We start from the raw sequence: 49,572 nt of genomic DNA, 5'->3' as shown, positions 1-49,572 counted from the left end.
GCGAGGATGGGGAGACCATCGAGCGCGAGGTGTTCAACGCCCCCTCGGCCGGCGTGGCTATGGGGATGTACAACCTCGACGACTCGATCCGCGACTTCGCGCGGGCCTCGTTCCGCTACGGCCTCGATCGCGGCTTCCCGGTCTACATGTCGACCAAGAACACGATCCTCAAGCGCTATGACGGGCGCTTCAAGGACCTCTTCGCCGAGGTCTACGAGAACGAGTTCAAGTCCGACTTCGAGGCCGCGGACATCACGTATGAGCACCGGCTGATCGACGATATGGTCGCCGCGGCGCTCAAGTGGGAGGGCGGCTACGTCTGGGCCTGCAAGAACTACGACGGCGACGTGCAGTCCGACACCGTGGCCCAGGGCTTCGGCTCGCTCGGCCTCATGACCTCGGTGCTCTCCACCCCCGACGGTCGCACCGTGGAGGCCGAGGCCGCCCACGGCACCGTGACCCGCCACTTCCGGGCCCACCAGCGGGGTGAGAAGACCTCCACCAACCCCATCGCCTCCATCTTCGCCTGGACCCGGGGCCTGGCCCACCGGGGCAAGCTGGACGGCACCCCCGAGGTCACCGCCTTCGCCGAGACCTTGGAGCGGGTCTGCATCGACACCGTGGAGGGCGGCCGGATGACCAAGGACCTGGCCCTCCTGGTCGGCGCCGACGCCGAGTGGCTCACCACCGAGGACTTCCTGGCCGCCCTGGACGACGGCCTCCAGCAGAAGATGGCCTGACCGCCCACCCGTCGAGCCCTGTGCGAGGCCAGCGGGCGGGTCGTCCGGCGCCACGCCGGCGGCCGACGCCTGACGGTCAGGCTTCGGCGGCGGCCTTGAGGCGTCCGAGGGTGGCCTGCATGCCGTCGCGCTGGCGATCGGCGCGCCCCGGCACGATGCGGAAGAAGATCCGGGCCAGCAGCGGCTTGTCGCCGTCGGTCCGGGTCTCGACCAGGTGGGTGCCGCCCCCGGAGGTGGGCGAGAGGTGGAAGGCCCACTGGGCGGCCGACTCCTTGGTGACGAAGGAGAACACCTCGCCCCGCTCCGATTCCAGGACGGTGCTGGTGGTGGCCCACCGCAGCGGGCCCTGGCGGTTCCACCCCTTGAAGCTTCCGCCCACCCGGGGCCCGGTGCCCCCGTCCAACCACTCGCAGCGGTAGCACTCGGGGCTCCACTCGCCCATGCGGGTCACGTCGGCCACCAGGTCCCACACCTCCTCGGGGGGTGCGGCGATGTCGATCTCGGCGCGGTCGTCGGAGGGGGGCGTCGTCGGCATCCCCGGAGCCTCGCGCGACCGCCGGTCGGAACCACCGCCGGGCCGCCCGGCCCGGAGCGTCGACGGGGCCGACCCCGTAGCGTGGAACCATGCGCGCCTACGACTCGCTCTACATCGACGGCCAGTGGGTGCCCTCCACCGGGAGCGGCACCATCGACGTGGTCAACGCGGCCACCGAGGAGGTCATGGGCTCCATCCCCGAGGGCACGACCGAGGACGTCGACCGAGCCGTGGCCGCGGCCCGCGCCGCCTTCGACGGCTGGGCCCGGACCGACCCGGCCGAGCGGGCCAAGGCCCTCCAGGCCCTCTCCGACGGCCTCGGGGCCCGCAACCAGGAGATCGCCGAGACCATCACCGGCGAGGTGGGCATGCCCCTGTTCCTCTCCCAGCTCATCCAGGCCGGCCTGCCCACCGCGGTGGCCGGCTCCTACGTGGGCCTTCTGGACGAGGTGCAGTGGGAGGAGCAGGTCGGCAACAGCCTGGTGGTGAAGGAGCCCGTCGGCGTGGTGGGCGCCATCACGCCCTGGAACTACCCCCTGCACCAGATCGTGGCCAAGGTGGCGCCGGCCCTGGCGGCAGGGTGCACCGTGGTGCTCAAGCCCAGCGAGGTCGCCCCCCTCAACGCCTTCATCCTGGCCGAGATCGTCGACTCGATCGGCCTGCCGGCCGGCGTGTTCAACCTGGTCTCGGGCACCGGCCCGGTGGTCGGGGAGGCCATCGCCGCCCACCCCGACGTCGACATGGTCAGCTTCACCGGCTCGACCCGGGCCGGCACCCGGGTGGCCGAGGTGGCGGCCCCGACGGTGAAGCGGGTGGCCCTGGAGCTGGGGGGCAAGTCGGCCAACGTGATCCTGGACGACCTGGACGGCGCCGAGCTGGACACCGCGGTGCGCAAGGGCGTCCAGTCCTGCTACCTCAACTCGGGCCAGACCTGCACCGCCTTCACCCGCATGCTGGTGCCCCGCGACCGCCACGACGAGATCGTCGACATCGTGCGCGGCGAGGTGGAGGACGTCTACACCGTGGGCGACCCGGCCACCGGTGGCGGCCGCCTGGGCCCCGTCATCTCCGACGCCCAGCGGGACCGGGTGCGGGGCTACATCCAGGCCGGCATCGACGAGGGCGCCACCCTGGTCACCGGCGGGGTGGAGGCCCCCGAGGGCCTGCCCACCGGCTACTACGTGCGCCCGACCGTGTTCGCCGGCGTGGACAACTCGATGAGGATCGCCCAGGAGGAGATCTTCGGCCCGGTGCTGACGGTCATCCCCTACGACGACGTGGACGACGCCGTGCGCATCGCCAACGACAGCCCCTACGGCCTCTCCGGCGGCGTCTGGGGGGCCGACAAGGACCGGGCCCAGGCCGTGGCCCGGCGCCTGCGCACCGGCCAGGTCGAGGTCAACGGGGGCAGCTTCAACCCCCTGGCCCCCTTCGGCGGCTACAAGAGCTCCGGCAACGGCCGGGAGCTCGGCAAGTACGGCCTGGAGGAGTTCCTCCAGACCAAGGCCATGCAGCTCTGATGGTCAGGCCTCGTCGCCGGGGGTCCACTCGGCGATGCGGGCCAGGCCGTCGGGCGGGGTGGCCAGCTCGTAGGCGGTGACGGGTTCACCGCCCAGGAGGGTGACCTCGATCCGGCGGAACAGGCCCTCGGCCACCCCCTCCACCTCGTCCAGGTGAGCCAGGACCACGGCCACCACCTCGGGTTGGAGGTCGACCGCCCACCCCCGCACCAGGTCGTCGCCGGGGGTGAACACCGCGGCCGGCCACCCGCGGCCCGAGTCGTAGAGGTGGCCCTCGACGGCGGCCGGGCGCCATCCGACGGCGTGGGGCTCGAGCACCCCCCACCGCAGGTGGCCGGGCATGAGGGTGCCGTAGACGAACAGCGGCGGGGCCATGGCCGTCGATCGTCGCGCGCCCGGGACGGCGGCCGGCACCGGGCGTCTCGGCGACGGCGGGCCCGTGGGCGACCCCCGCGCCCCGGGTGCTCCGGGCGACGGCGGGCCGGCGTGTGGCCTCGGTGCCTCCGGGCGTCTCGGCGACGGCGAACCGGCTGGCGGACACCCCTCTGGCACCCTGGACGCGCGACGCTGCGGCCATCGCCTCCTCCCCCTCCGCCGATGCCGGCCCGACCGGGCACCCCCGGCCCGCCGTCACGCCACCGGTCGCCACCCCGACGGGCCCTGCCGACCCTCGGTCCGGGGCAGGAGGCCGGGCCGGCGACCCGGACGAGGCCGGGGTGGGGGGTGGGGCCGATGCGTCGGGCGAGCCGGGAGGGTCGGCCCGGGGCCGGGTGCGGACCACCACCAAGCAGCGGGGCCGGATGTCGGCCACCAAGGCCCGGGCCCTGGTCGAGCTGGCGCCCCGCTACGCCCTGGGTGATGCCGCCGCGAGCCCGCTGGGGACATGGCTCGACCGGTCGTTCGGGCGGCGGGCCCCCCGGCTGCTCGACGTCGGGACGGGCACGGGGGAGGCCACCGTGGCCTGGGCCCGCGCCCACCCCGATCAGGACGTGGTGGCCGTCGAGCTCCACCGGCCCGGCCTGGCCCGCCTGCTGGCCGGCATCGACGCGGCCGAGCTGGACAACGTGCGGGTCCACGAGGGCGACGCCCGGGACCTGCTGGCCGGGGCCGGGCCCGGCGACCTGTCCGCCGTGCGGGTCCTGTTCCCCGATCCCTGGCCCAAGCGCCGCCACTGGCCGCGACGCCTGGTCGACGGGGCCTTCGTGGCCCGGGTGGCCGACGTCCTGGCCCCGGGCGGGGTGCTGCAGGTGGCCACCGACTGGGCGCCCTACGCCGAGCAGGTGCGCGCCGTCCTGGCCGCCGAGCGGCGCCTGGGATCCCCGTCGGCGGCCCGACCCGACCGCCCCGTCACCGCCTACGAGGCGGCGGCCCGGGCCGCCGGCCGCCCGGTGGTCGACCTCGTCACCCACCGCCTCTGACCGCCACCCTCCGGGCCGGCACCAACTTGACCCACTGGTCAAGTCGGTGCGGCGGCGGTACGGTCCGGGACATGGCCCGCTGGAGCGACCTCGGGCGTCGCGCCCTCGCCACGGCCGGCGCCGCCACCCGGCGCCGGCCGGTGCCCGTCCCCCCCGGCGTGCCCACCCCCCGGGTGGCCGTCATCGGCAGCGGCTTCGGGGGCCTGGGCATGGCCATCCGACTGCAGCAGGCCGGCATCACCGACGTCACCGTGTTCGAGAAGGCCGACCGCCTGGGTGGCACCTGGCGCGACAACACCTACCCCGGCTCCGGCTGCGACGTGCCGTCCCACCTGTACTCGCTGTCCTTCGCCCCCAACCCGGGGTGGACCCGCAGGTTCCCCGAGCAGGCCGAGATCCTCGGCCACCTGGAGCGCACGGCCGACGACTTCGACGTGCGCCGGCTGATCCGCTTCGGCGCCGAGGTGACCAGCCTGGCCTTCGACGACGACACGGCGACGTGGACCGTCGCCCTGGCCGACGGGACCAGCCACGAGGTCGAGGCGGTGGTGGCCGCCACCGGCCAGCTCAACCGCCCCTACGTCCCGGCCCTGCCCGGCCTGGAGACCTTCGCCGGGCCGGCCTTCCACTCGGCCCGGTGGGACCACGACCTGGACCTGACCGGCCGCCACGTGGGCGTGGTCGGCATCGGGGCCAGCGCCATCCAGTTCGTGCCCGCCATCGCCGAGCAGGTGGGCTCGCTCACCCTGTTCCAGCGCAGCGTCAACTACGTGGCCCCCAAGCCCGACGGGCCCATCGGGGAGCGGTCCCGGTGGATCCTCCGACGCTTCGCCCTGGCTCGCCTGGCCTACCGGGCCTCGGTCTACCTGCGGTTCGAGTGGCGCTTCGTCGCCTTCAAGGACGGCTCCCGGCTGGGCCGGCTCGGGCAGGAGCGGTTCCGCCACGGGCTCCGCAAGGTCGTCACCCCGGGCCTCCCCGAGAGCGCGGTGGTCCCTGACGACCCGCTGGGCTGCCGGCGCATCCTGATCTCCAACGACTGGTACCCCACCCTGCACCGCCCGCACGTCCGGGTGGTGACCGACCCCATCGACCGGGTCGAGCCCGACGCGGTGGTGGCCGGAGACACCCGCCACCCGGTCGACACGCTGATCTTCGGGACCGGTTTCCGGGCCACCGACTTCCTGGCCCCCATCCACGTCACCGGCCGGGTCGGCAAGGTGCTGGCCGACGAGTGGTGCGACGGCGCCCGGGCCCACCTCGGCATCACCGTGGCCGGCTTCCCCAACCTGTTCATGCTCTACGGGCCCAACACCAACCTGGGCCACAACTCGATCATCTTCATGCTGGAGCGCCAGATCGGCTACGCCCTGCGCTGCATCCGGCGCCTGGCCGTGGATGGCCTGGCCTGGGTGGACGTGCGGCCCGAGGCCCAGGCCGCCTCCAACACGAGGCTGGACGAGGAGCTCCGGCGCACGGTCTGGGGCGGGGCCTGCCACAGCTGGTACAAGACGGCCTCCGGGCGCATCACCAACAACTGGTCGACCTACACGTACCGCTACTGGTGGCGCACCCGCCGGCCCGACCCCGCCGACTTCGAGGCCGCCCCGGCCCCGGAGCCACCGGCCCCCGCCGTCGACGACCCCCGGGAGCAGGTCCCGGCCTGAGCCGCCCGAGGGTGGGAGCGCGCCCCCGGGAGGGCGGTGGGCGGGGCGGCGCGTCGATGTCGAGCGTGCCGAGGGCCCTCGGTAACCTCCGAGCGGATCCTCCCGCCCCCTCCCAGGAGACCTGATCGCATGACCACCGAGCCCGTCCGCGTCGCCGTCACCGGGGCCGCCGGCCAGATCGGCTACGGCCTGTTGTTCCGCATCGCCAGCGGGGCGCTGCTCGGGCCGGACACGCCGATCGTCCTCCAGATGCTGGAGATCACCCCGGCCCTGGGCGCCCTGGAGGGCGTGGCCATGGAGCTGGACGACTGCGCCTTCCCCCTGCTGGCCGACACGGTGCGCACCGACGACGCCGAGGTGGCCTTCGGCGACGCCGACATCGTGTTCTTCGTGGGGGCCATGCCCCGCAAGGCCGGCATGGAGCGGGCCGACCTGCTGGGGGCCAACGGCGGCATCTTCGGCCCCCAGGGCCAGGCCCTGGCCCGGGCGGCCAAGCCGGAGGTCAGGGCCCTGGTGGTCGGCAACCCGGCCAACACGAACGCCCTCATCGCCCTGGCCAACGCCGAGGGCCTCGACCCCCGGCGCATCACGGCCATGACCCGCCTGGACCACAACCGGGCCAAGGCCCAGCTGGCGGCCCGCCTGGGGGTCAGCGTCAACGACGTCACCAAGATGACCATCTGGGGCAACCACTCCACCACCCAGTACCCGGACCTGGTCCACGCCCAGGTGAACGGGCAGAGCGCCTTCGACGCGGTGGGCGACGAGGCCTGGGTGGCCGACACCTACATCCCCACCGTGGCCAAGCGGGGCGCGGCCATCATCGAGGCCCGGGGGGCGTCCTCGGCGGCCAGCGCGGCCAGCGCCGCCATCGACCACGTCCGCGACTGGGTGCAGGGCACCCCCGAGGGCGACTGGGTGTCGATGGCCGTGGTGTCCGACGGCAGCTACGGCGTGCCCGAGGGCCTGGTCTCGTCGTTCCCGTGCACCACCAGGGACGGGGAGTGGGAGATCGTCCAGGGCCTGGACATCGACGACTTCTCCCGCCCCCGCATCGACGCCTCGGCCGCCGAGCTGGCCGAGGAGCGCGACGCGGTCCGGGAGCTGGGCCTCGTCTGAGCGCCCGCCGGCCGGGGGTGGGCCACCAGGGACTCGAACCCTGAACCAACGGGTTAAAAGCCCGGTGCTCTGCCAGTTGAGCTAGTGGCCCCGGTCCCCGGGGTGACCGCACGGTACCCGAGAGGCTCGGCGGGCGGCCCGGGCTCCGTACCATCGGCGGGCATGCCCCGCCCCCAACCCCGCCGCCCGGTGACCCGGGAGCTGGTGGCCCGCGGCCTGGCCGCGGACGAGGACGAGGCCGAGGACCTGGTGGAGGAGGGCGTCGTGGTCCGCAACGGCGGGCCCGTCACCTCGCCGGCCACCCGGGTGGCGGCCAGCGACGTGCTGGCCCTGGCCCGGCTGCCCCGCTTCGTCAGCCGGGCCGGGGAGAAGCTGGACCACGCCCTGGAACGGCTGGCCATCGACGTGGCCGGCCGCCGGGCCCTGGACGTGGGCGCCTCCACCGGCGGCTTCGTGGACTGCCTCCTCCAGCGGGGGGCGGCCGAGGTGGTGGCCGTCGACATCGGCCCCTCGGCCCTCCACCCCCGCCTGTTGGCCGACCCCCGGGTCGACGCCCGGGACCGCACCGACGCCCGGGGCCTGACCCCGGCCGCGGCCGGCACCTTCGGCTTCGCCAGCACCGACGCCTCCATGGTGTCGTTGACCCGCCTCCTGGCCGCGGTGGCCGGGTGCCTCGACCCCGGGGCCGACGTGGTCACCCTGGTCAAGCCCCAGTACGAGGCCGACATCGACGAGGTCCGCCGGGCCCGGGGCATCATCCGCGACCCCGGCACGTGGCGGGCCGTCCTCCACGACGTGGCCGCCGCCGCGGCCGGGACCGGCCTGGCCGTGCGGGGCCTGGTGGCCTCGCCCATCCGGGGCCGCAAGGGCAACGTGGAGTTCCTGCTCCACGCCCGGGCCGGCACCCCCGACGGCGCCCCGGTGGACGTGGCCGCCCTGGTCGAGGCGGCGGTGGCCGAGGCGCCGGCCTGACCCCGGCCGTCAGCGGGGGTGGGGGACGGCGTGGGCCCGGAGGTGCAGGACGCGCTCGTCGCCCCGGGCGTCGAGGCGGCGGGCCCACGACGAGGTGCCGGCCTCCAACTCGGCCACGCCCAGGAGGCGGGCCTCGTCGAGGGCCCACCCGGCGGCGGCCAGGCGGGGAGCCAGGTCGGCCCCGGCGGCCTCGGGGGTCAGCTCCGGCAGGTCGCGGAGGGCCACGGGCACCGGCGGGCGCCAGATGCTGGTGCCGATGGTGACGTCCAGGGAGGCGCCCTCGCAGGCCAGGGCCCGCAGGCCGCCGCACACCTCGGGGTCACCCCGCACCACCCCGTCCAGCAGCCGACCCCAGGGCATGAGGACCAGGACCTCGTCGGCGATGCCGGCCAGGGGAGGGGGGAGGGCCTCGGCGGCCGCTCGGACCAGCACCAGGTTGGGGGCCCCACCCTTCTCCGGCCGGCGGGCGGCCCGGGTGCTGGTGGCCGACAGGCGGGTCCAGGCCGGGTCGATCCCCACCACCAGCCAGTCCGGGTGAGCCCGGGCCAGCCGGTGGGCGGTGCGCCCGTCGCCGGCCCCCACGTCGGCCACCACGTGGGTGGCGCCCTCCACCAGGGCCCGCAGCTCGTCGCTCCCCAGGTCCTCCACCTTCCGGCCCCGTACCACCGGGACGGCCCCCTCGGCCGGCGCGCCCCCGTCGTCCCGGTTCACCGGCCGCCCTCGGGCGGGTCACCCTCGTCCCCGGCGGGGTCGTCGTCGGTGTCGCGGAGGGCCAGGACGGCGCGGTAGGCGTCGCGACGGGAGAGCCCGGTGGCGGTGGCCAGGGCATCGGCCAGGGTCCGGGTGGGCACCGTGTCGCCCAGGGCCCGGACCAGGCGCTGCACCGTGTCGTCGTCCACGCCGGTGGGGGCGGCGGGGGCCGGGGCCGGCCCGATGACCAGGGTGTACTCACCCCGGGGCTCGACCGCGCCCAGGGCCTCGGCCGCATCCCCGGTGGTGGTCCAGGCCAGCTCCTCGTGGATCTTGGTCAGCTCCCGGCCCACGCACAGCTCCCGGCCGGGGAGCACGGTGTCCAGGTCGGCCAGGGTGGCGGCCAGGCGGTGGGGGGCCTCGAACACCACCAGGGCCCCGGGATGGCGGCCCAGGTCGGCCAGGAAGGCCCGGCGGGCGGCGGCCCGGCGGGGCAGGAACCCGGCGAAGGTGACCAGGTCGGCGGGGATGCCGGCGGCGCTGAGGGCCACCACCGGGGCGCTGGGGCCGGGCACGGGGCGGACGGTCACCCCCGCCTGCCGGGCCCGGCGGACCAGGGGGTAGCCCGGGTCGCTCACCACCGGGGTGCCGGCGTCGCTGACCAGGGCCACCCGGGCCCCGCCGGCCAGGGCCTCGACCAGCGCGTCGGCGGCCCCGGCCTCGTTGCCCAGGTGGTGGCTGCGCACGTCCCTGGCCGTCAGGCCCAGGTCGCGAGCCAGGGTGCGGTAGCGGCGGGTGTCCTCGGCCAGCACCACGTCCACCGCGACCAGCACGGCCCGGCCCCGGGGCGTCAGGTCCTCGTGGTTCCCGATGGGCAGGCCCACCACGTAGAGCACGCCGGGGGGCGGCTCGCCCCCGACCGGGGTCAGCGTGACCTCCAGGACGGCGTCGGGCTGGCGCAGGGCGGCCACCAGGTCCCGGTCCAGGCCGGCGGCGCCCTTGGTGCCGGCGTAGGCGAAGGTCCGGTCGGCCAGGTCGTCCCCCCGCCGGACCACCAGCGACGGGCCCCCCAGGAAGCCGGGGGAGACGGTGGCCTCCAGCTCGTCGGTGCGGGCCCCGACCCGCAGCGTGATCCGCTGGCGGCCCCGGAGGCCGAGCAGGGCGGTGTCGTCCCACCGCCCGTCCACCCCCAGGATGCAGGTCCCCCGCTCGGTGAGGTCCGGGTCGCGGGTCACCTCCAGGGTCTTGGCGTGGGAGGCGGCGACCTGGGGGTGGCCCCGGGCGGTGAGCACGACCGGGGAGGCCACCTCAGCCCTCCGGGTGCTGGCGGCAGTACTCGTACAGGGCGATGGCCGCCGACATGGCCACGTTGAACGAGTGGGGCGGGCGGAACACGGGGATCTCCACGGCGTGGTCGGCGATCTCCAGGCAGTCCTCGGGGACGCCGAGCCGCTCGTTGCCCAGGACCAGGAGGGTCCGGGGGGCGAAGCGGTGCTCGGTCAGCGGGGTGGAGTGCGTCGTCTGCTCCACCGCCACCACCTCGTAGCCCTCCTGCTGGAGCTTGCGGGCGGCCGGGGCCAGGGACCGGCGCCGACGGATGTCGAGCTGGCCGTCCTCGATGCGGGAGATCTTGGGGTCGAGGCGCTGGTTGCCGCACACGATCATGTGGTCGACGGCGCACGACGCCGCGGCCCGGGCGATCTGCGACACGTTGACCCCGCTGTTCATGGGGGCCAGGCCGATCACCAGGGGCCGGGGGGCTCTGAGGGGCCACGGCTCCCGGTGGCGCTCCTGGACGAACCTCATCGGCCGGTGGGGCCGGCCCGGGCCCGGCGGTGCGGCGGGCGGGGAGCGGCGAGCACGGCCCGCATGGTCGCACGGGGCCCCATCGCCCCGCCAAGGGCGGTCGCCCGGCCCCGGTCGCCGGCCCGGGTGGGGGTCCCCGGGGCCCGGCGCGGAACATCGGCGGCCCCCGCACCCTCCCACCCCTGACACGCCACCACCGGGAGGCCCCCGGCGGAACGAGAGGAGCAGGACGATGAGCGATTTCGGGTTCGACGACGATGTGGCCGGGGTGGCCTACGACGGGGACGGCGACGGGGCCACCGATGCCGTGGCCCTCGACACCGACGGCGACGGCTACACCGACGTGGCCGCCTACGACGCCGACGGTGACGGGTTCGCCGATGCCGCCCTGGTGGACGTGGACGGCGACGGTGTGGCCGACGCCGGGGCCTACGACCTCGACGGTGACGGGGCCGCCGACGCGGTGGAGATCGACGTCGACGGCGACGGGTTCGTGGACACGGTGGAGGTGGACAGCGACGGCGACGGCCTGGTCGACGCCGTGCTGGTCGACACCGACGACGACGGGGCCGTGGACACCGGGGCCCTGGACCTCGACGGCGACGGGGAGGCCGACGCCTTCACGTCCGACACCGACGGCGACGGCGTCCTGGAGACGATCGAGGTCGACACCGACGGCGACGGCGTCCTGGACACGCAGGCCTGGGACTCCGACGGCGACCTCGACCTCGACGGGTCGGTGCCCATCTCCACCGACCTGGGCGCCGGCCCCTTCCAGGCCTGACCACCCCGGTCCCCGCCGCCCCCGGGGCAAGACGCCACGTGCGGCCGCGGCCGCGGTGTGTGCCCGTGTGACGGCCAGCCCGGGAAGTGACACCCGATCGCAACCCCACCGGCCCCTGGTCGCAACACCGCGGGAGTACAAGGGACCGGCACCGCTCCACGGACGAGGACCAGTCGCCATGCTCACCTTCCGGCGCCACCGCACCGACGGGCCCACCCGGGCCCCGGCATGGATGCTCGACGACTGTTGCTCCGAGTTCCGGGCCTCCGGCCTGGAGCTGCAGCTGATCGAGGCCGTCGAGGCCCGCGACCGGCTGCAGCGAGGGGGCGTCGGCGACAGGGACGAGGTCGAGGCGGAGATCGCCCGCCTCCAGGACGAGCTGGCGCGGGTGAGCGCCGCGCCGTTCGCCTCCCATCACGTCGACGCCGCCTAGGGATGGCGCCGGGGCCCGTCGGGCCCCGGCGCCCCATCTCCGCCCCCTAGCGTCCGGGGCCCATGGACGCCCCGCCCGCCCGCCCGGCCCCGTTCCCGCCCCTGGTCCCGGCCCCGGCCCGGGGGCGGTCCTTCACCGTCCGCCGCCGGGTGCGGTGGGGTGACGCCGATCGCCACGGCCGCCTGCGCCTGGACGCCGTGGCCCGCTACCTCCAGGACGTGGCCAACGACGACACCCGGGACGCCGGGCTCGACCCGGCGGCGCCCTGGGTGGTCCGCCGCACGGCCATCGACGTGGTCGTCCCGCCGTCGATCGGCGAGGAGCTGGCCCTCACCACCTTCACCGGAGGGCTGGGCAGCCGGTGGGCCGAGCGGCGGACCTCGCTCCTGGGTCACCGCGGGGGCCGGGTCGAGGCTGCGTCGACCTGGGTGTGCCTCGACCCGGACACGGGACGCCCGGCCCGCCTGGGCCAGGACTTCCTGGCCACCTACCAGGAGGCCGGGGGTGGCCGGCGCATCCACGCCCGCCACCTCCAGGGCCCGCCGCCGGCCGGTGTGGCCCGCCGGCCTTGGGTCGTCCGCAGCACCGACCTCGACGCCTTCGGGCACGTGAACAACGCCGCCACCTGGGAGCCCGTGGAGGACGAGCTGGACCGGCGGGGCATGGCGCCGGCGGCCGCCACCGTGGAGTACGGCGCCGCCATCGGCCCCGACGACGCCGTGGACCTGGCCTCGGTGGCCGGCGACGGCACGGTGGCCCTCTGGCTCCTGGTCGGCGACGAGGTCCGGGCCTCCGCCGTGGTGATCCCGGCCGCCTGACCGGCTGGCCGGAGGCGGCCGCCACCCCGGGTCGGGCCGACCGCGCTCCCGGCCCCCGGGGTGCGACGCTACGGGCATGGTTCGGGAGGGGCACGAGGGGCACGAGACCGGGGCCGCGGCCCCTGACGACGCGGCGACGGTGGGCGATCCACCGGGCCGGGCGACCGGGGGCCCGGGAGGCCGGGGCGTCACCCCGTGGTTGGTGGCCGCCGCCACGCTGGTGGTGCTGATCGTGGTGGCCGCCGTCGTGCTCAGCGGCGACGGGGCCGATGACGGCCCCGGGCCGCGGGCCGCCGGCGACGACGCTCCCGTGGGCGAGGGGAGCGGACCGGCCCGGACCTCCACGGGCGAGTCGGACGACCCGGTGGCACCGGTGGACCCCGATCCCCGGTTCGCCTCGGAGCCGGCCACCAGCGGCTGGTACCTCCCCCCGGAGGGCTGGGAGATGATCGCGGTCTCCTCCGACGTGTTCGAGGGGTACTACGGAGGGGCGTGCCCGTGCTCCTTCCTGGCTGCCACCCGGCCGGGGGAGCTGGCCACCCCGCTGGACATCTGGGAGACGGAGCGGGGCCAGCTCCCGGCCGGGCTCACCGACCTGGGCTTCGAGCCGGTGGAGGTGGGAGGGAGGCCGGGGTGGCAGAGCCCACCGATGACCTTCACCGGGGCCAGGATGGTCCTGGTCCCCCTCGAGTGGGGGCTGCTGGCCGCCTCCATGGGCGCGGATGACGTGGATGTCGGCCTGACGGTGGTGGATGCCTGGCTCGACCGACGGGAGGCGGGGGAGGAGGTCGACGTCGACGGGCTCCCGTTGCCCGCGGGCTGGATCCGCAGCGGCCTGGTCAAGAGGCCCGCCGTCTCCTACTTCCACCTCGTCTCGGTCCTGGTCCGCCAGCAGGCCACGGGCCGCGTCATCGAGTACCAGCTGGCCCCGACCGGCTACAACCGCCGGTGGCTCCAGACCCCTGCGGTGGCGGAGGGCGCCGAGGGGGCCCTGCGCCTCGTCTACCCGGACACCGACCGCCTCCTCTACCGGGATGGGCCCGAACAACCGTCGGCGGGCGCGCCGGGGCGGGTGGTCGCCGCCCGGATGGGTGGGCCGGTCGACGTCGTGGTCGGGGACAACTACTTCGGCGACAACCCGCTCGACAGCCTCAGCGAGACCGAGGTGGTGGCCTTCCTCGAAGGGCTGCGCCTGGTGGAGACCGAGGAGTGGCGGGCGGCCCTGCCGTCGGACTCCATCGACCGCAGCGCCCAGGGGTCGCCGTCGCTGTTCGACCCCCCGCTCACCCAGCCCTGACCGCCCGGGGTCGACCCCCCGCCGTCACGACCCGGTCCGGGCGCTGGCTACCTTCGGGGGCCATGGCCGAGACCGAGTACCCGCAGCGCCCCTTCGTCGGACCTCCCGGCTCCACCAACGTCTTCCTGGTCCGCCACGGGGCGTCCGAGCCGGCGGTGCCCGGGCGGAGCTTCCCCCTGGCCGACGGCCACGGCGACCCGGCCCTGGCCCCCGAGGGCCGCGAGCAGGCCGAGCGGGTGGCCGCCCGCCTGGCCGACGAGCACATCGACGCCATCTACGTCACCACCCTGCGCCGCACCCACGAGACGGCGGCCCCGCTGGCCGCCCGGCTGGGGCTGGAGCCGGTGGTCGAGGCCGACCTGCGGGAGGTGCACCTGGGCGAGTGGGAGGGCGGGTCGTTCCGCCAGCACGTGGCCGAGGGGCATCCCACCGCCCTCCGGGCCTTCGCCGAGGAGCGGTGGGACGTGATCCCCGGCGCCGAGCCCCAGGAGGCGTTCTCGGCCCGGGTGCGGGCCGGCATCGACCGCGTCGTGGCCCGGAGCGCGGGCCGACGCATCGCCATCTTCACCCATGGTGGCGTCATCGGTGAGCTCCTGCGCCTGGCGTCGGAGAGCAGCCGGGGCTTCGTGTTCGCCACCGCCGACAACGCCTCCATCTCCCACCTCCTCCTCCTCGGCGACCGGTGGCTGGTGCGCCGGTTCAACGACACCTCGCACCACCCCGGCGGCCTCGACCGCCCCGAGCCGGCCGACGCCGTGCTGCCCTGACCCTGCGGAGACCGTCGGCCCGGCCGGGGGGGCGGTTCGTCAGGCCAGGGTGACGGGGTCGCCGGTGGCCACGGTGCCGGGCGTGGCCACGGTGGCGTAGACGCCGAGGTCCTGGCCCAGGTCCTTCACGACGTGGCGCAGGACCTGCCGGTCCTGGGGGACGGAGGCGTCGATGGGCCGGGTGACCATCACGCACCGGGGGCAGCCGGTGGCCACCTCCAGCTCCACCGCACCGACCCGCAGCCGGCGCCCGATCCAGCTCCGTTCGGGGTGGCCGTCCTCGTCACCGGTGTCGATCACCAGGCTGGGCCGGAAGCGGCGCACGTCGATCACGCTCTCGGGCAGGGCCTCGGACAGGGCCCGGAGGGCCGAGGTGGACAGCAGGAGCAGGGGGAAGGCGTCGTGGTAGGTGCCCGGCGGCGACTCGAACTCCAGGATCTCCGGGGGGAAGCCCGACAGGTCGGGGAGGGGCTCGCCCTGCTCCCGCCCGAAGATGGCGTTCAGCTCCTCCATCAGGTCGTCGTGGTCGGGGGCGCCCCGCCGGTAGTGCTCCACGTCCTCCGGCGGGCGCAGGGGCTCCAGGGTGACCCCGTGGTCCAGGGCCGCCGAGACCCGTTCGCTGGCGTCGGTGTCGTCGGTGCGGACGGTGGTCCCGTCGGGCAGCCCGATGGCCACCGGGCCGCCGGGCCCGTCGACGTAGCGGGCCGAGAGCTGCATGAGCCCGCCCAGTTGCTTGGCCCCCCGGATGCCGCCCCGCACGTGGTCGCGGGTGGCCCAGGCCCGGTCACCGGCGATGCCGGCCGGGCCCACCTCGGCGGCGGGGACGGTGACCCCGATCATCGACTTCACCGGGTACTGCCAGATCTCGGCCAGGTGCACGCCCGCTGTCTACCGCACCCTGAGGCACCCCCGCCCGACTTCACCTCGCGTCGCGGACCACCTCGTCCAACGCATCCCGCACGCCCAGCTCTCCCGCCCACCGATGCAGGTACTCCCAGTCCAACCCGTCCCCGGAGATGGCCAGGATGCCGGCGACGTCACGTCGCTGGCGATCGGATCCCGTGCCGGCGCCCCACTCGAGCTTGGCCAGGATGGTGTCCTCCGCAGTGGCGACGTGCAGGTGGTGCCCGTCGAGCTCGATGGGGAGGCGACGAGCCAGCTCGGTACGGCTATAGGGCCGGTCCTTCACGATGATCAGGTCGACCTTGCCCTGGGTTCCCATCTCGATCACGTTGAACTGGTCTCGGTGGGCCAGGGCGCGCTGAGCATCATCGACATAGAAGCGTGACGGGTCGAGGTCGTCGAGGAACGCCTGGAGGCGGGTGGCGTCCGGGTCGATGACGACGTCAACGTCCATGGTCGTCCGTGGCTCGCCGTGGAAGGAGCTGGCGTAGGAGCCGGTGAGCATGTGAGGGATGTGGGCTCGGTCCAGACGCGTGGCGATGGTGCCCAGCAGGCCGAGCAGGCTCACGTGCGCTGGGCGCGGAACGCCTGCCCGGCGCGGCTGACCTTGCGAGCCTCCTCCGCCATGGCGAAGGCAAGGGCGAGGCGCTCCTCGCCGGTCATGGCCTTGTGGAGGGCGCGCTGGACGGCCCAGGCGTCGGGGTGGGTGTCGGCGGGCCGCACAGGGCCAGGCTACCGAGGCGGGCCCGTGCCATGGGGTGGTCAGCGGGAGGCGAAGTGGTCCCGGACGTTGGCCACGGATCGGGCCACGTTGGCCCGGTGGCGGCCCGGGTAGCCCAGCAGGCGCAGGGCGAAGGGGGCCTTGGCCGGGGACTGGTCGTAGGTCTCGGTCAGGCGGGTGCCGCCGTCGGGGGTGGCCTCCATCTCCCAGCGCCAGCGGTGCCCGCTCACGTGGCACCAGGCGATCTTGGTGCCCTGGGCGTACTCGACCACCTTGGAGGTCATCCGGTAGGGCACGCCGACCTGCTTCATGCGCACGTTGAAGCGGTCGCCCTCTCCCAGCACCTCGGGGCCGGAGGTGCTGTCCTGGACGGTGGCGTCGCCGCTGATGGCCTGGTGGTTGGCCGGGCGGCGGACGTAGTCGAACACGTCGGCCGGCGGGGCGTCCACGACGACGGTGGCCGACACGGTGTCGCGGTCGGACTCGACGGTCACGCCTTCGGGCAGGTCGGTCTCGGGCATGGCCCCGACACTACGAACCGGGGCCCCGGCCCGCCGCCCCGGAGTGCTCGTGGGCGGGGCGGCGCCCCGGGGGCCGGTCGCCCTACGGTCGGGGCATGGCACCCCGCTTCGACCTGATCGGCCTCGTCGCCTCGGACATGGCCGCCTCGCCGGCCTTCGACCGCCGGCTCGACGTCGACCTCTTCGCCCCCGTCCCCGCCGCCCCGTGACCGCCACCGACCCCTACGCCGGGCTGCCGGACCTCGCCTTCGACCGGCCGGCCGACGGGGTGCTGCGCATCACCCTGGACGGTCCCGGCCTCAACGCCGTGGACCACGCCGTGCACCGGCAGCTGGCCGAGGTGTGGCGGGTGGTCGACCGCGACCCCGACACCCGGGTGGCCCTGCTGCAGGGGGCGGGCAAGGCGTTCTCGGCCGGCGGCAGCTTCGAGCTCCTCGACGACCTCATGGCCGACTACGCGGTGCGGACCCGGGTGCTGCGCGAGGCCCGGGACCTGGTGTTCAACGTGATCGACTGCACCAAGCCCATCGTGTCGGCCATCCACGGGCCGGCGGTGGGGGCCGGCCTGGTGGCCGGGATCCTGGCCGACGTGTCGGTGGTGGGCCGGGGGGCCCGCATCATCGACGGCCACACCCGCCTGGGCGTCGCCGCCGGCGACCATGCCGCCATCTGCTGGCCGCTGCTGTGCGGCATGGCCAAGGCCAAGTACTACCTGCTGACCTGCGACACCCTCACCGGCGAGGAGGCCGAGCGCATCGGCCTGGTCTCGCTGTGCGTCGACGACGACCGGGTCCAGGAGCGGGCCCTGGAGGTGGCGGTGCAGCTGGCCGGGGGAGCGCAGTCGGCCATCCGCTGGACCAAGCAGGCCCTCAACAACTGGTACCGGGCCCAGTCCGGCATCTTCGACGCCTCGCTGGCGTACGAGTTCTTCGGCTTCGCCGGCCCCGACGCCCGGGAGGGCCTGGCCTCCCACACCGAGAAGCGGGCCCCCCGCTTCGACGGGCCCACGGGCGAGTGAAGGCCTGCTGCGGTTGATAATGGGAACGGGTCTCGTTATTGTCTCGGCTCCACCCCCTCACCCTGGAGCCCCGTTGCGCCGTCCCCTCGCTCTCGCCCTCTCCGCCGTCCTCCTCGTCGCCGGCGCCGCGGCCTGCGGATCCGACGGTGACCAGGCCGGCTCCGGAGCCGACCGGCCCACCGTGGTGGTCACCACCACCATCCTCGGGGACGTGGTGCAGCGGCTGGTCGGGGAGCGGGCCGACGTGGCGGTGCTCATGCCCCGGGGCGCCGACCCCCATGACGTGCAGCTCTCGGCCCGCCAGGCCGCCGACCTGCGGGAGGCCGACGCCCTGGTCGTCAACGGGGGCGGGTTCGAGGCCGGCTACCTCGACGCCATCGAGGCGGCCGAGGCCGACGGCGTCCCGACCCACGCCGCCCTCGACGACGTGGACACCCTGGCCTTCGCCGACGAGCACGGCGACCACGAGGCCGAGGCCGAGGCCGACGAGGGGGCCGACCCGCACTTCTTCACCGACCCCGACCGGGTGGCGGAGGCGGCCGAGGGCATCGCCGCCTTCCTGGCCGCCGAGGTCCCGGCCCTGGCCACCGGGCCGGTGCGGGCCGGGGCGGCGGCGGAGGTGGAGGCCCTGCGAGGCCTGGCCGAGGAGGTGGGCCGGGTGCTCGATCCCATCCCCGCCGAGCGGCGTGTCCTGGTCACCAACCACGAGGTGTTCGGGTACTTCGCCGACCGCTACGACTTCGAGGTGGTGGGCGTGGTCATCCCCGGGGGCGGCACCGGGGCCGAGCCCAGCGCCGGGGAGCTCGACGCGCTGGCCCGCACCATCGAGGCCGAGGGGGTGCCGGCCATCTTCGCCGACGCCTCCGCCCCCCCGTCGCTGGCCCGGGCCCTGGCCGACGAGGTGGGCGACGTCGACGTGGTGAGCCTGTTCAGCGAGTCACTGGGGGAGCCCGGCTCGGGAGGGGACACCTACGCCCGGATGGTCCGCACCAACGCGGCCCGGATCGCCGCCGCCCTGGCCTGAGCCGCGGCGGGCCCCGGTGCGGCGCCGGGCCCGGAACTGCAGGCCCCGGAGCACCACCGCCGCGCCCCCGGCGTAGGCCACGCCCTGGGTGACGCAGGTGGCGCACATGGGGGCCGACCCTAATGGTGCTGGTGCTGGTGCTGGTGCTGGTGCCGGGGCCGGAGTGCGGCCGACCTCGGGCCGTGCCAGGGTCTGGGATCGTGGCCGAGCCCTCCCCCGAGCCCCCCGAGGAGGCGCTGCCCGTCGAGGCCGCCTCCCACCTGCTCCGGGCCCTGGCCAACCCCCACCGGGTGGCCATCGTGATGGAGCTGGCGGGGGGCGACCGGTGCGTCCACGAGCTGGTGGCCGCCCTGCACCTGCCCCAGCCCCTGGTGTCCCAGCACCTGCGGGTGCTGCGCGACGAGCGGCTGGTCGAGGGCCGCCGGCGGGGCCGCGAGGTGGCCTACGCCCTCACCGACCGGCATGTGGCCCACATCGTGGGCGATGCCGTGGCCCACGTGGCCGAGCGGACCGACGCGGGATCGGCCTGAGGGCGATCTGCTCGTCGAAGCTCTTGCCCCGGGCTGGTCCGGGCCTGGCGCCGCGCGGCCCCGGCGACCGGGGCCGAGACCCGCGGGCCGGCGTTGGTGGGGGGCCCGGAGCTGGCCGTAGGGTCGCGGGCGGTCGCCTCGCAACCGGGCGGTGCGACCACCCTGGGAGGGCCAGATGGAGATCCGCGGCGCGCGCGTGTTGGTGACGGGGGCGAGCGGGGGCCTGGGTCACGCCATCGCCCGGGACCTGGCCGGCCGGGGGGCCGAGCTGGTCCTGACCGCCCGGCGCACCGCGGTGATCGAGGCCCTGGCCGAGGAGCTGGGCGCCGAGACCGTCACCGCGGACCTGACCGACCGGGCCGACGTCGAGCGCCTGGCCGGCCTGGCCGCCGAGGCCGACGTGCTGGTGGCCAACGCCGGCATCGGCGCCGACAAGGGGGTGGAGGAGGTGGAGCCGGCCGACGTCGACGCCTCCATCGACGTCAACCTGCGGGCCCCCATCCTCCTGGCCACCGCCTTCGTGCAGGGCCACCGGGCCTCGGGGGCGGCCGGGCACGTGGTCATGATCGGGTCGCTGTCCGGGTTGGCCCCGTCGCCGGGCACCAACATGTACAACGCCACCAAGTTCGGCCTGCGGGGCTTCGCCCTGTCGCTGCGCCAGGACCTGCACGGCTCCCCGGTCGGGTTGAGCATCGTGGAGCCCGGGTTCATCCGGGGCGCCGGCATGTTCCACGACGGCGACATCGACCTGCCCCCCGGGGTCCGCACCTCGACCCCCGACGACGTGGCCCGGGGCGTGGCCCGGGCCATCGAGCGCGACGTGGCCGAGGTGTTCGTGGCACCGCCCGAGATGCGGGTGGCCTCGACCCTGGCCTCGGTCGCCCCGGGGCTGACGGCGGCGGTGATGCGCAAGGTCGACGCCGGCGGCCGGGTCAAGGGCCCCACCTCCTCCTGACCCGGCCGGGCCCGCACCCCCGACGGGCGGTGACACCTCCTCCCGACGGTCTGGCCCGCCGGCCCGGCACCCGGGGCCCGTCCCGTCAGCCGCGGGCGGCTTCGTGGCGGCGGGGCGGGGCGGCCACCATGTCCCGATGCACCGGCGCCCGCGGCTCGTCTCCCTGGCCGCGGTGGCCGTCGCCGCCGGCCTGGCCCTCGGGGGGGCGGTGGGACCGGGCCCGGTCGGGGCCCAGGCCCCCGACCCGGGCGACCCCACCGTCACCACTGCGCCCATCGCCCCGCCCCGGGCCTCGATCGTGGTCGACGTCGACAGCGGGCGGGTGGTCCTGGCCTCCGGTGCCCGGGAGGCGGTGCCGCCGGCCAGCACCACCAAGATCCTCACCGCCCTGCTGGCCGTGCAGCGCCTGGGCCTCGACACCGACGTCACCGTGCCCCCCGAGGCCGTGTTCGCCACCCCCCGGCGGCTCCAGCTCGAGCCCGGTTCGGTCTGGGAGGTGGAGGACCTGCTCTACGCCGCCCTCCACTGCTCGTGCAACGACGCGGCGTGGACGCTGGGTCAGGTGGCCGGCGGGGGCACGATGGCCGGGTTCGAGGTGGCGGCGGCCGAGCTGGCCGCCCAGCTCGGCCTGGCCGACCAGCCGGTGCTGCGGGACCCGGCCGGCCTCGACGGGCCGGCCTCCATCAGCGGCGGCAACCTGATCAGCGCCCGCGACCTGGCCATCGCCGGCCGGGCCTTCCTGGCCGACCCCGAGCTGGCCGCCATCGCCGCCGACGAGGGCCACGAGTGGGTGGGCGGTGACGGCCGCCCCCACGCGGTCACCAACCTCAACCAGTTCCTGGGGCGCTACGAGGGGGCCTTCGGCCTGAAGACGGGGTCGACGTCGCGGGCCGGCCTGACCTTCGTGGCCGCCGCCGAACAGGGCGACCGCCGGCTCCTGGCCGTCGTCCTCGGTTCGCAGAACCACTACGCCGACGCCCGGGCCCTGCTCGACCGGGGCTTCCTGCTGGCCGCCGCCGGCGAGGTCACCGACGACGTGCTGCCCCCCGTCCCCGACGCCCTGGGCGGCCAGCCCACCACGACCACCACCACCGGCACCACGACCGAGGCGGGTCCGGCGACGGCGCCGGCCACCGGGCCCGGGGACGGGGGAGACACCGACGGTGGCGGCGTGCTGCGCTCCCGGCCGCCGACGGATCGGCCCGGCGCCGACACCTCCGGCGACGCGGCCCGGCGGGTGGTCTGGTTCGCCGTGGGCCTGGTGGCGGCCCTGGTCGTCCTGGCCCTGGCCGTGGCGGCGCGGCGCCGCCTGCGCCCCCCCGGCATCGACCGGCGCCCGGCTCGTCCCCGCCGCCGCCCCCGGCGGGCGCGGGCGGCGGTGCCCGACGAGGCGTGATCGCCCCGTCCGGCGGCGCCCGGCCCCGACCGGCCCTGGTCGGCTCGGGGACGGAGGGGCACGGCCCCGTGGGGCCGGGACGGGTCGATCGGGGCCCCTAGGGTGGCGCCGTGGACCCGGACGACGGCACCCCGCCCGCCCCGGCACCGGACCGGTCCGGCGGGCCTCCGGCCCCCGACGGCTCCCGGCCCGATCCCGGCGGGCTCCCGAGCGCCGAGGGCACGATGCCCGGGGGCGACGGCCTCGACCTGGACCGGGTGGCCGCCGAGTTGGCCGCGGTGGAGGCGGCGCTGGGTCGGCTGGACGAGGGTCGCTACGGCACCTGCGCGGCCTGCGACGGCCCCATCGCCGACGACCTGCTGGCCGCCGAACCCACCCGCACCACCTGCGGCGCCCACCAACCGGCCTGACGGCGGGGTCCCCTCGGGGTCAGATCTGGCCCGGCCGGGTGACCTCGTCGTGGGCCGGGTCGAGCAGCAGCTGGCGGTCACCGAGGGACCAGGCCCGGCCGTCGTGGTGCAGCCAGCGCCCCTCCAGGTTGGCGATCCGCTGCCGGACGTCGGTGAAGCGGTCCTCGACGGCGTAGATCAGGCCGCTGTGGCTCACGGCCACCACCGTCGCCCCCGGGCCCGGTGTCCGGGCCAGCTCGTCGAGGGCGGCCCAGGCCCGGGCGGCCAGGGTGTCGGCCGGCTCCCAGCCCGGCGGGGCCACCAGCCCGTCGGCCTCGGTGCCCGGCGCCCGGGCCGGGTCGTCGGGGAGGGCGCCGGGGAACCGGAGGTGGATCTCGGCCCTGGTCAGGCCCGAGAACGCCCCGGCGTCCCGCTCCCGCAGCCGGGGCTCGACCTCCACGGCCCGCCCGGTGGCCGCCGCCAGCAGCTCGGCCGTGAGCCGGGCCCGGGCCAGGTCGGAGGCCACCACCCGGTCCACGGGGGGCAGGGCCCGGGCCGCGGCCCGGGCCTGGTCCCGGCCCCGGTCCGAGAGCGGTGGGTCGGCCTGCCCCTGCCAGCGGGCCTCGGCGTTCCAGGTCGACTCCCCGTGCCGGACCAGCAGGACGTGGACGGGGGGCACGGGGCGCCAACCTAGGCGGCCGGCCCGTCCGGCCCGATCGGCGGAAGGGGGCCGGTCCTCGGGTCACAGGTAGGCTCGCCGCCCGACATGGCTGTGCTGAGGCTCTTCGCCGCCGCCCGCGAGGCCGCCGGCACCGCGACCGACGAGGTGCCGGGCGAGACCATCGACGAGGTGCTGGTCGCGGCGCGGGCCCGCTACGGCTCCGGGTTCGCCGATGTGCTGGCGGCCAGCCGCGTCTGGTGCAACGGCGAGCCGGCGGCCGGGGCCGATCCGGTGGGCCCGGCGGACGAGGTGGCGGTGCTGCCGCCGGTGTCCGGGGGCAGCGAGGGGCCCGAGCCCCCGCCCCGGGTCCGCCCCCGGCCCGTGCGGGGACCCGGCGCCCCCGACGACCCCGCCCCGGCGCCCCGGCGCCGGAGCCGGCCCGACGATCCCCGGCCGGCGGCCCGGGCCCGCCCGGCCCCGGCGCCACGCCGCGACCGTCCGGCCCCCGGTGCCCCCCCGCCCCGCGACCGCTCGGCTCCGGGCGGCCCGGCCGCCCGCCGGGACCGCCCGGCCCCGGCGCCGCCTCGTCGTCGCCCGCCCCGGCCCACCGCCGGGGCCGACCGGCCCGTCGCCCCCTGGGACGTGGCCACTGCGGCCCGGCCGGCGGCTGACGGGCCCGCCGCCGCCTCGCCGCCGCCCGCCCCGGCCCCGGCCGCCACCGCTCCGGCCCCGACCGGGCCCGCCCCGACCCGTGGCCGCCCAGCCCCCGCCCCCCGGGGTCGCCGCCGGGCCCCGGTCGACAGCGCCCCCCCACCCGCTCCTGCCCCCGCCGCCCCGGGCCCCGTCGTCCCGGCCCCCGGCCCGGTGGCCGGGCCGCCATCCGGCGCTCTGACCCGGACGGCGGCCGTGGCCGGGACGCCCATGGCCGGGGCCGACCCCGCCGGGGGATCGGCCCAGGCCGGCCGGCTGACCCGCATGCGGTCGGTGGCCGTGCCGGTGACTGGCCAGGTCCGGGTGTGGGGCAAGGAGCGGCAGGTCAGCGGGGCTCGGACCCGCACCACGGGCTTCGGGCGGCGCTACGCGGTGGTCTACGACACGGAGGGGTGGAAGGTCACCCTGGGCATGGCCTGGTTCGTGGTCGCCCTGGCCGCCACCATCGAGGGCTGGGCCCCGCTGTCGCTGCTCTACGGCGTGGCCGCCGGCTGGGCCGCCCTGGAGGTGGCCCGGCGCCGCCGCGAGGTCGGGGGTGGGCCCCACCCGTGGGTGGCCGCCCTGGGCGGTGGTGCGGTGGCGGCGGCCGGCGCCGGAGGCTCGGCGCTGCTGGGCCTCGCCGTCCTGGGGCTGGTCCTGGCGGCCGGGGCGGTGGCCGCCCTGGGCCCCGGGGGCCGGTCCGGCGCGGTGCCGACCGCGGCGGCGACGGTGCTCTGCGCCCTGCCCGTGGGCCTGGCCGCGGCGTGCCTGGTCCTGACCCGCGACCTGGAGATCGGCGCCGCCATCACCCTGCTGGTGTTCGTGTCCTGCTACGAGGCCGGTGACTTCCTCATCGGCTCGGGGGCGTCCAACAGCATCGAGGGCCCGCTGGTGGGCATCGTGACCGTGGTGGTGGCGGCCGTGGTGGTGGCCGTGCTCCACGTCCCGCCCTTCGACGGCCAGCCGGTGTTCACCTTCGCGGCTCTGGCCGCAGTGGCCTGCCCGGTCGGCCAGCTGGTGGCCTCGGGCCTGCTGCCGGCATCCGATGCCCGGGCCCCGGCGCTCCGCCGCCTGGACTCGCTGCTGGTGCTGGCCCCGCTCTGGTGCTGGGCCGTGGGGCTGCTGATCGACAGCCAGGCCTGACCGGTTCGCTCGCGATCGTCACACGCGCGCTCACCACGGTTCGGGTTCGCGGCGGGCGAGCCCCTACCCTGGGGACATGTCGGGGCCGGCGTCCGAGCTCGAGCAGAGGTGGCGTGACCTCGGGGAGTTCATCCGCGAGCAGCGACGCATCGGCCACCTGTCCCTGCGGAAGCTCTCGGAGATGGCGGGGGTGTCGAACCCGTACCTGAGCCAGATCGAGCGGGGACTGCGCAAGCCCTCGGCCGAGATCCTCCAGCAGATCGCCCGGGCCCTGGAGATCAGCTCCGAGACCCTGTACGTGCGGGCCGGCATCCTCGAGGAGCGGCCCGACGAGGCCGACCTGGTGGGGGAGATCCGCCGCGACCCCTGGATCGACGAGGACCAGAAGCGCACCCTGATCCAGATCTACGAGTCGTTCCGGGCCGCGGCCCACCCGGGCGGGACGGCGGCCGGGGCCGGGACCGATGGGGTCGACGGGACGTCGGCGGAATCGGTCGGGGCCACGCCGGGTTGACGCCCTCGTGGCCCGGGTGACGCTCCTCAGCCTGCACACCTCGCCCCTGGTCCAGCCGGGCCTGGGCGACAGCGGGGGCATGAACGTCTACGTGCGGGAGATGGCCGCCGGCCTGGCCCACGCCGGCCACGACTGCACCGTCTACGTGCGCACCGACGCCGACGGGCTGCCGGATCGGGTCGAGGTCGAGCCGGGCGTGGCCGTGGTCCACGTGGCCGCCGGCCCCCCCGCCCTGGCCAAGGAGGAGCTGCCCTCGGTGGTCGACACGTGGGCCGACGCCGTCCGGGCCGACGTCGAGGCCCGGGGCGGGACCGACGTCCTCCACTCCAACTACTGGCTCTCGGGGGTGGCTGGGCACCGCCTGAAGCACGCCCTCGACGTCCCCCTGGTGTCCACGTTCCACACCCTGGCCCGGGTGAAGGCGGCGGCCGGCGACCCGGAGCCCGAGTCCCGGGCCCGGGCCGAGGCGGCGGTGATGGCCTGCTCCGACACCGTGCTGGCCAGCTGCCGGGCCGAGGCTGACCAGCTGGCCGGCCTGTACGCCGTGCCCCGCTCCCGCATCGCCCTGGTGTCCCCCGGCGTGGAGCACGCCCTGTTCTCACCCGGTCCCCGGGCCGGGGCCCGGGCCGCCCTGGCCGACCTGGACCTGGGGGACCGGCCGGTGGTGCTGTTCGTGGGCCGGGTCCAGCGCCTCAAGGGCATCGACGTGGCGGTGGCGGCCCTGGCCCGGGTGGCCTCCGGCGACGCCGTGCTGGTGGTCTGCGGGGGCCCCAGCGGGGCCGAGGGCGCCGCCACCCTGGACGACATCGGCGCCCGGGCCGCCGCCCTGGGGGTGGCCGACCGCGTGCGGGTGGTGCCGCCCCGCCCCCACCACGAGCTCTCGACCCTGTACCGGGCGGCCGACGTGGTGGTGGCCCCCAGCCGGTCCGAGTCGTTCGGGCTGGTGGCCCTGGAGGCGGCGGCCTGCGGGCGCCCGGTGGTGGCCGCCGAGGTGGGCGGCCTGGCCACCCTGGTCGACCACGGCCGCACCGGCCTGCTGGTGCCGTCACGGGATCCCGGGGCGTGGGCCGCGGCCCTCGACGCGGTGCTCGGCGACCGGTCGGCGGCCGAGGCCATGGGCCGGGCCGGGGCCCGGCGGGCCGCGGCCTACGGCTGGGCGGCGGCGGCCCGGCGCCTGGCCGCGGTGTACGCCGAGGTGGCGGCCCGGGGGCCCCTCGACTGCGCGGCCTGAGCGGCCCGGCCGGCGCCGCCCGGGCGTCCCCGCCGGCCCGGGCCGCCCCTACGCTGCGGCCATGGAGACGCCTCCGGCCACGCCCACCGAGCTCGACGCGCTGGCCGAGCGGATCCAGGGCTGGCTGGAGGAGCTCCAGGCCGGGAACCCCTTGATCGAGGACGTGACCCGCGACGACACCGGCCCCCGCCGGTGGTTCGTCCGCCTGGCCGGGGAGCAGCGGGACCACACCACGGTGTGGCTCCACCTGCGGCAGCGGTCCCTCCACCACGAGACCTACGTGCTGCCCGCCCCGGTCGACGAGCCGGGCCGGTTCTACGAGCACCTGCTGCGCCGCAACCTGCGCCTGCGGGGCCTGGCCTTCGCCATCGGGGAGGAGGACGCCGCCTACCTGGTGGGAGAGGTGCCGGTGTCCACGTTGGACCTGGACGAGATCGACCGGCTGCTCGGCCTCCACCACGAGGCGGTGGAGCTGTGCTTCCGCCCCGCCCTCCGGCTGGGCTTCGCCTCCCTCCTCTCGTAAACTTTCAGCCCCTTTCATGCTTGAAGGCCGTCCGGGCCGGGTAGCCCGGAGGCGGCCCCGGACGGGGAGGCCGCCAGAGCGTTCGGGGAAGTGCGCGTGGCGACCTCCCTCCCGGGGGACCCCTGCCCGCTGCCCTGGCGGGGCCGGCGTGGAAGGATGACGCCGCCCGGGCCCCGAGGTGGGACCCGGCAGACCCTCCCGAGGAGCTTGGATGACCCTTCACCGATCGGCCCGGCGCGCCGTCGCCGCCGCCTTCGCGCTGACCCTTCTCGTCGCCGCCTGCGGGGGCGACGACGACGCGTCGGACGACACGCCCGACACCACGGCCACCACGGCCACCACGGCCGGTGGCGACAGCTCGACGACGGCCACCACCGAGGACGGCGGCAGCACCACCGAGACCACCGCGGCGGAGGGGCCCGACGACGAGGAGGCCGAGGCCCTGGCCGAGTCGATCAACCTGACCATCGAGGACTTCGCCGACGGCTGGGAGGAGGAGCCGGCCGAGGACGACGACGACGAGGAGGACGAGCTCGACGCCTGCTTCGAGGACGTCTCCATCGAGGACGTCGAGCTGGCGTCGGTCGAGAGCCCGACCTTCTCCGTGTCCACCGATGACGGCAGCCAGGGCCAGGTCGTGCAGACCTCGACCATCGTCGTCGACGAGGAGGCCTCCGGCGAGGCCATCGTGGCCGAGATCGGCACCAACCAGTTCGCCGGCTGCGCCGAGGACGCCCTCATCACCTCGTTCGAGGAGGACGGCGGCGAGATCACCGGCAGCGGGCTCGACCCGGTCGATGACCAGGGCGGCCTGGGCGACGAGTCGGTCGGCATCGCCGGCGCCATCTCCTTCACCTCCCCCGACGGCACCGAGGCCGACGGCCAGGTGGCGCTCTACTTCATCCGCACCGAGAACGTGGTGACGGCCATGAGCCTCTTCGACTTCGGCGACCTCGCCTACGAGGACACGCTGGCCGACCTCCTGGAGGCGGTGGCCAACCGCCAGGCCGAGAACGTCTGACCACCGGGGGAGGAGCGGGGCCGCCCCGCTCCTCCCCGGTAGGTTCGGGCCCATGGCACGACTGCTGGTCATCGGGGGCGGGCGCATGGGCGAGGCCCTGGTCGGCGGGCTCGTCGGCTCGGGCTGGGCCTCGGCGGCGGAGATCGCCGTGGCCGAGGTCGACGCCGGCCGGCGGGCCGAGCTGGCCGCCGCCCACCCCGGCCTGGCCGTGGGCGACGACGTGGTCCCAACCGACGCCGCGGTGGTGGCGGTCAAGCCGGCCGACGCCCCGGCCGCGGCCGAGGCCGCAGGCCGGGCCGGGGCCCGCCGGGTGCTGTCCATCGCCGCCGGCGTGACCACCGCAGCCCTGGAGGCCGCCCTGCCCCCGGGCACCGCGGTGGTGCGGGCCATGCCCAACACCCCGGCCCTGGTGGGCGCCGGGGCCTCGGCCATCGCCCCCGGCGCCGCCGCCTCCGACGCCGACCTGGCCTGGGCCGAGGAGGTCCTGGGGGCGGTGGGCCAGGTGGTCCGGGTGCCGGAGGCTCACCTCGACGCCGTCACCGGCCTGTCGGGCTCGGGCCCGGCGTACGTCTTCCTGGTGGCCGAGGCCCTGATCGACGCCGGGGTGCTGGCCGGCCTGCCCCGGCCCACCAGCCGGACCCTGGCCGTGCAGACCCTGCTGGGGGCGGCCCGCCTGCTGGACGAGACGGGGGAGACCCCCGAGGTGCTCCGGGCCCAGGTCACCTCCCCGGGGGGCACCACCGCGGCCGGGCTGCGGGCCCTGGAGGCCGGGGGGGTGCGCAGTGCGGTGATCGACGCGGTGATGGCCGCCACCGAGCGGTCCCGGGCGCTGGGCTCGGCATGAGCGCTCCTCGCTTCTCCACCATCTCGTTCCTGTCCGACTACGGCCACGCCGACGAGTTCGTCGGGGTCGTCCACTCGGTCATCCGCACGCTGGCCCCCCACGTGGCGGTGGTCGACGTGGGCCACGGCGTCCCGGCCCACGACGTGCGGGCCGGCGGCCTCCAGCTGGCCCGGACCGTGCAGTACCTGGCTCCCGGGGTGGTGCTGGCCGTGGTCGACCCCGGCGTGGGCACCGCCCGCCGGGGCATCGCCGTCGAGGTCGGTGACGGCGCCTCGGTGCTGGTCGGGCCGGACAACGGCCTCCTGGCCCCGGCGGTGGCCATGGTCGGGGGCGCCACCAGGGTGGTGGAGCTCACCTCGCCGACCCACCGCCTGGAGGCCCCGGGCCCCACCTTCGACGGGCGCGACGTGTTCGCCCCTGCCGCCGCCCACCTGTGCCTGGGGGTGCCGCTCGACGAGCTGGGGCCCGAGGTCGACGCCGCCACCCTCCGCCCCGGCCTGGTGCCCCTGCCCCAGCCCGAGGACGGGGGCCTGGGGGCCGAGGTGCTGTGGGTCGACCGCTACGGCAACGCCCAGCTCAACGTGGGCCCCGACGAGCTCGACGAGCTGGGGCCCGAGGCGGCCGAGGTGGTGGCCGTGCGGGTCGAGGGCACCACCCGCACCGCCCGCCGGGCCCGGGCCTACGGCGACCTGGCCCCCGGGGTGCTGGGCCTGGCCGTCGACTCCTACGGGCTGCTGGCCCTGGTGCTCGACCGGCGCTCGGCCGCGGCCGAGCTGGGCCTGGCCGCCGGCGATGGCGTCACCCTGTTGCCCGTGGATGAGGATGGCGCCGGGGCCGAGCCGTCGCCCGGTGCGGCCCAGCCCGTCGAGCTCCGGAGGAGGGGCTGATGCGCCCCGGCACCACCATCGTCCTGGCCCTGCTGCTGGCCCTCATCATGGGGGCGGCCGTCATCCAGCTCTTCTTCATGGCCCGCTGAGCCGGCTCCTGGCCCGCGGCCCGGGCCCCCGGCCCCGTGACCGCTCGGGCCGGGGGGCGACCGCCGCTCGTGACCGGGTGGCGCATCCTGTGGTCAACTGGCGCCCGTGAACCTGGCCACCATCCTCGATCCCCACCCGGACGACGCCCCGGCGCTGATCAGCCGGGGCCGCACCACGTCCTACGGGGTGCTGCGGGACCAGGCCGCCCGGCTGGCCGGTGGCCTCCAGGGCCTGGGGATCGAGCCCGGCGACCGGGTGGCCCTGGTGTGCGCCAACAACTGGTACTTCGTGGTGGCCTACCTGGCCGCCCTCCGGGCCGGGGCCGTGGTGGTGCCGCTGAACCCGTTGAACCCGCCCCGGGCCCTGCAGGGCCAGCTGGCCGTGGTGGGGGCCCGGGCCGCCATCGTGGGCCCCTCGGCCGGCAGCGCCCTGGCCTCGGTGGACCGGGCCGCCCTGCCCGAGCTGCGCCACGTGATCTCCACCGCGCCGGAGGCGACCAGCGGGGACGACGACCTGGTGGCCCTGGACGACCTGCTGGCGGCCGAGCCGGCCCCGTTGGTCGAGCGCGACGACGACGACGTGGCCGTCCTCATGTTCACCAGCGGCACCGCCGGCGCGCCCCGCCCCGCCATGCTGGGCCACGGCAACCTGCGGGCCAACATCGACCAGGTCCTCTCCGTGCCCCAGGCCGAACGGGTGGAGGGGGACGTGAGCCTGTGCGTGCTGCCCCTGTTCCACATCATGGGCCTCAACGCCATCCTCGGCGTGGCCCTGCGGGCCGGCACCGCGGTGCTGCTGATGGAGCGCTTCGACCCCCAGTCGGCGGCCGAGGCCATCGCCCGCCACCGGGTGACCCTGGTGGCCGGGGCCCCCGCCATGTGGGCGGCCTGGGCCAACCTGCCCGGCCTCCCGGCCGACGCCTTCGCCGAGGTGCGGGTGGCCACCTCGGGGGCGGCGGCCCTGCCGGTGGAGGTGGCCGAGCGCATGCGGGAGCGCTTCGCGGTCGAGGTGGTCGAGGGCTACGGCCTGACCGAGGCGTCGCCGGTGGTCACCTCGGCCCTGGGGCTCGACTGCAAGCGGGGCTCCATCGGCTCCCCGCTCGACGGGGTGGAGGTCCGCCTGGTCGACGCCGACGACGAGGACGTCCTGGTGGGTGACGAGGGCGAGATCTGGGTCCGGGGCGCCAACGTGTTCCTGGGCTACTGGGGCGACCCGGAGGGCCAGTGCCCGGCCCTGACCGGCGACGGCTGGTTGCGGACCGGCGACGTGGGCGTGGTCGACGACGACGGCCACCTGTTCCTGGTCGACCGGGCCAAGGACCTCATCATCGTGTCGGGGTTCAACGTGTTCCCGGCCGAGGTCGAGGACGTGCTGCTGGAGCACCCGTCCATCGAGGGCTGCGCGGTGGTGGGCGTGCCCCACCCCTACTCGGGCGAGGCGGTGAAGGCCTTCGTGGTGGTGGCCCCGGGCCGGTCCGTCGAGGAGGACGACGTGAACACCTTCTGCGCCTCCCATCTGCCCCGGTACAAGTGCCCCGAGAAGGTGCTCTTCGTCGACGAGCTGCCCCACGGCCTGACCGGCAAGGTCCTCCGCCGCGAGCTCCGCGACGCCGTGCCCACCTGATCCGGGCCCCGGCCCCCCGCTTGTGAACGTGTGCACGTAGGGCGGTACAGTCGGGTCGATGCCGGATCGCAGCCGACGGATCCCCGAGGCCACCGTGGCCCGCCTCCCCGTCTACCTGCGAGCCCTGGTCGACGAGTCGGCGGCCAAGGCGGCCACCATCTCCTCCGAGCGCCTGGCCGAGCTGGCCGGCGTCAACGCGGCCAAGGTCCGCAAGGACCTCTCCTACCTCGGGTCCTACGGCACCCGGGGCGTGGGCTACGACGTCGAGTACCTCATGTTCCAGATGAGCCGGGAGCTGGGCCTGACCCACGACTGGCCCGTCGTCATCGTGGGCGTGGGGAACCTGGGCCAGGCCCTGGCCAACTACGGCGGGTTCCGGGAGCGGGGCTTCCCCATCGCCGCCCTGGTCGACGCCGACCCCGGCAAGGTGGGCGAGGTGGTCCACGGCGTCGAGGTGCGGCCCATGTCCGCCCTCCCCGCCATCGTCGGCGACCTGGGCCACGTCATCGGCGTCATCGCCACCCCGGCCGGCGCGGCCCAGGACGTGGCCGACGCCCTGGCCGCCGCCGGGGTCAGCTCCATCCTGAACTTCGCCCCCGCCGTCATCTCCGTGCCCGACGACGTGTCGCTGCGGAAGGTCGACCTGGCCGTCGAGCTCCAGATCCTGAGCTTCTACCAGCAGCGTCGCGACGGTGGCCCCGAGGCCGACGACGCCCGACCCGGCACCGGGGGCCGCGCCGCCCCCGCCGCCGGCTGAGCGGGCCCCGGGACGCCGTCGTGACCGATCTCCCACCCAGCGGCACCGGCCCCCTCTACCCGGTGAACCTCCGCCTGGCCGGCCGCTCGGTGCTGGTGGTCGGGGGGGGCCGGGTGGCGACCCACAAGGTGGCCGAGCTGCTCCACTGCGGGGCCCGGGTCACCGTCGTGGCCCCCCGCATCGAGGCCGCCCTGCGGGACGACCCCCGGCTCACGTGCGAGGAGCGGGCCTACCGGGCCGGCGAGGCCGCCGGCCACCGGTTCGTGGTGGCCGCCACCGACGACCCGGCCGTGAACCAGGCCGTGTTCGACGACGGCGAGGCCGCCGGCGTGTGGGTCAACGCCGCCGACGACCCGGAGCGGTGCTCGGCCACCCTGCCCGCTCGCCTGCGCCGGGGGAGCCTGCTGCTCACGGTGGCCACCGAGGGGCGCAGCCCGGCCCTGGCCTCCTGGTTGCGGGGCCGCCTGGAGGAGGAGGTGGGGCCGGAGTACGCCGTGCTGCTCGACGTCCTGGCCGCCGAGCGCGACCGCATCCGGGCCCAGGGGCGCTCCACCGAGGGCCTCGACTGGAAAGGTGCCCTCGGGTCGGGGATGCTGGAGGAGATCCGCGCCGGAAGGATCGACGCCGCCAAGGAGGTGCTGAGAGCGTGTCTCTCGTCGTCATCGGCTTGAACCACCGGACGATGCCCCTCGACCTCTTCGAGCGGCTGGCCTTCGACGGGGCGCGGGTCCCCAAGGTGCTGGCCGCCCTGGCCACGTGTGACCACGTCACCGAGGCGGTCCTGGTCTCGACGTGCAACCGCACCGAGGCCTACGTGGTGGCCGAGCGCTTCCACGCCGCCTACCAGGAGGTCCGCGACGTCCTGGCCGACCTCGCCCACGTTGCCCCCGAGGACTTCGCCGACCACCTCTACGTCCACTACGACACCGACGCGGTGCGGCACCTGTTCCGGGTGGCGGCCGGGGTCGACTCCGACGTGCTGGGCGACACCGAGGTGCTGGGCCAGGTCCGCGCCGCCTGGCGCACCGCGGTCGACGAGGGCACCACCGGCCCGGTCCTCGGCCTGCTCTTCCGCCACGCGGTGGCCACCGGCAAGCGGGCCCGCACCGAGACCGGCATCGCCCGGGGCACCGCCTCGGTGTCCCACGCCGCGGTGGAGATGGCGGCCGAGCGACTGGGCACCGTCGAGGGCCGCACCGTCCTCGTGGTCGGGGCCGGGGCCATGGGCCGGTCGATGGCCACCGCCCTCCGCCGGGCCGGCGCGGCCCGGCTCCTGGTGGCCAACCGCACCCCCGAGCGGGCCGAGGCCCTGGCCGCCGAGGTGGGGGGCGAGGTCGTGCCCCTGGCCGACGTGCCGGCCGCCCTGGCCCACTGCGACGTGCTGCTGACCTCCACCGGCGCCACCTCGGTCATCCTCGACCAGGCCGAGATGGAGGCGGTGCTGCCCCGGCGGGGTGACGACCCGCTGCTGGTGGTGGACGTGGCCGTGCCCCGCGACGTCGACCCCTCGGTGGGGGCGCTGCCCGGCGTCACCCTGCTCGACATCGACGACCTGCGCCGCTTCGCCCAGGCCGGCATCGACGCCCGCCGCCGGGAGATCGCCGCCGTCGACACGCTGGTCGACGCCGAGGTGGCCCGCTACCACGCCGAGGTGTCGGCCCGCTCCGCCGCCCCCCTGGTGGCCGCCCTCCGGGCCCGGGCCGAGGACCTGCGCCGAGCCGAGGTGGCCCGCTTCACCGGCCGCCTGGGCGACCTGGACGACCGCCAGCGGGCCGCGGTGGAGGCCCTGTCCCACGCCCTCCTGGCCAAGGTGCTGCACCAGCCGACGGTGAAGCTCAAGGCCCTGGCCGGCACGCCCGTCGGCGACCGCCTGGCCGAGTCCCTGCGCCACCTCTACGACCTCGACGACGTCGACCCCGAGTGATCTCGGCGCAGCCGGCCCCCCGGGGCGGCGGGTGGGGCCGGCGGGCGTGCTGACCGGGGCGCCGAGCCGACTGCGGCTGGCCACCCGAGCCAGCCCCCTGGCCCTGTGGCAGGCCCACCACGTGGCCGGCCTGCTGGCCCGGGCCCACGCCGGCCTGGTGGTTCAGGTGGTCGGCACCGACACCCTGGGCGACCGGCGGCTCGACCTGCCCCTCTCGGAGATCGGCGGAAAGGGCGTGTTCGCCACCGAGGTGCAGCGCCTCGTCCTCGAGGGCGTGGCCGACATCGCCGTCCACTCGGCCAAGGACCTGCCCGCCGTCACCGCCGAGGGCCTGGCCCTGGCCGCGGTGCCGGCCCGGGGCGACGCCCGCGACGCCCTGGTGGGCGGGACCCTCGACGACCTGGCCCCTGGGGCCGTGGTGGCCACCGGCTCCCAGCGGCGCCAGGTGCAGCTGGCCGAGCTGCGCCCCGACCTGCGCTTCGTGGGGTTGCGGGGCAACATGGCCACCCGCCTGGCCCGGGTGGGCACCGAGGTCGACGGCACGGTGGTCGACGCCGTGGTGGTGGCGGCTGTGGCCCTGGAGCGGCTGGACCTCGACGAGGAGATCGACGAGGTCCTGGCCACCGACGTGCTGCTGCCCCAGGTGGGCCAGGGGGCCCTGGCCGTCGAGGCCCGGGCCGGGGACACCGCGGTGGCCGACCTGCTGGCCCCGATCCAGGACCCGGCCAGCCGGCGCCGCCTCGACGCCGAGCGAGCCTTCCTGGCCGAGCTGGGCGGCGACTGCGACCTGCCGGCCGGGGCCCACGCCGAGGTCCTCGACGCCGAGGGCACCCTGCGGGTCCGGGCCCTCCTGGCCGACCCGTCGGGCCGGGTCCACCGGGCCGGCGCCACCGGCATCGACCCCGACGGTCTCGGCGCCTCGCTGGCCCGCACCCTCCGCCTGGCGGCCGCCGCCCGCTGACCCGGCCGGGCCGCGCCGCCCGGGCCCGTCCCGGCCCTGGCCCGACCCCTGCGGGCGTCGGGGCCCGGGCCCCGGACCGACACCGGCGGGGACGGGCGTGCCGGCGGGCGGCGACCCCGGCCTACTGTCGGGGCCATGACGGTCCACCTGGTCGGCGCCGGGCCCGGCGACCCGGGACTGCTCACCCTGCGGGGGGCCGAGGTGCTGGCCCGGGCCGAGGTGGTGGTCCACGACCGGCTGTCGGCCGCCGCCCTGCTGGACCTGGCCCCGCCCGAGGCCGAGCGCATCGACGTGGGCAAGGCCCCCGGCCGGGCCCGCCTCACCCAGGACGGCATCAACGCGCTCCTCGTCGAGCGGGGCCGGCGGGGCCAGCGGGTGGTCCGGCTCAAGGGCGGCGACCCGTTCGTGTTCGCCCGGGGCGGGGAGGAGGCCGCGGCCCTGGCCGCGGCCGGCGTGGCCTGGGAGGTGGTGCCGGGCATCACCTCGGCCATCGCCGCCCCGGCCTACGCCGGCATCCCGGTGACCCAGCGCTTCTCGTCCACCGCCTTCACCGTCATCACCGGCCACGAGGACCCCTCGGCCGGCGAGGGCACCATCGACTGGGAGGCCGCGGCCCGGCTGGGCGGCACCCTGGTGATCCTCATGGGCGTGGCCCGGTGGCCGCAGATCTCGGCCCGGCTGCTGGGCGCCGGCCTGGACCCGGGGACCCCGGCCGCCGCCGTCCGGTGGGGCACCCGGCCCGACCAGGTGGCGGTGCGGGCCACCCTGGCCACGCTGGGCGACCAGGCCCTGGAGGCGCCGTCGGTGATCGTGGTGGGCCGGGTGGCGGCCACCGACCTGGCCTGGTTCGAGCGCCGCCCCCTGTTCGGCCAACGGGTGGTGGTGACCAGGACCCGGGCCCAGGCCTCGCAGCTCAGCCGAGGCCTGGCCGCGGCCGGGGCCGAGCCGGTGGAGGTGCCCCTCATCGAGGTGGGCCCGCCCAGCGACGGGGGCGCGGCGCTCCGCGCCGCGGTGGCCGGGGTGGGGCGGTGCGCCTGGCTGGTGCTCACCTCGCCCAACGGGGTGGAGCGGACCTTCGCCCACATCCCCGACAGCCGGGCCCTGGGCGGCGTGCGGGTGGCGGCCATCGGGCCGGGCACGGCGGCGGCGCTGGCCGCCCACCGCGTCGTCGCCGACCTGGTGCCCGACCGGTTCGTGGCCGAGGCCCTGCTGGAGTCCTTCCCCGACCCGCCCCCGGACCCGGCCGCGCCGCGGCGGGTGCTGCTGGCCCGGGCCGAGGAGGCCCGCCCGGTGCTGCCCGAGGGCCTGCGGGCCCGGGGCTGGGAGGTCGAGGTGGTGCCCGCCTACCGCACCACCGCGGCCCCGGTCACCGACGGCGCCCGGGCCCGGGTGGCCGCCGCCGACTCCGTCACCTTCGCCTCGTCCTCCACGGTGACGCGCTTCGTGGACGCCTTCGGTGTCGATGCCGCCCCCCCGGTGGTGGCCTGCATCGGCCCCGTCACCGCGGCCACGGCCCGGGCCGCCGGCCTGCCCGTCACCGTCGAGGCCGCGGAGCACACCATCGACGGCCTGGTGGCGGCGCTGGTGGCCCACGCCTCGGGGTCGGGCCCGGCCCGATGACCCGGTGCGGCCCCGCCCGCTCCCGAGGGAGGGGGGCAGGGCCCGCCGGGGTCAGAGGACGCCGGTGAGGTCGTTGGTGCTGATGACGCTGCTGTCGTCGGCGAAGCGGCTGGGCTCGATGAAGCTGGAGTCGGTGGTGCTGTAGCCCTGGGCGACCTCGGACGGGGTGTAGGGGTTGGTGTCGAACGGGCCGGCGGTGCCGCCGCCCCCGCCGCCGAAGGTGGTGCCGCCGTAGGTGTCGGGCAGGCCGTCGCCGTCGAGGTCGTAGCTGTCGACGACCCCGTCGCCGTCCAGGTCGTACCCGGCGCTGGGAGCGGTGGCCGCTCCGCCGTCGGCGTACCCGTCGCCGTCGGCGTCGACCGTGTCGATGACCCCGTCGCCGTCGGTGTCCACGGCGTCGATCCACCCGTCGGCGTTGGTGTCCAGGGCGTCGGCGTAGCCGTCGGCGTTGGTGTCGAAGGTGTCGGCGTACCCGTCGCCGTCGGTGTCGACGGCATCGATGAAGCCGTCGCCGTCCAGGTCGAAGTCGGTCATGGGTCTCTCCGGTCGCTCGGTGCTGCGGGGTGTGGAGGTGAGAGCGGCCCGCGGTGGGCGATGTTCCGGTGGCCCGCCGGGAGGGGGTCCCCGGGCCGGCCGCCGGCGGGGTCGGCCCCGGGGGGCGGGCTCGCTACCCTCGCCCGGTGGCCCCGCCCGTCGACCGACCGTCCCCGGCCGCCGAGCCGGCCCCCACCGGCCCGGCGCTGGCCGCCGTGGTGTTCGACTTCGACGGCACCCTGGCCGACACCGAGTGGCCCATCTACGAGCGGGCCCGGAGGGCCGTGGCCGGCCTCGGGGCCGACCTCACGCCCGAGCTCTGGGGCGCCCACGCCGTCGGCGTGTCCAGCGGGGAGCCCTACTGGCACGCCCTGGCCCCGTTGCTCGGGCTCGACATCGACGAGGCCGCCTTCGAGGCCGCCCGGGAGGCGGTCGCCGACCTGCCCCCGTCGCGGGACGCCGCCCTGATCACGGCGGGGGCCGCCGAGCTGGTCCACGCCCTCCACGACCGGGGCGTCCCGGTGGCCGTGGCCTCGGGCTCGTCCCGGGGCTGGGTCGAGCACCACCTCGAGCGCTTCGGGTTGCGGGACCGCTTCGACGTGCTGGTGGGCCGGGACCACCCCTCGGTCCGGGCCGGCAAGCCGGCCCCCGACCTCTACCTGGCCGCGGTGGCCGAGCTGGGGGCCGACCCCGCCGAGGTGGTGGCCGTGGAGGACACCCACCGGGGCGTCCAGGCCGCCCTGGCCGCCGGCATCGGGGCCGTGGTGGCCGTGCCCAACCGCCTCACCACCCAGCACGACCTCACCGCCGCCGCCCTGGTGGCCGCCACCCTGGCCGACCTCGACCCCGACGTCCTGGCCGGCCTCGTCCCCCCGGGTCGCTGACCTCGGCCCGGCGCCGGGAGCCTCCGTAGGCTGCGGGCATGCCGTTCCCCCAGCAGCGCCTCCGCCGCCTGCGCCGCACGCCGGCCCTGCGGCGCCTGGTGGCCGAGACCCGCCTGGGCGTGGACGACCTGGTCGCCCCCCTGTTCGTGCGGGAGGGCATCACCGAGCCCCACCCCATCGCCTCGCTGCCCGGCGTGGTCCAGCACACCCGGGCCAGCCTGGTGGCCGAGGTGGCCCGCCTGCGGGGCCTCGGCATCGGGGCGGTGATCCTGTTCGGCATCCCGGCGGCCAAGGACGCCGAGGGCTCGGGGGCCTCCGACCCCGACGGCATCGTCCAGGTGGCCCTGCGCGACCTGCGCGACGACGTGGGCGACGACGTGGTGCTCATGGCCGACCTGTGCCTCGACGAGTACACCGACCACGGCCACTGCGGCCTGCTCACCGCCACCGGCGAGGTCGACAACGACGCCACCCTGGGGCGCTACGCCGAGGTGGCCCTGGCCCAGGCCGCGGCCGGGGCCGACCTCGTCGCCCCCTCGGGGATGATGGACGGTCAGGTGGGGGCCATCCGCCGGGCCCTGGACGGGGCCGGCCACCACCAGGTGGGCGTCATGGCCTACGCGGCCAAGTACGCCTCGGCGCTCTACGGGCCGTTCCGCGAGGCGGTCGACGTGGAGATCGCCGGCGGTGGCGACCGGCGGGCCTACCAGCAGGACCCGGCCAACGCCCGCGAGGCCCTGGAGGAGATCCGAGCCGACGTGGCCGAGGGCGCCGACGTGGTCATGGTCAAGCCCGCCCTGGCCTACCTCGACGTCCTGGCCCGGGCCCGGGACGCGCTCGACGTCCCCCTGGCCGCCTACCACGTCTCCGGCGAGTACTCGATGATCAAGGCCGCGGCCGAGCGGGGCTGGATCGACGGCCCGGCGGTGGCCCTGGAGCACCTCACCGCCATCAAGCGGGCCGGCGCCGACCTCATCCTCACCTACCTGGCCGCCGAGGCCGCCGAGGCCCTCACCGCCTGACCGGCCCGCCCCGGCCACCGGGCGTCAGTAGGGTGCTCGCCGCTGTGGACGACGACGCACACCTCTCCAACGACGGCCTGTTCGCCCGGGCCCTGCGGGTCATCCCCGGCGGGGTCAGCTCGCCGGTGCGGGCCTTCCGGGCCGTGGGGGGCACGCCCTACTTCGTGGCCCGGGCCGAGGGCCCCTACGTGTGGGACGTCGAGGGCCGCCGCCTGATCGACCTGGTCCAGTCCTACGGGGCCATCATCGCCGGCCACGCCCACCCCGCCATCGTGGCCGCGGTGCAGGAGGCGGCGGCCGGGGGCACGTCCTACGGGGCCCCCACCGAGCGGGAGGTGCTGCTGGCCGAGGCCATCTGCGACCGGGTCCCGTCGGTGGAGCGGGTCCGGCTCGTCTCCAGCGGCACCGAGGCCACCATGAGCGCCCTGCGCCTGGCCCGCGGGGCCACCGGGCGCCACCGCATCGTGAAGTTCTCGGGCTGCTACCACGGCCACAGCGACGGCCTGCTGGCCGAGGCGGGCAGCGCCGTGGCCCTCATCGACGTGGACCCCGACAGCGCCACCGGCATCCCCGCCTCGGCCGGGGTGCCACCCGGGGCGGTGGCCGACACCGTGGTTGTGCCCTACAACCGGGTGCCGGAGCTGGACGAGTCGGTGGCGGCGGTCATCGTGGAGCCGGTGGCGGCCAACATGGGCCTGGTGGCGCCCGGTCCCGGCTTCCTGGCCGGCCTGCGGGCCGAGTGCGACCGGGTCGGGGCCCTGCTGGTCTTCGACGAGGTCATCACCGGGTTCCGGCTGGGGGCGGGCGGGGCCCAGGAGGCCTACGGCGTGGCCCCCGACCTGAGCTGCTTCGGCAAGGTCATCGGCGGCGGGCTGAACGTGGGCGCCTTCGGCGGCCGGGGCGACCTCATGGACCAGATGGCGCCCCTGGGCGCGGTGTACCAGGCCGGCACCCTGTCGGGGAACCCGCTGGCCACCGCGGCGGGCCTGGCCGCCCTCGACCTCCTGGACGCCGCGGCCCAGGCTCGGTTGGAGGCCACCGCCGCCCGCTTGGGCACCGGCCTGGCCGCGGCCCTGGCCGACGCCGGCCTCCCGGGCCACGTGCCGGTGGTGGGGCCGCTGGTCGGCCTGCACCTGGGCCCGGTGGCGGCCGTCGACTACGAGACGGCCCGGGCCACCGACACCGCGGCCTACGCCCGGCTGTTCCACGCCCTCCTGGACCGGGGCGTGGCCCTGGCCCCCGGTCCCTACGAGGTGCTGTTCCCGGGCCTGGCCCACGACGACGCGGTGATCGACGAGGTCGTGGCCCTGGCCCGGGACGCGGCCCGGCAGGCGGCCGGGTGACACCCCCCGACGACGTCGACGGCGTCCTGGCCGCCATCCTGGCCGGCGAGCCGGTCGACGTGGTGGCCGAGTGGGTGGCCGCGGCGGCCGCCGCCGAGGTGCCCGGCCACCGGGTGGTGGTGGCGGCCCGCTCGGGCCCGGCCCGGGTCCACGGCCGGGCCCTCGACCTGCCCCGCCGGGCCGTGCTGGCCCTCGACCGGGTGGCCACCGGGGCCGGGGTCGACGGGGTCGAGGTGGCCGACCTGGCCGCCGCTCCCTGGGCCGATGCCGCCCCCGACCTGGAGGCCGCCGGCCTGGGGTCGCCGGTGCTGGTCCCGCTGACCGAGCGGGGCGAGCTGCTCGGCGTCCTGGCCGCCGTGCCCGAACGGTCCCCGGGGGCCGCCGCCCCCGAGGCCGAGGCCGTGGGCCGGGCCCTGGCCCCGTGGGCCACGGTGGCCGCCCTGGCCCTGGCCCGCGCCGCCGACCGCAACCGCCTCCGCCAGTCGGCCCTGGAGCACGATGCCACCGGGCTGCCCAACCAGAGCATGGTCATGGCCCGGCTGCGCGAGGCCCTGCACCGGCGGCCCCGGCGGTCCATGGCCCTGGTCCAGGTGGCCCTCGACCGGCTCGACACCCTGGAGGACGGCCTGGTCGGGGCCCAGGGCGACGCCCTGCTGCGGGCCGTGGGGGAGCGGCTCCGGGCCGTCATCCGCCCCGGCGACCTGGTGGGCCACCTGCGGGGCTCGGCCTTCGCGGTGATCTGCGACGAGGTCGGCCCCCACGAGGCCACCGAGATGGGGGAGCGGGTCCGCCGGGCCCTGGCCCTGCCGGTGGCGGTGGGCGACCACGACATCGCCATCACCCCCGGGGTGGGGGTGGTGGTGGCCACCGAGCTGGACACCGTGAACAGCCTGATCCACAAGGCCGGCATCGCCACCCGCGAGTCGGTGTCGCTGGGCGGCTCGGAGGTGGTGCGCTACCGGCCCGGCACCTACGAGGCGGCCGTGGCCCGCATCGACCTGGAGCGCGACCTGCGCCGGGCCCTGGCCGGCGACGGCCTGCGCCTGGCCTACCAGCCCCTGGTGGCGCTGGGCTCCGGGCACCTGGTGGGGGCCGAGGCCCTGGTGCGCTGGGACTCCCCCCGGGGCCCCATCGGGCCCGAGGAGTTCATCCCCGTGGCCGAGGAGACGGGCCTGGTGGTCGAGCTGGGGGGCTGGGCCCTCGACACCGCGGTGGCGGCGGTGGCCGGGCCCATCTCCGACGTCGGGGTCAGCGTCAACGTCTCCGCCCGCCAGCTCGACGACCCCCGCCTGCTGGGCCGGGTCGACGCCGCCCTCGATCGGCACGGCATCGACCCCGCCCGCCTGTGCCTGGAGGTCACCGAGAGCGCCCTGGTGCGGGACGTGGAGCGCAGCGCCGCCCTGCTCCGGCGGCTGCACCAGCGGGGGGTGCGCATCGCCATCGACGACTTCGGCACCGGCTACGCCTCGTTGGAGCACCTGCGCCAGGTCGACGTGGCCGACACCCTCAAGATCGACCGCATCTTCGTGGGCGGCATCGTCCACGACGCCCGGGACCGGGCCATCGTGGCCGCGGCCGTGACCCTGGGCCGGACCCTGGGCTTCACGGTGGTGGCCGAGGGGGTGGAGCACCCCGACCAGGCCACGCTGCTGGAGGAGATGGGCTGCGACGCCGGCCAGGGCTACCTGTACGGCGAGGCGGTGGCGGTCGAGGAGCTGGCCGCCTGGCGCGACCCCGAGCCCTGACCCCCCCGGAACCCGGCACGAAAGAGCCCGACATCCCGGTGCTTTCATGCCCGGTCGGCGGAGGGGTGAGGGAGCCGCCCCCGGTCACAGGGGTCGGCTGGTCTGCTAGCACTGGCGGGGTGAGCCGGGAGCGACCCGGCGGACCGGAGGTCGGGAGATGGACGAGCTGGGTCCCATCGGCGACACGGTCGCCGCCGCGCTCGACGACCTGGCGGCGCGGGGCGCGGTGGGGCGCCTGTGGTCCGGCGACCACACCCTCTGGCAGGACGACCCCACCGAGGTGGCCGACCGCCTGGGCTGGCTGGAGGTGGCCGGGGCCATGGCCTCCCAGGCCGAGCGGCTCCAGGTCTTCGGCGACGCGGTGGCCGCCGAGGGGTTCCGCCACGTGGTGGTCATGGGCATGGGCGGCTCCAGCCTGTTCCCCGAGGTGCTGGCCCGGTCGTTCCCGCCGCAGCCAGGCCGGCCCGCCCTGCGGGTGCTGGACACCACCGACCCCGCCGCCGTGCAGCGCGTCTTCCACGAGTGCCCGGCCCCGGAGGCGCTGTTCGTGGCCTCCTCCAAGTCCGGGACCACCATCGAGACCCGCAGCCACCTGGCCTCGGTGCTGGAGCACACCGGTGATCCCAGCCACGTCGTGGTGGTCACCGACCCCGACACGCCCCTGGCCGAGGAGGCCACGGCCCGCCGGTTCCGGGCCCTGTTCGAGAACCCGCCCGACATAGGGGGCCGCTACTCGGCCCTGTCCTACTTCGGGCTGGTGCCGGCGGCCGCCGCCGGGGTCGACTGGGAGGGCCTCCTGGCCTCGGCCGCGGCCGTCGCCCCGGCCCTGAGGTCGCCCGACCCGGCCGAGAACCCGGGCCTGCGTCTGGCCGCGGCCCTGGCCGGGGCGGTGCGGGCCGGGCGCGACAAGGTGACCCTGGTGGTCGACGGGGAGATAGACACCATCGGTCTGTGGCTGGAGCAGCTCCTGGCCGAGTCGACGGGCAAGCACGGCACCGGGGTCGTCCCCATCGCCGGCGAGCGCCTGGGCCCGCCCGAGGTCTACGGCGACGATCGCCTGTTCGTGGGCATCGGCGAGCACCACGGCCTGGCCCCCCTGGCCGCCGCCGGCCACCCGGTGGTGGAGCTCCCGTCGGAGGGCCCGGCCGGGCTCGGGGCCCTGGTGCTGGTGTGGGAGGTGGCCACCGCCCTGTGCGGGGCGGCCCTGGGCATCAACCCCTTCGACCAGCCCAACGTGGCCGAGGCCAAGGAGGCCACGGCCCGGGTCCTCGACCAGGGCCCCTCGGTGGTCGAGGCCGAGCCGCTGGCCGGGCTGCTCGACCGGGTCGGCCCCGGTGACTACGTGGCCATCCAGGCCTACGTCGACCCCGAGTCCGGGGTGGTGGACGTGCTGGAGGACGCCCGCACCGCCATCCGCGACCGCTACCGGGTGGCCACCACCGTCGGCCTCGGCCCCCGCTTCCTGCACTCGACCGGCCAACTCCACAAGGGGGGGCCGCCGTCGGGGGTGTTCCTGCAGGTGGTGGGGGACGACCCGGTGGACGTGGCCATCCCCGGCCGGCCCTTCGGCTTCTCGGCCCTGAAGCACGCCCAGGCCGAGGGCGACCTGCTGACCCTGCGGGCCCACGGCCTCCGGGCCGCCCGCGTCACCCTCGACGACCTGGTCGAGGTCACCCGCTAGCGACGAGGAGGCCGCCCCATGCGGCTGGGCATGATCGGACTGGGCCGCATGGGCGGCAACATGGCGGAGCGCCTGCGGCGCGCCGGGCACGAGGTGGTGGGCTACGCCCGCTCCGGCGGGGGGCGCGACGTCGACTCGCTGCCGGCCCTGGTCGAGGCCCTGGGCGAGGGGCCCCGGGTGGCGTGGTCCATGGTGCCGGCCGGCCCGGCCACCGAGGGGACCATCACCGAGCTGGCCGGGTTGCTGGCCGAGGGCGACGTGGTGGTGGACGGGGGCAACTCCAACTTCCGCGACTCCATCCGCCGGGCCGGGCTGCTGGCCGAGGCCGGCATCGGCTGGGTCGACGCCGGCACCAGCGGCGGGGTGTGGGGCCTGGACAACGGCTACGCCCTCATGGTCGGGGGGGCCGACGAGCACGTGGGCCGGGTGTGGCCGGCGCTGGAGGCCCTGTCGCCCGGCGAGGGCCGGGGCCTGGCCCACGTGGGCCCGGCCGGGGCCGGCCACTTCACCAAGATGGTCCACAACGGCGTCGAGTACGGGATGATGCAGGCCTTCGCCGAGGGCTACGCCATCCTCGAGGCCAGCGAGCTGGGCATTGACGTCCAGGCCGGCCTGGCCTCGTGGCAGCACGGCTCGGTGGTGCGCTCCTGGCTGCTGGACCTGCTGGTGAAGGCCTTGGAGGAGAGCCCCGGCCTGGCCGACATCGCCCCCAAGGCGGCCGACTCGGGGGAGGGGCGCTGGACCGTCGAGGAGGCGGTCCGCCTGGGCGTGGCCGCCCCGGTGATCTCCTCCGCCCTCTTCGCCCGGTTCACGTCCCAGGACGAGACGGACGTGGAGATGCGGGCCATCGCCGCCCTGCGCAACCAGTTCGGCGGCCACGCCATGGGCCGGCTGGAGCCCAAGGAGCCGGTCGACCCGGTGGGCCACGGGCAGGCCCCGCCGTCGCCGGACCAGGTGTGAGGGCCGGGCGTGGCTGACTCGGAGCGGTGCGACGGGCTGGTGCTGTTCGGGGCCACCGGCGACCTGGCGGCCAAGAAGCTGTTCCCGGCCCTCTACAACCTCGAGGCCAGCGGGCGGCTGGGCCCGGTGATCGGGGTGTCGACCTCGTCGTGGTCCGACGACGACCTGCGGGCCCGGGCCCGGGAGAGCATCGGGGCCAAGGAGGACGACGTCGACTCCGAGGTGCTGGACCGGCTGTGCGGCCACCTGAGCTACATGGCCGGCGACTACCGCGAGGCCGCCACCTTCGACGGCCTGGCCGAGCGGGTCCGGGCCGCCGGGGTCGAGCGGCCCCTGTTCTTCCTGGCCATCCCGCCGGCGCTGTTCGACGACGTGATCGACGGGCTGCACCGGGTGGGGCTCCACCAGAACGGCCGGGTGGTGGTGGAGAAGCCGTTCGGCCGCGACCGGGCCTCGGCCCAGGAGCTGAACGACTGCCTGCACCGGGCCTTCCCGGAGCGGGCCGTGTACCGCATCGACCACTTCCTGGGGAAGGAGGGGGTCGAGAACCTGCTGGTGTTCCGCTTCGCCAACTCGCTGCTGGAGCCGCTGTGGAACCGCAGCTTCATCTCCAGCGTGCAGATCACCATGGCCGAGGACTTCGGCGTGGGGTCGCGGGGCAAGTTCTACGAGAGCGTGGGCGCCCTGCGCGACGTGGTGCAGAACCACCTGCTGCAGATCGTGGCCCTGCTGGCCATGGAGCCGCCGGTGGCCGCCGACGCCGATGCCCTGTCCGACGAGAAGGTCCGGCTGTTCCGCCAGATCCGCCCCGTCGACCCGGCCCAGGTGGTGCGGGGCCAGTACCGGGGCTACCCGGACGAGGACGGGGTGCAGGCCGGCTCGGACGTCGAGACCTACGTGGCCATGCGCTTCGAGATCGACTCGTGGCGGTGGTCGGGCGTGCCCTGGCTGATCCGCACCGGCAAGGCGCTGGGGGCCACGGCCACCGAGGCCATCATCCGCTTCACCGACCCGCCCCGGTTGCTGTTCACCGACGACGACAAGCCGGGCCCCGACCCCAGCTTCCTGCGCTTCCGCCTGGGCCACAGCGACGGGGTGACCCTGCACCTGCTGGCCAAGGCGCCCGGTGACCGCCTGGTCACCCAGCCCATCCAGCTCGACGTCGACTACGAGGCGGCCCTGGGCCACCGGGCCGAGGCCTACGAGCGCCTCATCGACGACGCCCTGGAGGGCGACCGGCGTCGCTTCGGCCGGGCCGACAGCCTGGACGAGCAGTGGCGCATCGTGGAGCGGGTCATCGACGACCCGCCCGAGACGGTGCTCTACCGGGAGGGCACCCTGGGCCCGGCCGAGGCCGACGCCCTGGCCGCCGGCGCCGGGGGCTGGATACCGCCGCTGTGACGTCCGGGCCAGGGCGGCATGCGATCATGTCGCCGTGCTGACCTCGCTCTTGGCCGCCATCCCCTACAAGACCATCCCGGTCATCGAGATCGGCCCGTTCCCGCTGCGGGTCTTCGGGCTGATGGTGGCCCTGGGCATGGTGCTGGGGGTCTGGTTCGGGGCCTCGTACGGGGAGCGCTACGGCGTGAGCCGCGACACCGCCTACAGCATCGGCACCCGCATGGTCATCGCCGGCGTGGTCGGGTCCCGGATCACGTGGGTCCTGACCCACCTGGACCAGATCGACAACCCGATCGACGTGATCGCGGTGTGGGAGGGCGGCCTGCAGTTCGCCGGCGGGTTCCTGGCCGCCATCGCCGTGGGCCTGCCCACCTTCCTGCGCTGGACCCGGCTCCAGCGCTGGCAGCTCATCGACGGCTACGCGGTGTCGGTGGTCATCGGGGCGGCCTTCGGGCGCCTGGGGTGCCTGGCCGTGGGCGAGCACTTCGGCTCGGCCACCGACTTCCCCCTGGCCACCCGCTGGGAGGGGGCCATCGCCCTGCCCGACGGCGAGCAGCCGCTGCGGGAGCAGGCCCTGGGCCTGGGCGCCGATGCCCGCCCGGTGGTGGAGGGGACCACGTTCCACAACCCGGCCCTCTACGAGTGCGTCTCGCTGTTCCTGCTGCTGGGCCTGCTGTGGTGGGTGCTCCGCCGGCGCCGGGCCGCGCCGGGCACGGTGGCCGGCCTGTTCCTGGTGGGCTACGCCGTGCAGCGCTTCACCTGGGACACCCTGCGGGTCAACGACGAGCGGGTGGCCGGCATGACCGGGGCCCAGTGGATGTGCCTGGCCATGGTGCCCATCGGCATCTACGTCCTGACCAAGGTGCGGGCCGCCACCCCGGCCCTGCTGGCCGCCGAGGGGGCGTCGCCCGCTGGTGGGGAGGGGGCGCTGCTGGCCGACCGGGACGGGCCGTCGGCCGACCGGGACGGGGCGACCGTCGACGGGTCGGTCGACGACGGACCGGTCGACGGTGGGGGACCCGCTCCCGCGGGCCAGCCCGCCGGGGTGGGCGAGCCGGGCCGGGACGATCCGGCCGCGGACGAGGGCCCCGGCGCCCGGTAGGCGCCACCCCGCCGGCCCGGGGCCGAGGCGAAAAGGCCCGGCGGTCAGGCCGCGGGCTCGGGGACCATGCGGACCAGGGCGGCGGCGGCCCGGTAGGCGGCCTCGGCCGGTCCCACCTCGTCGTCGCGCAGCAGGTTGGCCATGATCCGCAGCACCCACTCCATGAGGCTGCGGCTCTGCATGCCCACCCGGGTGAGCTCGCGCATCACCGCCGGGTTGCCGATGACCACGCTGAACAGGCGGGCCACCCGGAAGTACAGGCCGTACTCCTCGGCGATGATCGACGGGTAGCGCTGCAGGGCCATGCCGTCGCCCGTGCCCAGGGCCTCGTCCAGCAGGCCGGCCACGGTGCGGCCGGTCTCGTACGCGTAGTCGATGCCCTCGCCGTTGAACGGGTTGATGGACCCCGCCGCGTCGCCGACGACGATCCACGTGGGCCCGACCTTCGGGTTGATCGACCCGCCCATGGGCAGGCGCCCGCCGGTGGGCGGGGCGATCGGCGACTCGGGGTCGATCTGCCAGTGCGCGGGCAGGGTGGCGGCGAACTCGCGCATGAGGTGCGTGGTGTTGATGCTCTTCCAGTCCCGGAAGGTCGACAGCAGGCCGATGCCCACGTTGATCGTGCCGTTGCCGACCGGGAAGATCCAGCCGTAGCCGGGCAGGCTGGCGCCGTTGCGGTCGCGCACGTCGAGCGCGCTCTCGATCCACGGATCGTCGTGCATCGGGCTCTCGAAGTAGCCCCGGATCGCCATGCCCTGGGGGTAGGTCCGGTTGCGGGCGGTGCCGAGCGCGCGACCGAACCGCGAGAGCGACCCGTCGGCCACGACGACGTAGCGGGCCGACACCTCCCGGGTGGCGCCCGATTCCTTGTCCTCGACCACCGCGCCGCGGACGAGGCCGTCGTGCAGCACCGGGCGGATCGCCTCGGTGCCCTGCTCGATGCGGGCCCCGGCCTTGACCGCCCGGTCGGCGACCATCTCGTCGAGGTCGCGTCGGCGCACCACGAACCCATGGCTCGGGAAGTCGGGGTGCTCGGGCCACCGGAGCTCGAGGGTGATGCCGTGCGCGACCGCCCGCAGTCCGTCGTAGCGGTGGTAGCCGTCGAGCCGCCCGGCCAGGCCCATGTCGGTGAGCTGCTTGACCGCTCGCGGCGTGAGGCCGTCGCCGCAGGTCTTCTCGCGCGGGAACCGCTTCTTCTCCACGATCACCACGTCGTGGCCCGCCTCGGCCAGCCAGAAGGCCGTCGCCGCACCCGCCGGCCCGCCACCGACGACGAGCACGTCATGGCGGTCGGTGCTCACCTCGTCAGTGTAGGGATGATCGTTAGCCGCCCTCGGCGGTGGCGGCCTCGACCCGTTCGGGGTCGGGCTCGGCGTTCTTGTAGATGATCTCGCCCTCGTCGGCCTCTTCCATGGCCTCGGTGGCGAGCTCCTCGGTGACGATCTCGGTCTCGTCGGGCGCACCCGAGAGGGTCTCCCGGACGTACCGCGTGACCGCCGCGAGCTCCTCGGCCGACAGGTCGAAGCCCGGCATCACCTGCCCGAACTCGCCGGTGTTGTGCGGTCCGCCCGGGCGGTCGGGGTCGCCGTAGTCGCTCGGGCTGCTGCTGCCGGTCCAGTCGTTGGCCCCGAGGTGGATCCACTGCATCATCGCCTTGGGATCGGGGAACGTCAGCAGGACCTCGCCCTCGCTGAGCTGCGGACCGGTGACACCGGCACCCGTGGGGCCGTGGCAGCTCTGGCAGGCGGAGTAGACCTCTTCGCCCTCGGCCAGCAGGTCGTCGTTCACGGGCGGGACCTGGACCGCGTTGTAGTACATGATCGCCCAGATGGGCAGGAGCGCGATCACCGGCATCGCCCAGTAGGGGATGCGGCGGCGATCGCGGGCCGCCTGCACGTAGGGCGGCGGTGGCGGAGGAGGCGGCGGAGGGGCGGCGGGCTCCGGTGTCGCGGCACGGGCGGCGACCGGTGCGGTCTCGGTCGGGGTGACCTCGCCGCCGCTCTCGCCCTCGCCGGCCGGAGGCGGCGCGGCGTCGCCGCCCTCGCCGCCCGGGAGCCCGAGCGCGGCCCGCCGTTCCTTCGAGCGCCGGAGCAGGTGCTCGGGGATCTCGGTCACGGCCGGTGACTCTATGTCGCGCTCGGAACGGGCGGACAAACCGGGGCAGTCGGCCGCCCGTCGTCGCCCGGCGTCTGATGTGCTCCCGTCAGAACGTGCGTGCTAGACCGGATCGGGCCGACGCGCGATTCCTCGCCGGTCCCGGTACGGTCATTGTTAGCGAAATCACGAAGGAGGTGGTGTGGTCGCATTCGTGGGGTCCCTCATCGTCTCCGCGTTGATGACCGCCTCCATCATCTGGTACGCGAAGCGGCGCCCCGTGGGCACGCCGCTCAG

Annotated in this window: 51 protein-coding genes and 1 tRNA gene; 38 read left to right on the top strand and 14 right to left on the bottom strand. The window is 76.2% G+C overall.

The window, feature by feature from the left end:
- On the top strand, positions 1–740 hold a 740-nt coding region (locus tag VEW93_06600), incomplete at its 5' end, for an NADP-dependent isocitrate dehydrogenase (GenBank protein ID HYI61459.1).
- A 76-nt stretch (positions 741–816) separates the two neighbouring features.
- Here VEW93_06600 and VEW93_06595 read toward each other — a convergent pair.
- Positions 817–1,275: an SRPBCC family protein gene (locus tag VEW93_06595; protein ID HYI61458.1), complete on the bottom strand. Its 459-nt coding sequence runs from the start codon at positions 1,273–1,275 to the stop codon at positions 817–819.
- A gap of 89 nt (positions 1,276–1,364) precedes the next feature.
- Here VEW93_06595 and VEW93_06590 point away from each other — a divergent pair, with 89 nt between their 5' ends.
- A complete protein-coding gene (locus VEW93_06590) occupies positions 1,365–2,795 on the top strand; it encodes an aldehyde dehydrogenase family protein (protein HYI61457.1) in 1,431 nt (476 codons plus the stop codon).
- Between the two features lie 3 nt (positions 2,796–2,798).
- Here VEW93_06590 and VEW93_06585 read toward each other — a convergent pair whose 3' ends face one another.
- Complete coding sequence (locus VEW93_06585) at positions 2,799–3,170, bottom strand: gamma-glutamylcyclotransferase family protein (GenBank protein HYI61456.1); 372 nt, start codon at positions 3,168–3,170, stop codon at positions 2,799–2,801.
- 395 nt (positions 3,171–3,565) lie between these two features.
- Here VEW93_06585 and trmB point away from each other — a divergent pair, with 395 nt between their 5' ends.
- The 3 genes from trmB to VEW93_06570 all read left to right on the top strand — a co-directional run bounded on the left by trmB (position 3,566) and on the right by VEW93_06570 (position 6,996).
- Positions 3,566–4,213, top strand: coding sequence for a tRNA (guanosine(46)-N7)-methyltransferase TrmB (gene trmB / locus VEW93_06580; protein HYI61455.1), 648 nt, complete (start codon positions 3,566–3,568; stop codon positions 4,211–4,213).
- A 71-nt stretch (positions 4,214–4,284) separates the two neighbouring features.
- Positions 4,285–5,877 carry an NAD(P)/FAD-dependent oxidoreductase gene (locus VEW93_06575; protein ID HYI61454.1) on the top strand — a complete coding sequence of 531 codons (1,593 nt, stop codon included), beginning with the start codon at positions 4,285–4,287 and terminating at the stop codon, positions 5,875–5,877.
- Between the two features lie 129 nt (positions 5,878–6,006).
- A complete protein-coding gene (locus VEW93_06570) occupies positions 6,007–6,996 on the top strand; it encodes a malate dehydrogenase (protein HYI61453.1) in 990 nt (329 codons plus the stop codon).
- An 18-nt stretch (positions 6,997–7,014) separates the two neighbouring features.
- On the opposite strand, the gene VEW93_06565 is transcribed toward VEW93_06570, so the two are convergent.
- Positions 7,015–7,087: transfer RNA gene (locus tag VEW93_06565), tRNA-Lys, on the bottom strand.
- Between the two features lie 71 nt (positions 7,088–7,158).
- Between VEW93_06565 and VEW93_06560 the strand changes: the two genes are divergently transcribed.
- Positions 7,159–7,968: a TlyA family RNA methyltransferase gene (locus VEW93_06560; GenBank protein ID HYI61452.1), complete on the top strand. Its 810-nt coding sequence runs from the start codon at positions 7,159–7,161 to the stop codon at positions 7,966–7,968.
- A 9-nt stretch (positions 7,969–7,977) separates the two neighbouring features.
- Here the strand turns inward: VEW93_06560 and VEW93_06555 are convergent, their stop codons facing one another.
- From VEW93_06555 to VEW93_06545, 3 genes are read right to left on the bottom strand one after another with little or no spacing between them, the layout of a single operon-like run.
- Positions 7,978–8,679, bottom strand: a complete 702-nt coding sequence (locus VEW93_06555; protein HYI61451.1) for a class I SAM-dependent methyltransferase — start codon at positions 8,677–8,679, stop codon at positions 7,978–7,980.
- A complete protein-coding gene (gene rsmI / locus VEW93_06550; protein HYI61450.1) occupies positions 8,676–9,965 on the bottom strand; it encodes a 16S rRNA (cytidine(1402)-2'-O)-methyltransferase in 1,290 nt (429 codons plus the stop codon). Before rsmI ends, VEW93_06555 begins: the two co-directional genes overlap by 4 nt.
- A 1-nt stretch (position 9,966) precedes the next feature.
- Complete coding sequence (locus tag VEW93_06545; GenBank protein ID HYI61449.1) at positions 9,967–10,464, bottom strand: TrmH family RNA methyltransferase; 498 nt, start codon at positions 10,462–10,464, stop codon at positions 9,967–9,969.
- 232 nt (positions 10,465–10,696) lie between these two features.
- Between VEW93_06545 and VEW93_06540 the strand changes: the two genes are divergently transcribed.
- The 5 genes from VEW93_06540 to VEW93_06520 all read left to right on the top strand — a co-directional run bounded on the left by VEW93_06540 (position 10,697) and on the right by VEW93_06520 (position 14,563).
- Positions 10,697–11,248 (top strand): hypothetical protein, encoded by a 552-nt coding sequence (locus VEW93_06540; protein ID HYI61448.1) that lies wholly within the window; start codon positions 10,697–10,699, stop codon positions 11,246–11,248.
- A gap of 178 nt (positions 11,249–11,426) precedes the next feature.
- The gene (locus VEW93_06535) at positions 11,427–11,681 is read left to right on the top strand and encodes a hypothetical protein (protein ID HYI61447.1); all 255 of its coding nucleotides are present in this window, start codon (positions 11,427–11,429) and stop codon (positions 11,679–11,681) included.
- 62 nt (positions 11,682–11,743) lie between these two features.
- Complete coding sequence (locus VEW93_06530) at positions 11,744–12,499, top strand: acyl-ACP thioesterase domain-containing protein (GenBank protein ID HYI61446.1); 756 nt, start codon at positions 11,744–11,746, stop codon at positions 12,497–12,499.
- A gap of 202 nt (positions 12,500–12,701) precedes the next feature.
- On the top strand, positions 12,702–13,796 hold the full coding sequence (locus VEW93_06525) for a hypothetical protein (protein ID HYI61445.1): 1,095 nt from the start codon (positions 12,702–12,704) through the stop codon (positions 13,794–13,796).
- A gap of 62 nt (positions 13,797–13,858) precedes the next feature.
- Complete coding sequence (locus VEW93_06520; protein ID HYI61444.1) at positions 13,859–14,563, top strand: histidine phosphatase family protein; 705 nt, start codon at positions 13,859–13,861, stop codon at positions 14,561–14,563.
- 39 nt (positions 14,564–14,602) lie between these two features.
- Here VEW93_06520 and VEW93_06515 read toward each other — a convergent pair whose 3' ends face one another.
- Genes VEW93_06515 through VEW93_06500 form a run of 4 tightly spaced genes read right to left on the bottom strand, consistent with a single transcriptional unit; the run spans position 14,603 to position 16,708 of the window.
- The gene (locus VEW93_06515) at positions 14,603–15,442 is read right to left on the bottom strand and encodes an MOSC domain-containing protein (GenBank protein HYI61443.1); all 840 of its coding nucleotides are present in this window, start codon (positions 15,440–15,442) and stop codon (positions 14,603–14,605) included.
- 40 nt (positions 15,443–15,482) lie between these two features.
- Positions 15,483–16,034, bottom strand: coding sequence for a hypothetical protein (locus VEW93_06510; GenBank protein HYI61442.1), 552 nt, complete (start codon positions 16,032–16,034; stop codon positions 15,483–15,485).
- On the bottom strand, positions 16,031–16,189 hold the full coding sequence (locus tag VEW93_06505) for a hypothetical protein (GenBank protein ID HYI61441.1): 159 nt from the start codon (positions 16,187–16,189) through the stop codon (positions 16,031–16,033). The genes VEW93_06510 and VEW93_06505 overlap by 4 nt, the downstream gene beginning before the upstream one ends.
- Before the next feature lie 39 nt (positions 16,190–16,228).
- Positions 16,229–16,708, bottom strand: a complete 480-nt coding sequence (locus VEW93_06500) for an SRPBCC family protein (protein HYI61440.1) — start codon at positions 16,706–16,708, stop codon at positions 16,229–16,231.
- A gap of 205 nt (positions 16,709–16,913) precedes the next feature.
- Between VEW93_06500 and VEW93_06495 the strand changes: the two genes are divergently transcribed.
- The 6 genes from VEW93_06495 (at position 16,914) to VEW93_06470 (ending at position 22,041) form a co-directional block, all read left to right on the top strand.
- Complete coding sequence (locus VEW93_06495; GenBank protein HYI61439.1) at positions 16,914–17,726, top strand: enoyl-CoA hydratase/isomerase family protein; 813 nt, start codon at positions 16,914–16,916, stop codon at positions 17,724–17,726.
- A 73-nt stretch (positions 17,727–17,799) separates the two neighbouring features.
- Positions 17,800–18,750 (top strand): metal ABC transporter substrate-binding protein, encoded by a 951-nt coding sequence (locus VEW93_06490; protein ID HYI61438.1) that lies wholly within the window; start codon positions 17,800–17,802, stop codon positions 18,748–18,750.
- A gap of 200 nt (positions 18,751–18,950) precedes the next feature.
- On the top strand, positions 18,951–19,280 hold the full coding sequence (locus tag VEW93_06485; GenBank protein HYI61437.1) for a metalloregulator ArsR/SmtB family transcription factor: 330 nt from the start codon (positions 18,951–18,953) through the stop codon (positions 19,278–19,280).
- A gap of 175 nt (positions 19,281–19,455) precedes the next feature.
- The gene (locus tag VEW93_06480) at positions 19,456–20,235 is read left to right on the top strand and encodes an SDR family NAD(P)-dependent oxidoreductase (GenBank protein ID HYI61436.1); all 780 of its coding nucleotides are present in this window, start codon (positions 19,456–19,458) and stop codon (positions 20,233–20,235) included.
- Between the two features lie 136 nt (positions 20,236–20,371).
- Entirely contained in the window at positions 20,372–21,631 is a 1,260-nt protein-coding gene (locus VEW93_06475; GenBank protein HYI61435.1) for a serine hydrolase, read from the top strand.
- A gap of 110 nt (positions 21,632–21,741) precedes the next feature.
- Entirely contained in the window at positions 21,742–22,041 is a 300-nt protein-coding gene (locus VEW93_06470) for a hypothetical protein (protein ID HYI61434.1), read from the top strand.
- Between the two features lie 19 nt (positions 22,042–22,060).
- Here the strand turns inward: VEW93_06470 and VEW93_06465 are convergent, their stop codons facing one another.
- Positions 22,061–22,699, bottom strand: a complete 639-nt coding sequence (locus tag VEW93_06465) for a histidine phosphatase family protein (protein ID HYI61433.1) — start codon at positions 22,697–22,699, stop codon at positions 22,061–22,063.
- Between the two features lie 87 nt (positions 22,700–22,786).
- Here VEW93_06465 and VEW93_06460 point away from each other — a divergent pair, with 87 nt between their 5' ends.
- From VEW93_06460 to cobA, 13 genes are all read left to right on the top strand, one after another.
- Positions 22,787–24,514 carry a MoaD/ThiS family protein gene (locus VEW93_06460; GenBank protein HYI61432.1) on the top strand — a complete coding sequence of 576 codons (1,728 nt, stop codon included), beginning with the start codon at positions 22,787–22,789 and terminating at the stop codon, positions 24,512–24,514.
- Between the two features lie 76 nt (positions 24,515–24,590).
- The gene (locus VEW93_06455; protein HYI61431.1) at positions 24,591–25,028 is read left to right on the top strand and encodes a helix-turn-helix transcriptional regulator; all 438 of its coding nucleotides are present in this window, start codon (positions 24,591–24,593) and stop codon (positions 25,026–25,028) included.
- Positions 25,029–25,044: 16 nt separating this feature from the next.
- Positions 25,045–26,259, top strand: a complete 1,215-nt coding sequence (locus VEW93_06450; GenBank protein HYI61430.1) for a glycosyltransferase — start codon at positions 25,045–25,047, stop codon at positions 26,257–26,259.
- A gap of 61 nt (positions 26,260–26,320) precedes the next feature.
- Positions 26,321–26,782, top strand: a complete 462-nt coding sequence (locus VEW93_06445; GenBank protein ID HYI61429.1) for a YbjN domain-containing protein — start codon at positions 26,321–26,323, stop codon at positions 26,780–26,782.
- Between the two features lie 211 nt (positions 26,783–26,993).
- Positions 26,994–27,803: a hypothetical protein gene (locus tag VEW93_06440; protein ID HYI61428.1), complete on the top strand. Its 810-nt coding sequence runs from the start codon at positions 26,994–26,996 to the stop codon at positions 27,801–27,803.
- Between the two features lie 52 nt (positions 27,804–27,855).
- The gene (gene proC / locus VEW93_06435) at positions 27,856–28,647 is read left to right on the top strand and encodes a pyrroline-5-carboxylate reductase (protein ID HYI61427.1); all 792 of its coding nucleotides are present in this window, start codon (positions 27,856–27,858) and stop codon (positions 28,645–28,647) included.
- Positions 28,644–29,534: an SAM-dependent chlorinase/fluorinase gene (locus VEW93_06430; GenBank protein ID HYI61426.1), complete on the top strand. Its 891-nt coding sequence runs from the start codon at positions 28,644–28,646 to the stop codon at positions 29,532–29,534. The genes proC and VEW93_06430 overlap by 4 nt, the downstream gene beginning before the upstream one ends.
- A gap of 195 nt (positions 29,535–29,729) precedes the next feature.
- Positions 29,730–31,247: an AMP-binding protein gene (locus VEW93_06425; GenBank protein HYI61425.1), complete on the top strand. Its 1,518-nt coding sequence runs from the start codon at positions 29,730–29,732 to the stop codon at positions 31,245–31,247.
- 58 nt (positions 31,248–31,305) lie between these two features.
- Complete coding sequence (locus tag VEW93_06420) at positions 31,306–32,004, top strand: redox-sensing transcriptional repressor Rex (protein HYI61424.1); 699 nt, start codon at positions 31,306–31,308, stop codon at positions 32,002–32,004.
- Positions 32,005–32,024: 20 nt separating this feature from the next.
- A complete protein-coding gene (locus VEW93_06415) occupies positions 32,025–32,675 on the top strand; it encodes a bifunctional precorrin-2 dehydrogenase/sirohydrochlorin ferrochelatase (GenBank protein ID HYI61423.1) in 651 nt (216 codons plus the stop codon).
- Positions 32,651–33,928, top strand: a complete 1,278-nt coding sequence (locus VEW93_06410) for a glutamyl-tRNA reductase (GenBank protein HYI61422.1) — start codon at positions 32,651–32,653, stop codon at positions 33,926–33,928. Before VEW93_06415 ends, VEW93_06410 begins: the two co-directional genes overlap by 25 nt.
- Positions 33,929–33,974: 46 nt before the next feature.
- Complete coding sequence (hemC, locus tag VEW93_06405) at positions 33,975–34,889, top strand: hydroxymethylbilane synthase (GenBank protein HYI61421.1); 915 nt, start codon at positions 33,975–33,977, stop codon at positions 34,887–34,889.
- 135 nt (positions 34,890–35,024) lie between these two features.
- On the top strand, positions 35,025–36,509 hold the full coding sequence (cobA, locus tag VEW93_06400; protein ID HYI61420.1) for a uroporphyrinogen-III C-methyltransferase: 1,485 nt from the start codon (positions 35,025–35,027) through the stop codon (positions 36,507–36,509).
- 51 nt (positions 36,510–36,560) lie between these two features.
- Here the strand turns inward: cobA and VEW93_06395 are convergent, their stop codons facing one another.
- Complete coding sequence (locus VEW93_06395) at positions 36,561–37,043, bottom strand: hypothetical protein (protein ID HYI61419.1); 483 nt, start codon at positions 37,041–37,043, stop codon at positions 36,561–36,563.
- A gap of 146 nt (positions 37,044–37,189) precedes the next feature.
- Between VEW93_06395 and VEW93_06390 the strand changes: the two genes are divergently transcribed.
- From VEW93_06390 to VEW93_06355, 8 genes are all read left to right on the top strand, one after another.
- A complete protein-coding gene (locus VEW93_06390) occupies positions 37,190–37,927 on the top strand; it encodes an HAD-IA family hydrolase (GenBank protein ID HYI61418.1) in 738 nt (245 codons plus the stop codon).
- Between the two features lie 38 nt (positions 37,928–37,965).
- A complete protein-coding gene (hemB, locus tag VEW93_06385; GenBank protein ID HYI61417.1) occupies positions 37,966–38,949 on the top strand; it encodes a porphobilinogen synthase in 984 nt (327 codons plus the stop codon).
- 44 nt (positions 38,950–38,993) lie between these two features.
- The gene (locus tag VEW93_06380) at positions 38,994–40,292 is read left to right on the top strand and encodes a glutamate-1-semialdehyde 2,1-aminomutase (GenBank protein HYI61416.1); all 1,299 of its coding nucleotides are present in this window, start codon (positions 38,994–38,996) and stop codon (positions 40,290–40,292) included.
- Complete coding sequence (locus VEW93_06375) at positions 40,289–42,037, top strand: bifunctional diguanylate cyclase/phosphodiesterase (GenBank protein HYI61415.1); 1,749 nt, start codon at positions 40,289–40,291, stop codon at positions 42,035–42,037. Before VEW93_06380 ends, VEW93_06375 begins: the two co-directional genes overlap by 4 nt.
- 157 nt (positions 42,038–42,194) lie before the next feature.
- Positions 42,195–43,718 carry a hypothetical protein gene (locus tag VEW93_06370; GenBank protein ID HYI61414.1) on the top strand — a complete coding sequence of 508 codons (1,524 nt, stop codon included), beginning with the start codon at positions 42,195–42,197 and terminating at the stop codon, positions 43,716–43,718.
- Positions 43,719–43,736: 18 nt separating this feature from the next.
- The gene (gene gnd, locus VEW93_06365) at positions 43,737–44,678 is read left to right on the top strand and encodes a decarboxylating 6-phosphogluconate dehydrogenase (protein HYI61413.1); all 942 of its coding nucleotides are present in this window, start codon (positions 43,737–43,739) and stop codon (positions 44,676–44,678) included.
- 9 nt (positions 44,679–44,687) lie between these two features.
- Positions 44,688–46,079, top strand: coding sequence for a glucose-6-phosphate dehydrogenase (gene zwf, locus VEW93_06360; protein HYI61412.1), 1,392 nt, complete (start codon positions 44,688–44,690; stop codon positions 46,077–46,079).
- A 34-nt stretch (positions 46,080–46,113) separates the two neighbouring features.
- On the top strand, positions 46,114–47,181 hold the full coding sequence (locus VEW93_06355; protein ID HYI61411.1) for a prolipoprotein diacylglyceryl transferase family protein: 1,068 nt from the start codon (positions 46,114–46,116) through the stop codon (positions 47,179–47,181).
- A gap of 44 nt (positions 47,182–47,225) precedes the next feature.
- On the opposite strand, the gene VEW93_06350 is transcribed toward VEW93_06355, so the two are convergent.
- Together VEW93_06350 and VEW93_06345 are read right to left on the bottom strand one after the other, a co-directional pair.
- Positions 47,226–48,482, bottom strand: a complete 1,257-nt coding sequence (locus VEW93_06350; GenBank protein ID HYI61410.1) for a geranylgeranyl reductase family protein — start codon at positions 48,480–48,482, stop codon at positions 47,226–47,228.
- 22 nt (positions 48,483–48,504) lie between these two features.
- A complete protein-coding gene (locus VEW93_06345) occupies positions 48,505–49,296 on the bottom strand; it encodes a c-type cytochrome (protein ID HYI61409.1) in 792 nt (263 codons plus the stop codon).
- Positions 49,297–49,572 lie beyond the last annotated feature (276 nt).

The organism is Acidimicrobiales bacterium (assembly GCA_035630295.1).
In the GTDB taxonomy this organism is placed as follows: Bacteria; Actinomycetota; Acidimicrobiia; order Acidimicrobiales; family Iamiaceae; genus Iamia.
This window is presented reverse-complemented; position numbering and strand designations above follow the sequence as displayed.

Coding starts and splice junctions, on each gene's coding strand:
- VEW93_06595 (HYI61458.1), bottom strand. CDS start 1,275: ATGCCGACGACGCCCCCCTCCGACGACCGCGCCGAGATCGACATCGCC.
- VEW93_06590 (HYI61457.1), top strand. CDS start 1,365: ATGCGCGCCTACGACTCGCTCTACATCGACGGCCAGTGGGTGCCCTCC.
- VEW93_06585 (HYI61456.1), bottom strand. CDS start 3,170: ATGGCCCCGCCGCTGTTCGTCTACGGCACCCTCATGCCCGGCCACCTG.
- VEW93_06575 (HYI61454.1), top strand. CDS start 4,285: ATGGCCCGCTGGAGCGACCTCGGGCGTCGCGCCCTCGCCACGGCCGGC.
- VEW93_06570 (HYI61453.1), top strand. CDS start 6,007: ATGACCACCGAGCCCGTCCGCGTCGCCGTCACCGGGGCCGCCGGCCAG.
- VEW93_06560 (HYI61452.1), top strand. CDS start 7,159: ATGCCCCGCCCCCAACCCCGCCGCCCGGTGACCCGGGAGCTGGTGGCC.
- VEW93_06545 (HYI61449.1), bottom strand. CDS start 10,464: ATGAGGTTCGTCCAGGAGCGCCACCGGGAGCCGTGGCCCCTCAGAGCC.
- VEW93_06540 (HYI61448.1), top strand. CDS start 10,697: ATGAGCGATTTCGGGTTCGACGACGATGTGGCCGGGGTGGCCTACGAC.
- VEW93_06535 (HYI61447.1), top strand. CDS start 11,427: ATGCTCACCTTCCGGCGCCACCGCACCGACGGGCCCACCCGGGCCCCG.
- VEW93_06530 (HYI61446.1), top strand. CDS start 11,744: ATGGACGCCCCGCCCGCCCGCCCGGCCCCGTTCCCGCCCCTGGTCCCG.
- VEW93_06520 (HYI61444.1), top strand. CDS start 13,859: ATGGCCGAGACCGAGTACCCGCAGCGCCCCTTCGTCGGACCTCCCGGC.
- VEW93_06500 (HYI61440.1), bottom strand. CDS start 16,708: ATGCCCGAGACCGACCTGCCCGAAGGCGTGACCGTCGAGTCCGACCGC.
- VEW93_06480 (HYI61436.1), top strand. CDS start 19,456: ATGGAGATCCGCGGCGCGCGCGTGTTGGTGACGGGGGCGAGCGGGGGC.
- VEW93_06475 (HYI61435.1), top strand. CDS start 20,372: ATGCACCGGCGCCCGCGGCTCGTCTCCCTGGCCGCGGTGGCCGTCGCC.
- VEW93_06460 (HYI61432.1), top strand. CDS start 22,787: ATGGCTGTGCTGAGGCTCTTCGCCGCCGCCCGCGAGGCCGCCGGCACC.
- VEW93_06455 (HYI61431.1), top strand. CDS start 24,591: ATGTCGGGGCCGGCGTCCGAGCTCGAGCAGAGGTGGCGTGACCTCGGG.
- VEW93_06445 (HYI61429.1), top strand. CDS start 26,321: ATGGAGACGCCTCCGGCCACGCCCACCGAGCTCGACGCGCTGGCCGAG.
- VEW93_06440 (HYI61428.1), top strand. CDS start 26,994: ATGACCCTTCACCGATCGGCCCGGCGCGCCGTCGCCGCCGCCTTCGCG.
- proC (HYI61427.1), top strand. CDS start 27,856: ATGGCACGACTGCTGGTCATCGGGGGCGGGCGCATGGGCGAGGCCCTG.
- VEW93_06430 (HYI61426.1), top strand. CDS start 28,644: ATGAGCGCTCCTCGCTTCTCCACCATCTCGTTCCTGTCCGACTACGGC.
- VEW93_06420 (HYI61424.1), top strand. CDS start 31,306: ATGCCGGATCGCAGCCGACGGATCCCCGAGGCCACCGTGGCCCGCCTC.
- cobA (HYI61420.1), top strand. CDS start 35,025: ATGACGGTCCACCTGGTCGGCGCCGGGCCCGGCGACCCGGGACTGCTC.
- VEW93_06395 (HYI61419.1), bottom strand. CDS start 37,043: ATGACCGACTTCGACCTGGACGGCGACGGCTTCATCGATGCCGTCGAC.
- hemB (HYI61417.1), top strand. CDS start 37,966: ATGCCGTTCCCCCAGCAGCGCCTCCGCCGCCTGCGCCGCACGCCGGCC.
- VEW93_06370 (HYI61414.1), top strand. CDS start 42,195: ATGGACGAGCTGGGTCCCATCGGCGACACGGTCGCCGCCGCGCTCGAC.
- gnd (HYI61413.1), top strand. CDS start 43,737: ATGCGGCTGGGCATGATCGGACTGGGCCGCATGGGCGGCAACATGGCG.